53 protein-coding genes and 1 tRNA gene (1 of these 54 running past the window's edge) are annotated in these 55,514 nt (G+C 68.3%); 26 read left to right on the forward strand and 28 right to left on the reverse strand.

Annotated elements, in window-relative coordinates:
• The first annotated feature begins 551 nt into the window (after positions 1–551).
• Positions 552–1,649 carry an adenosine deaminase gene (locus tag ACFWFP_RS27955; protein ID WP_379299864.1) on the forward strand — a complete coding sequence of 366 codons (1,098 nt, stop codon included), beginning with the start codon at positions 552–554 and terminating at the stop codon, positions 1,647–1,649.
• A 52-nt stretch (positions 1,650–1,701) separates the two neighbouring features.
• Here the strand turns inward: ACFWFP_RS27955 and ACFWFP_RS27960 are convergent, their stop codons facing one another.
• From ACFWFP_RS27960 to ACFWFP_RS27980, 5 genes are read right to left on the reverse strand one after another with little or no spacing between them, the layout of a single operon-like run.
• Positions 1,702–2,940 carry a primosomal protein gene (locus tag ACFWFP_RS27960; protein ID WP_379299866.1) on the reverse strand — a complete coding sequence of 413 codons (1,239 nt, stop codon included), beginning with the start codon at positions 2,938–2,940 and terminating at the stop codon, positions 1,702–1,704.
• Positions 2,941–2,954: 14 nt separating this feature from the next.
• On the reverse strand, positions 2,955–3,314 hold the full coding sequence (locus ACFWFP_RS27965; RefSeq protein ID WP_379299868.1) for a YbaB/EbfC family nucleoid-associated protein: 360 nt from the start codon (positions 3,312–3,314) through the stop codon (positions 2,955–2,957).
• Positions 3,311–3,664, reverse strand: a complete 354-nt coding sequence (locus ACFWFP_RS27970; protein WP_067447900.1) for a hypothetical protein — start codon at positions 3,662–3,664, stop codon at positions 3,311–3,313. The genes ACFWFP_RS27965 and ACFWFP_RS27970 overlap by 4 nt, the downstream gene beginning before the upstream one ends.
• Positions 3,661–4,812, reverse strand: coding sequence for a C40 family peptidase (locus ACFWFP_RS27975; RefSeq protein ID WP_379299870.1), 1,152 nt, complete (start codon positions 4,810–4,812; stop codon positions 3,661–3,663). The genes ACFWFP_RS27970 and ACFWFP_RS27975 overlap by 4 nt, the downstream gene beginning before the upstream one ends.
• The gene (locus ACFWFP_RS27980) at positions 4,809–5,138 is read right to left on the reverse strand and encodes a hypothetical protein (RefSeq protein WP_379299872.1); all 330 of its coding nucleotides are present in this window, start codon (positions 5,136–5,138) and stop codon (positions 4,809–4,811) included. Before ACFWFP_RS27980 ends, ACFWFP_RS27975 begins: the two co-directional genes overlap by 4 nt.
• A 146-nt stretch (positions 5,139–5,284) precedes the next feature.
• Here ACFWFP_RS27980 and upp point away from each other — a divergent pair, with 146 nt between their 5' ends.
• Positions 5,285–5,908, forward strand: a complete 624-nt coding sequence (gene upp / locus ACFWFP_RS27985; protein ID WP_379299874.1) for a uracil phosphoribosyltransferase — start codon at positions 5,285–5,287, stop codon at positions 5,906–5,908.
• A 1-nt stretch (position 5,909) separates the two neighbouring features.
• On the opposite strand, the gene ACFWFP_RS27990 is transcribed toward upp, so the two are convergent.
• Complete coding sequence (locus tag ACFWFP_RS27990) at positions 5,910–7,418, reverse strand: phospho-sugar mutase (protein WP_379299876.1); 1,509 nt, start codon at positions 7,416–7,418, stop codon at positions 5,910–5,912.
• On the reverse strand, positions 7,419–8,198 hold the full coding sequence (locus ACFWFP_RS27995) for a purine-nucleoside phosphorylase (RefSeq protein WP_379299878.1): 780 nt from the start codon (positions 8,196–8,198) through the stop codon (positions 7,419–7,421).
• A gap of 150 nt (positions 8,199–8,348) precedes the next feature.
• On the opposite strand from ACFWFP_RS27995, the gene ACFWFP_RS28000 reads away from it, so the two are divergent.
• From ACFWFP_RS28000 to ACFWFP_RS28010, 3 genes are all read left to right on the forward strand, one after another.
• Positions 8,349–9,050, forward strand: a complete 702-nt coding sequence (locus ACFWFP_RS28000; RefSeq protein WP_379299880.1) for an enoyl-CoA hydratase-related protein — start codon at positions 8,349–8,351, stop codon at positions 9,048–9,050.
• Between the two features lie 49 nt (positions 9,051–9,099).
• Positions 9,100–10,302, forward strand: a complete 1,203-nt coding sequence (locus tag ACFWFP_RS28005; RefSeq protein WP_379299882.1) for a M20 family metallopeptidase — start codon at positions 9,100–9,102, stop codon at positions 10,300–10,302.
• Positions 10,303–10,427: 125 nt separating this feature from the next.
• Positions 10,428–11,594 carry a M20 family metallopeptidase gene (locus tag ACFWFP_RS28010; protein WP_379300116.1) on the forward strand — a complete coding sequence of 389 codons (1,167 nt, stop codon included), beginning with the start codon at positions 10,428–10,430 and terminating at the stop codon, positions 11,592–11,594.
• A gap of 57 nt (positions 11,595–11,651) precedes the next feature.
• Here ACFWFP_RS28010 and ACFWFP_RS28015 read toward each other — a convergent pair whose 3' ends face one another.
• Positions 11,652–12,113 carry a gamma-glutamylcyclotransferase gene (locus ACFWFP_RS28015; protein WP_056819179.1) on the reverse strand — a complete coding sequence of 154 codons (462 nt, stop codon included), beginning with the start codon at positions 12,111–12,113 and terminating at the stop codon, positions 11,652–11,654.
• 211 nt (positions 12,114–12,324) lie between these two features.
• Here ACFWFP_RS28015 and ACFWFP_RS28020 point away from each other — a divergent pair, with 211 nt between their 5' ends.
• From ACFWFP_RS28020 to ACFWFP_RS28035, 4 genes are all read left to right on the forward strand, one after another.
• Positions 12,325–13,725 (forward strand): NAD(P)H-quinone dehydrogenase, encoded by a 1,401-nt coding sequence (locus ACFWFP_RS28020; protein ID WP_379299884.1) that lies wholly within the window; start codon positions 12,325–12,327, stop codon positions 13,723–13,725.
• 289 nt (positions 13,726–14,014) lie between these two features.
• Positions 14,015–15,046, forward strand: coding sequence for a hypothetical protein (locus ACFWFP_RS28025; RefSeq protein ID WP_379299886.1), 1,032 nt, complete (start codon positions 14,015–14,017; stop codon positions 15,044–15,046).
• Positions 15,047–15,115: 69 nt separating this feature from the next.
• Complete coding sequence (locus tag ACFWFP_RS28030) at positions 15,116–16,573, forward strand: hypothetical protein (RefSeq protein ID WP_379299888.1); 1,458 nt, start codon at positions 15,116–15,118, stop codon at positions 16,571–16,573.
• A 91-nt stretch (positions 16,574–16,664) separates the two neighbouring features.
• Complete coding sequence (locus tag ACFWFP_RS28035) at positions 16,665–17,840, forward strand: PLP-dependent aminotransferase family protein (RefSeq protein WP_379299890.1); 1,176 nt, start codon at positions 16,665–16,667, stop codon at positions 17,838–17,840.
• 42 nt (positions 17,841–17,882) lie between these two features.
• Here the strand turns inward: ACFWFP_RS28035 and ACFWFP_RS28040 are convergent, their stop codons facing one another.
• Complete coding sequence (locus ACFWFP_RS28040; protein WP_379299892.1) at positions 17,883–18,356, reverse strand: NUDIX domain-containing protein; 474 nt, start codon at positions 18,354–18,356, stop codon at positions 17,883–17,885.
• Positions 18,340–19,101: an XRE family transcriptional regulator gene (locus ACFWFP_RS28045; protein WP_379299894.1), complete on the reverse strand. Its 762-nt coding sequence runs from the start codon at positions 19,099–19,101 to the stop codon at positions 18,340–18,342. The genes ACFWFP_RS28040 and ACFWFP_RS28045 overlap by 17 nt, the downstream gene beginning before the upstream one ends.
• 220 nt (positions 19,102–19,321) lie before the next feature.
• Between ACFWFP_RS28045 and ACFWFP_RS28050 the strand changes: the two genes are divergently transcribed.
• Positions 19,322–19,654 (forward strand): hypothetical protein, encoded by a 333-nt coding sequence (locus ACFWFP_RS28050; protein WP_379299896.1) that lies wholly within the window; start codon positions 19,322–19,324, stop codon positions 19,652–19,654.
• Positions 19,655–19,683: 29 nt separating this feature from the next.
• Here the strand turns inward: ACFWFP_RS28050 and glpK are convergent, their stop codons facing one another.
• Positions 19,684–21,180, reverse strand: a complete 1,497-nt coding sequence (glpK, locus tag ACFWFP_RS28055) for a glycerol kinase GlpK (RefSeq protein ID WP_379299898.1) — start codon at positions 21,178–21,180, stop codon at positions 19,684–19,686.
• Positions 21,181–21,381: 201 nt separating this feature from the next.
• Here glpK and glpD point away from each other — a divergent pair, with 201 nt between their 5' ends.
• Positions 21,382–23,172 carry a glycerol-3-phosphate dehydrogenase gene (glpD, locus tag ACFWFP_RS28060; protein WP_379299900.1) on the forward strand — a complete coding sequence of 597 codons (1,791 nt, stop codon included), beginning with the start codon at positions 21,382–21,384 and terminating at the stop codon, positions 23,170–23,172.
• A gap of 99 nt (positions 23,173–23,271) precedes the next feature.
• On the opposite strand, the gene ACFWFP_RS28065 is transcribed toward glpD, so the two are convergent.
• A complete protein-coding gene (locus ACFWFP_RS28065; RefSeq protein ID WP_379299902.1) occupies positions 23,272–24,042 on the reverse strand; it encodes an Fpg/Nei family DNA glycosylase in 771 nt (256 codons plus the stop codon).
• Positions 24,043–24,046: 4 nt separating this feature from the next.
• Positions 24,047–28,966 carry a DEAD/DEAH box helicase gene (locus ACFWFP_RS28070; RefSeq protein ID WP_379299904.1) on the reverse strand — a complete coding sequence of 1,640 codons (4,920 nt, stop codon included), beginning with the start codon at positions 28,964–28,966 and terminating at the stop codon, positions 24,047–24,049.
• A 136-nt stretch (positions 28,967–29,102) separates the two neighbouring features.
• Here ACFWFP_RS28070 and ACFWFP_RS28075 point away from each other — a divergent pair, with 136 nt between their 5' ends.
• On the forward strand, positions 29,103–29,651 hold the full coding sequence (locus ACFWFP_RS28075; protein WP_379299906.1) for a histidine phosphatase family protein: 549 nt from the start codon (positions 29,103–29,105) through the stop codon (positions 29,649–29,651).
• Between the two features lie 43 nt (positions 29,652–29,694).
• Here ACFWFP_RS28075 and ACFWFP_RS28080 read toward each other — a convergent pair.
• Positions 29,695–29,768: transfer RNA gene (locus ACFWFP_RS28080), tRNA-Met, on the reverse strand.
• A gap of 53 nt (positions 29,769–29,821) precedes the next feature.
• Positions 29,822–31,339: an aldehyde dehydrogenase family protein gene (locus ACFWFP_RS28085; protein ID WP_379299908.1), complete on the reverse strand. Its 1,518-nt coding sequence runs from the start codon at positions 31,337–31,339 to the stop codon at positions 29,822–29,824.
• Between the two features lie 118 nt (positions 31,340–31,457).
• On the opposite strand from ACFWFP_RS28085, the gene ACFWFP_RS28090 reads away from it, so the two are divergent.
• A complete protein-coding gene (locus ACFWFP_RS28090; protein WP_056818059.1) occupies positions 31,458–31,910 on the forward strand; it encodes an Lrp/AsnC family transcriptional regulator in 453 nt (150 codons plus the stop codon).
• Between the two features lie 66 nt (positions 31,911–31,976).
• Positions 31,977–33,317 carry an L-lysine 6-transaminase gene (gene lat, locus ACFWFP_RS28095; RefSeq protein WP_379299910.1) on the forward strand — a complete coding sequence of 447 codons (1,341 nt, stop codon included), beginning with the start codon at positions 31,977–31,979 and terminating at the stop codon, positions 33,315–33,317.
• 113 nt (positions 33,318–33,430) lie between these two features.
• Here lat and ACFWFP_RS28100 read toward each other — a convergent pair whose 3' ends face one another.
• The 4 genes from ACFWFP_RS28100 to ACFWFP_RS28115 all read right to left on the reverse strand — a co-directional run bounded on the left by ACFWFP_RS28100 (position 33,431) and on the right by ACFWFP_RS28115 (position 37,903).
• Positions 33,431–33,775: a hypothetical protein gene (locus ACFWFP_RS28100; RefSeq protein WP_379299912.1), complete on the reverse strand. Its 345-nt coding sequence runs from the start codon at positions 33,773–33,775 to the stop codon at positions 33,431–33,433.
• Between the two features lie 101 nt (positions 33,776–33,876).
• Positions 33,877–34,848, reverse strand: a complete 972-nt coding sequence (locus tag ACFWFP_RS28105) for a patatin family protein (RefSeq protein ID WP_379299914.1) — start codon at positions 34,846–34,848, stop codon at positions 33,877–33,879.
• Positions 34,849–35,024: 176 nt separating this feature from the next.
• Positions 35,025–36,824 (reverse strand): acetyl/propionyl/methylcrotonyl-CoA carboxylase subunit alpha, encoded by a 1,800-nt coding sequence (locus ACFWFP_RS28110; protein ID WP_379299915.1) that lies wholly within the window; start codon positions 36,822–36,824, stop codon positions 35,025–35,027.
• Positions 36,825–37,012: 188 nt separating this feature from the next.
• Positions 37,013–37,903: a sulfurtransferase gene (locus tag ACFWFP_RS28115; RefSeq protein WP_379300118.1), complete on the reverse strand. Its 891-nt coding sequence runs from the start codon at positions 37,901–37,903 to the stop codon at positions 37,013–37,015.
• A gap of 149 nt (positions 37,904–38,052) precedes the next feature.
• Here ACFWFP_RS28115 and ACFWFP_RS28120 point away from each other — a divergent pair, with 149 nt between their 5' ends.
• Positions 38,053–38,817: a helix-turn-helix transcriptional regulator gene (locus ACFWFP_RS28120; RefSeq protein ID WP_379299917.1), complete on the forward strand. Its 765-nt coding sequence runs from the start codon at positions 38,053–38,055 to the stop codon at positions 38,815–38,817.
• Here ACFWFP_RS28120 and ACFWFP_RS28125 read toward each other — a convergent pair.
• The 3 genes from ACFWFP_RS28125 to ACFWFP_RS28135 all read right to left on the reverse strand — a co-directional run bounded on the left by ACFWFP_RS28125 (position 38,743) and on the right by ACFWFP_RS28135 (position 41,498).
• Positions 38,743–39,399, reverse strand: a complete 657-nt coding sequence (locus ACFWFP_RS28125) for a nucleoside triphosphate pyrophosphatase (protein WP_379299919.1) — start codon at positions 39,397–39,399, stop codon at positions 38,743–38,745. The genes ACFWFP_RS28120 and ACFWFP_RS28125 overlap by 75 nt on opposite strands.
• Positions 39,396–39,728 (reverse strand): acyl-CoA carboxylase subunit epsilon, encoded by a 333-nt coding sequence (locus ACFWFP_RS28130; RefSeq protein WP_379299921.1) that lies wholly within the window; start codon positions 39,726–39,728, stop codon positions 39,396–39,398. The genes ACFWFP_RS28125 and ACFWFP_RS28130 overlap by 4 nt, the downstream gene beginning before the upstream one ends.
• Before the next feature lie 129 nt (positions 39,729–39,857).
• The gene (locus ACFWFP_RS28135; RefSeq protein ID WP_379299923.1) at positions 39,858–41,498 is read right to left on the reverse strand and encodes an acyl-CoA carboxylase subunit beta; all 1,641 of its coding nucleotides are present in this window, start codon (positions 41,496–41,498) and stop codon (positions 39,858–39,860) included.
• Between the two features lie 123 nt (positions 41,499–41,621).
• Here ACFWFP_RS28135 and ACFWFP_RS28140 point away from each other — a divergent pair, with 123 nt between their 5' ends.
• Complete coding sequence (locus tag ACFWFP_RS28140) at positions 41,622–42,410, forward strand: biotin--[acetyl-CoA-carboxylase] ligase (RefSeq protein ID WP_379299925.1); 789 nt, start codon at positions 41,622–41,624, stop codon at positions 42,408–42,410.
• A 36-nt stretch (positions 42,411–42,446) separates the two neighbouring features.
• Here ACFWFP_RS28140 and ACFWFP_RS28145 read toward each other — a convergent pair whose 3' ends face one another.
• The gene (locus ACFWFP_RS28145) at positions 42,447–43,415 is read right to left on the reverse strand and encodes an acyl-ACP desaturase (RefSeq protein ID WP_379299927.1); all 969 of its coding nucleotides are present in this window, start codon (positions 43,413–43,415) and stop codon (positions 42,447–42,449) included.
• 148 nt (positions 43,416–43,563) lie between these two features.
• Between ACFWFP_RS28145 and ACFWFP_RS28150 the strand changes: the two genes are divergently transcribed.
• From ACFWFP_RS28150 to ACFWFP_RS28160, 3 genes are all read left to right on the forward strand, one after another.
• Positions 43,564–44,097: a PH domain-containing protein gene (locus tag ACFWFP_RS28150; RefSeq protein WP_379299929.1), complete on the forward strand. Its 534-nt coding sequence runs from the start codon at positions 43,564–43,566 to the stop codon at positions 44,095–44,097.
• A gap of 76 nt (positions 44,098–44,173) precedes the next feature.
• The gene (locus tag ACFWFP_RS28155; protein WP_379299931.1) at positions 44,174–44,872 is read left to right on the forward strand and encodes a response regulator transcription factor; all 699 of its coding nucleotides are present in this window, start codon (positions 44,174–44,176) and stop codon (positions 44,870–44,872) included.
• A 6-nt stretch (positions 44,873–44,878) separates the two neighbouring features.
• Entirely contained in the window at positions 44,879–46,186 is a 1,308-nt protein-coding gene (locus ACFWFP_RS28160) for a sensor histidine kinase (RefSeq protein WP_379299933.1), read from the forward strand.
• 1 nt (position 46,187) lies between these two features.
• On the opposite strand, the gene ACFWFP_RS28165 is transcribed toward ACFWFP_RS28160, so the two are convergent.
• Positions 46,188–46,730: a GtrA family protein gene (locus ACFWFP_RS28165; protein WP_379299935.1), complete on the reverse strand. Its 543-nt coding sequence runs from the start codon at positions 46,728–46,730 to the stop codon at positions 46,188–46,190.
• Positions 46,731–46,769: 39 nt separating this feature from the next.
• On the opposite strand from ACFWFP_RS28165, the gene ACFWFP_RS28170 reads away from it, so the two are divergent.
• Both ACFWFP_RS28170 and purE read left to right on the forward strand, forming a co-directional pair.
• Complete coding sequence (locus ACFWFP_RS28170; RefSeq protein WP_379299937.1) at positions 46,770–47,993, forward strand: 5-(carboxyamino)imidazole ribonucleotide synthase; 1,224 nt, start codon at positions 46,770–46,772, stop codon at positions 47,991–47,993.
• A 43-nt stretch (positions 47,994–48,036) separates the two neighbouring features.
• Complete coding sequence (purE, locus tag ACFWFP_RS28175; RefSeq protein ID WP_379299939.1) at positions 48,037–48,543, forward strand: 5-(carboxyamino)imidazole ribonucleotide mutase; 507 nt, start codon at positions 48,037–48,039, stop codon at positions 48,541–48,543.
• 36 nt (positions 48,544–48,579) lie between these two features.
• Here purE and ACFWFP_RS28180 read toward each other — a convergent pair whose 3' ends face one another.
• Together ACFWFP_RS28180 and ACFWFP_RS28185 are read right to left on the reverse strand one after the other, a co-directional pair.
• Positions 48,580–49,167, reverse strand: coding sequence for an alpha/beta hydrolase (locus ACFWFP_RS28180; protein WP_379299941.1), 588 nt, complete (start codon positions 49,165–49,167; stop codon positions 48,580–48,582).
• A gap of 13 nt (positions 49,168–49,180) precedes the next feature.
• A complete protein-coding gene (locus ACFWFP_RS28185) occupies positions 49,181–50,119 on the reverse strand; it encodes an alpha/beta fold hydrolase (protein ID WP_379299943.1) in 939 nt (312 codons plus the stop codon).
• 83 nt (positions 50,120–50,202) lie between these two features.
• Between ACFWFP_RS28185 and ACFWFP_RS28190 the strand changes: the two genes are divergently transcribed.
• The 3 genes from ACFWFP_RS28190 to ACFWFP_RS28200 all read left to right on the forward strand — a co-directional run bounded on the left by ACFWFP_RS28190 (position 50,203) and on the right by ACFWFP_RS28200 (position 52,811).
• Positions 50,203–50,784 (forward strand): TetR/AcrR family transcriptional regulator, encoded by a 582-nt coding sequence (locus tag ACFWFP_RS28190; RefSeq protein ID WP_379299945.1) that lies wholly within the window; start codon positions 50,203–50,205, stop codon positions 50,782–50,784.
• Between the two features lie 35 nt (positions 50,785–50,819).
• Positions 50,820–51,482, forward strand: a complete 663-nt coding sequence (locus ACFWFP_RS28195) for a TetR family transcriptional regulator (protein ID WP_379299947.1) — start codon at positions 50,820–50,822, stop codon at positions 51,480–51,482.
• A gap of 168 nt (positions 51,483–51,650) precedes the next feature.
• Complete coding sequence (locus tag ACFWFP_RS28200) at positions 51,651–52,811, forward strand: acyl-CoA dehydrogenase (RefSeq protein ID WP_067447997.1); 1,161 nt, start codon at positions 51,651–51,653, stop codon at positions 52,809–52,811.
• Between the two features lie 178 nt (positions 52,812–52,989).
• Here the strand turns inward: ACFWFP_RS28200 and ACFWFP_RS28205 are convergent, their stop codons facing one another.
• Together ACFWFP_RS28205 and ACFWFP_RS28210 are read right to left on the reverse strand one after the other, a co-directional pair.
• Positions 52,990–53,274, reverse strand: a complete 285-nt coding sequence (locus tag ACFWFP_RS28205) for a GNAT family N-acetyltransferase (RefSeq protein WP_379299949.1) — start codon at positions 53,272–53,274, stop codon at positions 52,990–52,992.
• 19 nt (positions 53,275–53,293) lie between these two features.
• A complete protein-coding gene (locus ACFWFP_RS28210; protein WP_379299951.1) occupies positions 53,294–54,667 on the reverse strand; it encodes an FAD-binding oxidoreductase in 1,374 nt (457 codons plus the stop codon).
• 264 nt (positions 54,668–54,931) lie between these two features.
• Between ACFWFP_RS28210 and ACFWFP_RS28215 the strand changes: the two genes are divergently transcribed.
• Both ACFWFP_RS28215 and ACFWFP_RS28220 read left to right on the forward strand, forming a co-directional pair.
• On the forward strand, positions 54,932–55,243 hold the full coding sequence (locus tag ACFWFP_RS28215) for a hypothetical protein (protein ID WP_379299953.1): 312 nt from the start codon (positions 54,932–54,934) through the stop codon (positions 55,241–55,243).
• A 71-nt stretch (positions 55,244–55,314) separates the two neighbouring features.
• On the forward strand, positions 55,315–55,514 hold the beginning of the coding sequence (locus ACFWFP_RS28220) for a GtrA family protein (RefSeq protein ID WP_379299955.1). The gene runs 307 nt beyond the window's last position; 200 of the gene's 507 nt are visible here — the first part of the coding sequence; its start codon is at positions 55,315–55,317; its stop codon lies beyond the right edge, outside the window.

The raw sequence follows: 55,514 nt of genomic DNA on the forward strand, positions 1-55,514 counted from the left end.
CCTTCGTCGCATCTCCGCGGCGCCTAACCGGCGACCCGGCCGCGGACCGGCCACTTCGTGGCCGTCCCTCCCTAGGGGTCGGGAGTGCGGTGGCCGGGTTAGGTGGGTTGTTGAAGACGGGGACTGGCTGGGTGCGCGCGGTCGGTTGTTGAAGTCGGGGACTGGCTGGGTGCGCGCGGTGGGTTGTGGAGTCGGGGACTGGCTGGGTGTGGGCGTTGGGTTGTGGAGTCGGGGACTGGCTGGGTGTGCGCGGGTGGGTTGTGGAGTCGGGGACCGGCTGGGTGCGCGGTGGGTTGTGGAGTCGGGGACCGGCTGGGTGTGCGCGGGTGGGTTGTGGAGTCGGGGACCGGCTGGGTGCGCGGTGGGTTGTGAAGACGGGGACTGGCTGGGTGTGCGGGGTGGGGTGTTGAAGAGGGGGACGGGCTTGGTGAGGGGTGGGGGGAATGCGGTGGGTGGCTTGTAATAGTCGTTTGCGGGGCGGGTAATCAACGAGATGGTTGCCACGGAGGAAGTTCGCTGCCGGGATCCGCGAGTGCGGCTACCGTCAATACATGACTGGACCGGCGCCCCTTGACCTTGCTTCGATCCGACGCGCACCGAAGGCCTTGCTGCATGATCACCTCGATGGTGGTCTGCGGCCCTCGACGGTGCTAGAGCTGGCCGCTGATTGCGGTTATGACGAATTACCCGCTTCCGATGCCGAGAGTTTGGGGGCGTGGTTTCGTGACGCCGCCGACAGCGGATCGCTCGAGCGGTATCTGGAGACGTTCGCGCATACGGTCGCGGTGATGCAGACCCCGGAGGGGCTGCGCAGGGTGGCGCGGGAGTGCGCGATCGACCTCGCCGCTGACGGGGTGGTGTACGCGGAGGTGCGGTTCGCGCCCGAGCAGCACCTCGAAAAGGGCCTCACGCTCGACGAGGTGGTCGAGCACACGCTCGCCGGATTCCGTGAGGGCGAGGCGATCGCGGCCGAGCAGGGCGATGTCATCCGGGTGACGTGTCTGCTCACGGCGATGCGGCATGCGGCGAGGTCGCGGGAGATCGCGGAGTTGACCGTGCGGTTCCGGGATGCGGGGGTGGGCGGGTTCGACATCGCGGGGGCCGAGGCGGGATTCCCTCCCACCCGGCACCTGGACGCGTTCGAGTATCTGCGAGCCAATCACGCGCACTTCACGATCCACGCGGGTGAGGCGTTCGGCCTGCCGTCGATTCACGAGGCGCTGGCCTTCTGTGGCTGCGATCGGCTGGGCCACGGCGTGCGGATCACCGACGACATCAGCGTCCCTGGCGACATCGCGGACGCGCAGCTCGGGCTGGTCGCGAACTATGTGCGCGATATGCGGGTGCCGCTGGAGCTGTGTCCCTCGTCGAACGTGCAGACCGGCGCGGTGCCCTCGCTGGACAAGCATCCGTTCGACCTGCTGGCTCGCCTGCGCTTCCGGGTCACCGTCAACACCGACAACCGCCTGATGAGCGATACCTCCATGAGCGAGGAGATGCTCAAGCTGGTCGACACGTTCGGCTACGGCTGGAGCGACCTGGAACGCTTCACCATCAACGCCATGAAGTCGGCCTTCATCCCGTTCCCGGACCGGCTGAAGATCATCGACGAAGTGATCAAGCCGGGTTACGCGGTACTTCTCGGTTGAGATGAATCAGGGGTGGCACCGCATCGGTGCCACCCCTGATCGCATCGAGAGCTTATTCGCTGACGAGGCGCGCCTCGAAGGCACGCTGCAGGTCGCGGAACTGCTGGGCCTCCGACGCGTACGGCGGGTTCGGCGCCATCCGGTTCGGATCCGGGTTGAGCAGGTACGAGACGTACCAGCCGAGCGGGTTCGACTGTGCGAGAGCCGTTTCCACGCTGTCGTCATCGGCGTAGTCGGCCGCGTCGGTGAACAGTTCGACCGCGAGGTCGAGCTGTTCGATATCGACCGCCTCCGGCCCCTCGGCCAGATCGTCGACCAGACCGGTGAGCACGTAGACGTTCTCGTCGGTCACCTCGACCTCGAGCGAACCGTCCACCGCCGCGGTCTGCACCTCGGCGTAGGTCGAGACCCGCGCCAGCTCGTGCTCGTGATCGTCGGCCAGGTAGCGGGCCAGCGCGCGCTCGGAACCGAAGACGGTGATGGTGCGGCCGTCACCGAGGAAGATCGGCTCGTCGTCGAGGTAGCAGCGCAGGGTGAACTGCTCGCCGTCGGAGGTGACGATCTTGACGGGGTCGATGCCGACCTCGTCCCAGAAGGACTCCTCTTCGTCGTCGTCGGCGGCGGTGAGATCGACGTTCTCGAACTCTTCCTCCTCCTCGGCGACGTCGTCGGCGTCGACCTCGTTCTCCTCGGCCGCCAGCAGTTCCGCCTCGGCGACGGCCACCGCGGCCGCGTCGACCTCGGGTGTGCTGACGACGCTGTCGATCGCGTCGAGCACGTCGTCCCAGCCCTTGACGATCGCGGCACCGACCTGGTCCCACAGCTCTTCACCGTCGCGGCCGGCGAACGTGCTCGCCCCGCTGGCCAGCGCACCGAGCACCGGGTTGTTGCCGAAGAACTTGGTCACCACGTCGAGCTCGCACACCTCGGCGATATTGCGCACCATCGCCAGGGTGTCTTCGAGCTCGCCGACGACATCGACGTCCGGATCGCCCGCCGCCAGTTCCGGCACGGAGACCAGATCGAAGCTGAAATTCTCCTCCGGCTCCAGCTCAGCGGCCGAAAGACCGGCGATGACCGCCCAGGACGGGTGGTCGACGAGGTCGTTGTCGGAGTTGGTGCGGATGAACGCCGCCAGCTCCGCAACGGACTCGAATCCGTAGAGGTCGTCCTCGTGACCGAGGAACGCCTCCCACTCGTCGTCACCGTCGCGCCAGCGCGGTGCCCACAGGGTGACGAGATCGCCATCGGTCAGACCGAGCTCGATCGGGACGATGTCTCCAGAAGCCATGACGCGAAGCCTAGCTAGCTCGAGCGCCGGGCACTATCCGGCCCGGGTGCTAAGTGCCCGTCGGGCTGTGCACTCGGGCCGGCGAGCGATTCGTTCAGTGTCGCAATGATGTTGGAACGTGCCTCACCGGCGGTCTCGGTGGCCTGCTTGCAGGCCGACAGGATGAGCGCGGCGGCCTCGGTGGGCGCCAGGGTGGTGATGGCTTCGTCCAGCGTCAGGGCGACGAGGGCGCCGTCGCTGTTCACCTCGGCGGTGACCAGCCCGTCCTCGGTGGTGAACCGCCCGTTGACCTGCTTCAACCCGTACAGCGCGGCCTCGAGGGCCTCGAGCTTTCCGGTGACGCCCGCGACCAGGGCATCCATTTCCGCACTCACAGTGGCCTCATCCAACTCGTCTGACCGGTGTCGGCGTCGTCGATGCGATCGAGCTCGTCGACCGCCTGACGCCGGGTGGGCAGGTTCATCTTGTCGAGCAGTTCGTCGGGGATCTGCGCTTGCTCGCTGTAGACCTCGCGCAGGCGGGCGGCGGCGGCGATGGTCGAGCGCCGGGTCAGGCGCAGGATCTCGTCGGCCAGCGCCTGAGCGCCGAACTGGTACTCGCTGCGTTCGAACTTGAGCGCGATCGGCAGACCCATGCTGGTCGCGCGGACCGAGATCGTGCCGGATCGGTTACTGCTGACCGCGGACTCCACATTGGGGACCTCGGGGATCGGCGTGCCGCTCATTCGGTAGGCCTGTAGAAGCCGTAGAACTCCATGCCACTGTTCTCCGTTCGGATGGAACTGATCGAAACCGGATCGCCCGCCTCGACGAGCTGCCCGTTGCCGACGACCATGGCGACATGGCCGTCCCACACGGCCAGATCGCCCGGCATCAGGTCACCGGGGGATACCTGAGGATTACCGATGTGCTGTTCCTGCGCCAGTCGTGGCAGTTCGACCCCGGCCTCGCCGTAGGCGTACTTGGTGAGCCCGCTGCAGTCGATGCCCGACTGGGGGTCGTTGCCGCCCCAGACGTACGGCGTGCCGACCGCGCCGATAGCCGATCGGACCGCGGTCGCGGCTTTCTCGTTGGGCGCCTCGACCGTACTGCCGTCGGGCAGGGTGATCTTGACGCCGGTGCCGGACCCGGTCGACGAACCGGCCGATGACCCCGTCGATCCGCCCGTTCCCGTCCCCGCCCCCGTGCCGCCGGTGGTGGTCGACTTCGAGGTGCTGCTGTTGCTGCCGCCCATCGCCGTCGACAGACCCGATCCCATGGCGCTGAGCACCGTGCTGCCGGCGCTCGCCGCGGTGGAGAGCAGACCGGAACTCGACGCCGAGGACACGAGGTTGCTCGCGCCGGACGAGACGCTCGCCAGCGACGTGCTCGACGGTGCGGGGGTGAGTTCCTGGATCGCGGCGGTCTGGGTGCTCATTTCGTCCTGCACCCGGCCGACAACGCCCATGCCCTGACCGATGTGGTCGATCGCCGAGCTCACCACGGCGGTCAGACCGGCGGGTGTGCCGAGGGTGGGGCTGAGCGCGGACACCTGGGACAGGAACGAGTTGACGATCCCGTCGAGCTCCTTCTGCCCGGTCTCCACATAGGCGGCGGCCTGGTCGACGACGGTCGCCATCTCGGTGCCGTTGTCGCTCAGCGTGGCCGAGGACGTCTGCACGCGCAGCGCCTTGGACGTGGCCGCGTCGACGGCCTGGCCGTCCCACGCGGTGTTCACGTTGTTGATGCTGTAGCGACCCTGTTGATAGATCTGGTCGAGGTTGGTCGAGGTCGAGCGCAAGCCGTCGGACGCGCCGCCGGTGCCGAGCACGCCGGTGCCGAAACTCGACAGCAGATCGAGAAGGGGTTGGGCCAGCCCGCTGAGGTCGATCATGCGTTGTTACCGATATCGCCCGCGGTGGCGTTGATCCCGGCCGCGTTGTTCAGGTCGGTCTCGACAAGAGTTGTCGCGGCGCTGGCGGTGGCCAGCCCCATGCTGCCCATGACCGCGGACAGCTGGGCGATCGCCGCTACGTGGCCGGCGTGCGCGGCAGAGTAGGCGGCGGTGAAATCGCCGCCGATGAGACCCATGATGGGGCCGAGCAGAGTGGGGTCGGAGGCAACCGAACCAGCCGCCGCGGTGGCCAGTTCCGTGGCCATCACCTCAGCAGCCGCGCTGTACGCGACGATGCCCTCGGCATCGGCTGACATTTTCGTCATCGAACTTCCCCCAATCCTCGAGTTCCCGGGCAGAGTACGTCACTCAGTATCTTGGACGCACCGACTCCGCATTCGGTTCCCTACTACCGCGAAAATTTCCCCAGCGGTCGTAGGCGCGAAGCGCCAAGCGACCCTATCGTCTTTTCATGCGCACCGACACCGTCGACCATCCCCTCGCCGCGACCCTGCTCAGCACCATGCGGGACGCCCGGACCGACAACGCCACTTTCCGCAATGCTCTGGCCGATCTCACCGGCATCCTCATGTACGAGGCACTGCGCGACGCGCCGGTGGTGCGCGAGCCCATCGACACGCCGGTCGCGGTGACCGACGGTGTCCGTTTGGCGGCGCCTCCGCTGCTGGTTCCGGTGCTGCGCGCCGGGCTCGGCATGGTCTACGCCGCAGCCGAACTCGTGCCGCAAGCCCGCGTCGGTTTCGTCGGCATCGCCCGCGACGAGCAGACGCACGAGCCGGTGCCGTACCTCGAGTCGCTGCCCGCCGATCTCACCGGCCTGCCCGTCTTCGTCCTCGACCCGATGCTGGCGACCGGCGGTTCCATGCGCCACACGATCGAACTCCTGGTCGCCCGCGGCGCGACCGACATCACCGCCGTCTGCGTCGTCTCGGCCCCTGAAGGTGTTGCCGCCCTGGCGGCCTCGGGCCACCCGGTCCGCCTGATCACCGCCGCCATCGACGACAAACTCAACGAGCACGCCTACATCGTCCCCGGTCTCGGCGACGCGGGCGACCGCCAGTTCGGCCCCCGCTGAACTATTCCTCGCTGTCTGCCAGTGACCGGCAGAACGTGGTGAGCTGGGAGAGACGCCGAGCGGCGAGCTGTTTCGCGTCGTTCAGGTCGTCCCGGTCGGTGACCGAGGCGAAAACCTCCAGGTAGCACTTGAGTTTGGGTTCGGTGCCAGAGGGGCGCACGACGATGCGGAAGTCGTCGGCGTCGAAGATCAGTGCGTCGGTGCGGAGCCGGCCGCGGACCTGCGCCTGGTCGGTGAATTTCACCGGGGTGCCCGCGATGTCGCTGGGCGGGTTCGCGCGCAGGGCGGCGACCAGCACGCTCGCGGCGGCCTGATCGGGTAGGCGCAGGGAGACCTGGCCGCCCGCGTGCAGGCCGAATTCGACAGCGTAGGAGTCGAGTTCGCCGCGCAGCGTCTCGCCTCGAGTCTTCAGCAGGGCGACGAGGTCGGCGGCGGCCACCGCGGCCGAGATGCCGTCCTTGTCGCGGACCTTGGAGGGGTCGACGCAGTGCCCGATGGCCTCCTCGTAGGCGTAGACGAGTCCGTCGCCCGCCCTGGCCAGCCATTTGAAGCCGGTGAGGGTCTCGGCGTAGCGGGCCGAGCGCGCGGCGGCCAGCTTAGACAGCAGGCGCGAGGACACGATGGTCGTGGCGACCAGCGGGTCGGTGGGGTGCGTGCGCAGCACATAGTCGGCCAGCAGCACGCCGGTTTCGTCGCCGCGCAACATGTGCCAACCGTTCGGCCCCGGCACTCCGAGCGCGCACCGATCGGCATCGGGATCGAGTGCGATCGCCACATCGGCATCGATCCGCTCGGCCAGTGCGAGCAACAGATCGGCGGCGCCCGGTTCTTCGGGGTTGGGGAAGGCGACGGTGGGGAAGTCGGGGTCGGGGGCGAACTGCTCCTCGACCACCCGCACATCGGTGAACCCCGCCGCGGCCAGCGCGCGCACCGCGAGCTCGCCACCGACCCCGTGCAGCGCGGTGAGCGCGATCCGCACCTCCGCCCGTTCGCCGGGACCGCCCAGCAGCCGGGGTAATTGCGCGACGCGCTCGAGATAGCGATCGACCAGGTCGGCGCCGGAAGCCGGAACAGCTTCCCGCGCAACAGGTTCGACCACAGCCTCGATGCGTTTCTCGATCTCGCTGTCGGCGGGTGCGATCAGCTGTGACCCACCGTCGAGGTACACCTTGTAACCGTTGTCGGCAGGCGGATTGTGCGAGGCGGTGATCTGCACCCCCGCCACCGCACCCAGCTCACGCACCGCGAACGCCACCACCGGAGTCGGCACCGGATCCGGCAGCACCGTCACGGGAAAGCCCGCGGCAGTGAAGATCTCAGCGGTCGCCGTGGCGAACTCCGCCGACCCGTGCCGCGCGTCCCGCCCGACCACCACGGCGCCACCGCCGAGGCACCGTTCGCGCAGCCAGTCGGCCAGCCCGGCCGTGGCCCGCGACACCGTCGTCACGTTCATGCCGTCCGGGCCCTCGCGCAACGGTCCACGCAGGCCCGCTGTCCCGAAGCGCAGCATCTACACGCGCTCCAGGATGCCGCGCAGCAGCTTGCCCAACCGGGGCGCGGCGGCCTGCCCCTCGGCCAGCACCTCCGCGTGCGAAAGATGTTCGCCGGTCACGCCCGCTGCCAGATTCGTGACCAGCGAGATACCGAGCACCCTCGCCCCGAGCGAACGCGCCTCGATCGCCTCCAGCACTGTCGACATGCCGACCAGGTCGGCGCCGATGGTCGCGAGCATGCGGATCTCGGCCGGCGTCTCGTACTGCGGACCGATGAGCCCGGCGTACACACCGTCGGTCAGGCTCGGGTCTATTTCCCTTGTCAGCGACCGCAATTCGGGATCCCAGGCGTCGACCAGGTCGACGAATCGCGCACCGACCAGCGGGGTGCGCGCGGTGAGGTTGATGTGGTCGGCGATCAGCACCGGCTCACCCACCCGCAGGCCCGCCCTGAGCCCGCCCGCGGCATTGGTGAGCAGCACGATCTCGGCGCCTGCCGCGATCGCCGCGGTGACCGGGTGCACCACCTGCTGCGGCGTGTAGCCCTCGTACAGGTGCTGACGACCCATCAGTAACAGCACGTTGTTGTCGTTCACGGTGACCGAATGGACCATGCCGCCGTGCCCCTGCGCACTGGGTTTGCCGAAGCCGGGTAGCTCCGTCATGGGGATCGAGGCATGCGGCGCCCCGATCTCGGCTGCTGCCTCCTGCCACCCCGATCCCAGCACCACGGCCACGCGATGACGCGGCACTCCCGTACGTTCGGCAATCGCCGCAGCGGCCTGTTCGGCAGTCATGAGGTGAGTTTATTGGAGCGCAGGCCCGCTCGGGGTTCGCGGCCCCGCCGGTCCCGCGGCGAACCCTTCTCGAGGGCGGGTCGTGCGGGGCGGGGAAAGGTGCCTACCCGCGAGTAGGACAGGGTTCAGGTGCGGACTATTCTCCCCTGCATGCCGTATTTGGAGCGCTCTGGTGATGTTTTCGTCCTGTACCTCGGCAACGAGGGTGAGACAGACAACGAGAACCGTTTCTCGCCGGACTGGATCGATGCCTTCCACGCCGCACTCGACGAGGTCGAGGCGTCCGAGGGTGCTGCCGCGCTGGTCACCGTCGCGACCGGCAAGTACTACAGCAACGGCCTCGACACCGATTACGTCTTCGGCAATCTCGACAAGATCCACGGCTACCTCGACCGCGTGCACTCGCTCTACACCCGCCTGCTGACCTTCCCGATGCCGACGGTCGCCGCGGTGAACGGCCACGCGTTCGGCGCGGGCGCCATGCTGGCCACATCCCACGATTTCCGCGTGATGCGCGGTGACCGCGGCTTCTGGTCGCTGCCCGAGGTGCACCTGGGCATGCCGTTCACGATCGGCATGAACGGCTTGCTGAAGGGTCGCCTGAGCAACCAGGTGTGCGTCCAGGCGATGACCACCGGCCACCGTTTCGGTGCCGACGAGGCCATCGCCGCCGGCATCGCCGAGGCCAAGGCCGACGCCGACGAGGTGCTGCCCGCCGCGATCGCCCGCGCCGCCGCGCTCACCAGCCTGCGCAAGCCGATCACCCCCATCATCAAGACCGCGCTGCACGCCGAGACCCTCGCCGCGCTGGCCACGCCGGTCACCCCGGAGAACCTCCCCTTCGGAAACTGACCTCGCTCGCCGGTGCGCCGCTGTCGGGCACTGATGCAAGACTGGGGGTATGGCACCCTCGCGCACCGGCGAACTCACAGCCACCGCCTCCGACGCCGCGATTCTGGCTGCCTCGGACGAGCTGATCGGGCTCTCGCACGCGATTCACGCCGAACCGGAGCTGGCCTTCGCCGAAACGCGTAGCGTCGCCAAGGTCCTCGCGCCGCTGGTCGAGCGCGGATTCGCCGTCACGACGGGTGTGGCCGGGCTGTCGACGGCGTTCCGTGCGGTATACGGCAGCGGCCCGCTCACCGTCGGTATCTGCGCCGAATACGACGCGCTGCCCGAGATCGGGCACGCCTGCGGGCACAACATCATCGCCGCGTCCGCCGTCGGCGCGGCGATCGGGCTGGCCGCCGTGGCCGACGCGCTCGGCCTGACCGTGGTGGTGCTCGGCACGCCCGCGGAGGAGAGCGGCGGCGGCAAGGTGCTCATGCTGGAAGCGGGCGCCTTCGACGACATCGCGATGGCGATGATGGTCCACCCGGGTCCCGCCGACATCGTCGGTGCGCGCTCACTGGCGCTGGCCGACCTCGCCATCGTCTTCCACGGCCGCGAGGCGCATGCCAGCGCCGCGCCCGAACTGGGCCGCAACGCGGGCGACGCGGTGACCCTGACCCAGGTTGCTGTCGGCTTGCTACGCCAGCATCTGCGACCCGGCCAGCAGCTGCACGGTATAGTGTCCGACGGTGGCGTAGCCCCCAACATCGTGCCCGGACGCGCGGAGTTGCTGTACTACCTCCGCGCGGTCGATTCCGGCTCCCTCGACGACCTGATGCGCCGAGCGAAGGCCTGTTTCGAAGCGGGCGCCCTGGCGACCGGCTGCACCCATGACATACGGACGCTCGCGCCCACCTATACCGAGCTCACCCCCGATCCGGTTCTTTCCGCTGCCTACCGCGCGCAGATCACCGGACTGGGCCGGGTGCCGATCGCGCCCGAGCTCGAGGTGCTGCGGCCGCTCGGGAGCACCGACATGGGCAATGTCACCAACGTCATCCCCGGTATCCACCCGGTGATCGGCATCGATGCGGGCGGTGCGGCCACCCACCAAGTGGAGTTCGCCGCCGCGGCGGTGAACGCCTCGGCGGACCGGGCGGTGCTCGACGGCGCTCTCGCGTTGGCGCGTACCGCTGTCGCTATCGCGGGCGATGAAGTACACAGGGACAGGTTGTTGCAACGGCTGATCGAACGACAGGAGGACATTCGGTGACCATTTCCGGCCATCCGGGCACCGCACGCGCAGGCTCCGACGCGCTATCGATGGGTATGGGTACCCACTCGATGGCGCGCGAGACCGCAGCGTGTCCGACCACGCCGGACACCGAACCAACTCTGATGTCGGGAACCGAGATCGTTGACGCATGGCTGGCAGAGCACACCGCTGACCTGGTGCAATGGCGCAGGCATATCCACGCCAACCCCGAATTGTCGCGGGCGGAGTTCACCACCACCGAGTTCGTGTCGGGCTGGCTCACCAAGGCCGGGCTGACCTGGGAGGTGCTGCCGGGCGGCACCGGGTTGATCTGCGACTTCGGTCCCGCCGATCGGCCGCGGATCGCCTTGCGCGCCGACATGGACGCGCTGCCGATGCAGGAATTCACCGGTCTGACTTTCGCCTCGACGGTGCCCGGTGTGTCGCATGCCTGCGGGCACGACGCGCACACCACGGTGCTGCTCGGTGCCGGGCTCGCGCTGGCCGAGGCCAAGGACGAGCTGCCGGTGGGGGTGCGGTTGGTGTTCCAGCCCGCCGAGGAAGTGATGCCCGGTGGCGCGCTCGATGTGGTCGCGACCGGTGGGATGACCGGGGTCGATCGGATCTTCGCGCTGCATTGCGATCCGCGTCTGGAGGTCGGCAAGGTCGGTGTGCGGACCGGGGCCATCACGTCGGCGGCCGACACTGTCGAGTTGGTGCTCGATTCGCCCGGTGGGCACACCTCGCGGCCGCATCTGACCAGCGACCTGGTCTACGCGATCGGAACTGTCATCACGGGATTACCCGGATTGCTGAGCCGGCGCGTCGATCCTCGAACCAGCACGATCATGGTCTGGGGTGCGGTGAGCGCGGGCAAGGCGCCCAACGCGATTCCGCAGACGGGCATGCTCACGGGCACCGTGCGCACCGGCGATCATGCCACCTGGCTGCTGCTGGAACCGCTGGTCCGCGAGATCATCGACGGGTTGCTCGCGCCGACGGGCGTGCGCTACCAGCTCAACTACAAGCGCGGGGTGCCGCCGGTGGTCAACGACCCGACGTCGGCGTCGATGTTCGAGAACGCGATCCTGGGGATGGGTGAGGACGCGCTGGCCGACACCCCGCAGTCGGGCGGCGGCGAGGATTTCTCCTGGTACCTGGAGGAAGTGCCCGGCGCCATGGCCAGGCTGGGTGTCTGGTCCGGCGTCGGCGAGCAGCTGGACCTGCACCAGCCGACGTTCGATATCGACGAGCGCGCTTTGGCGGTCGGCGTGCGAACCCTGACGAACATCATTCTGCAAGCACACTGAGCTTGTGCGAGCACACTGAGCTGTCCCGTGCCGGTCGCGTGACCGGCACGGGTTCTCTCAAGCGCCGGGCCCGACGTTCTTGCTGTTGCGGGTGCGGAGGGCGTGGACGTAATCCTCTGGGGCGCCTGCCTTTTCGGCCGCGTCGGCGATGACGCCGATGTAGCGGGCCGAGGGGAGGCCGCCTTCGTAGGCGTCGAGAACATAGAGCCAGGCCAAGCGGGACTCGCCCTGGGTGCCGGTGACCCGGATCCGGATCTTCTTGTGGATTCCGAAGTCGGAGCCCTCCCAGCGGTCGAGGCTGTCCTCGTCCTCCGGGGAGACGTCGTAGAGCACGACGAATACCCGCGAGCCGGGATCCTCGACGACGGTGGCCAACGGCCCTTCCCAGCCGATGTCGTCACCGGCGAAGGTCAGGCGCCAACCCTCCAGCCACCCGGTCCCGGACATGGGCGAATGCGGGCAGCGTTCCAGCATCTGCGTCGAGTCCATGTTGGACCCGTAGGCGGCATAGATCGGCACCATCGAACTGTAGCCAATAACCGCGGTGGAATTCCCGTCTCCCTCCCAGATCGGCTGACCGTCACACTCGCGAGTGGCACCGAACACGCGCGCCGTTGTTCACCGATCCGACCCGGGCACGTCACATCGCACCTGAAATGATGGCCTCGACAGCACGGACGAGCCCTCACAAGGGGCAGGTCCGATCAGGCGAGCACAAGGAGCGTGACTGGTGGCACGGATTGCGATCATCGGCGGTGGACCGGCCGGATACGAGGCGGCGCTGGTAGCCGCTCAGCACGGGGCCACGGTGACCCTGGTCGACGCCGACGGTATCGGTGGCGCCTGTGTGCTGTGGGATTGCGTGCCGTCGAAAACTTTCATCGCCTCGACGGGCCTGCGCACCGATCTGCGTCGCGCGCGCGACCTCGGCATCAATATCGATGCCGACCAGGCCAAGGTGCACCTGCCCGAGGTGAACGCGCGTGTCAAGGCGCTCGCGCTGGCGCAGTCCTCCGATATCCGTGCCAAGTTGCAGGCCGCGGGTGTGCAACTACTTCCGGGGTATGGCGAATTGGTCGGGCCCGCACCGGGTTTGGCGCATCGCGTGCGCGCGAACCTGGCCGACGGCAGCGCCGAGGAGTTCGAAGCCGAGGTCGTGTTGATCGCGACCGGCGCGAGCCCGCGGGTGCTCCCCGGCGCCGAGCCCGACGGTGAGCGGATCCTGAACTGGCGTCAGCTCTACGACCTGCCGGAACTGCCGGAGACGCTGGTCGTCGTCGGATCCGGTGTCACCGGTGCCGAATTCGTGTCCGCCTACACCGAGATGGGTGTGCGGGTGAAGCTCGTGTCGAGCCGCGATCGCGTGCTGCCCGGCGAAGACGCCGACGCTGCCCTCGTGCTCGAGGAGGCCCTGGCCGAACGCGGCGTCGAGCTGGTCAAGCACGCCCGCGCCGACGCCGTGGAGCGCACCGCCGACGGCATCGTGGTGAAGCTGTCCGACGGCCGTACCGTCACCGGTTCGCACGCGCTGATGACCGTCGGTTCCACCCCGAACACCGAGAACCTGGGCCTGGACCGGGTCGGTATCGAACTCGATCGCGGCGGATATCTTCGTGTCGACCGGGTTTCGCGCACGGCGGTGCCCGGCATCTACGCCGCGGGCGACTGCACGGGTCTGCTGCCGCTGGCTTCGGTGGCCGCCATGCAGGGCCGGATCGCGATGTATCACGCGCTCGGCGAGGGCGTGAGCCCGATCAGGCTCAAGACGGTGGCCTCGGCGGTGTTCACCCGCCCGGAGATCGCGACCGTCGGTGTCAGCCAGACCGCCATCGACAACGGTGAGGTTCCCGCGCGCACAGTGATGTTGCCGCTCAACACCAATCCGCGCGCGAAGATGTCGGGTCTGCGCCGGGGCTTCGTCAAGATCTTCTGCCGTCCGGCGACCGGTGTGGTGATCGGCGGTGTGGTGGTCGCGCCGATCGCGTCGGAGCTGATCCTGCCGATCGCGCTGGCGGTGCAGAACAACCTGACGGTCACCGACCTGGCGCAGACGTTCTCGGTGTACCCGTCGCTCACCGGCTCGCTCACCGAAGCCGGACGTTTGCTGATGCGCCACGACGACCTCGACTGAACCCCTGACACCGTATTGTGAAACGAATCACAATGCGTTCCAGGTTTCGAATTGTGTTGTTCGCCAACGCCGCTCGTCACTTCTCGGTAACCGCCGCACCGGGTGTTTGCGCAGGCGAAGCCGGGTGAAAGCGAAACCCGGTGCTGCGTTGCCTGTCCCGCGCTCATGTGGTTGACTCACCGCCGAGGCGCGATCATTTGCGATCGCGTGGTGGAGCAGTGGGGGATTCCCTCCGGGAAAGGGATTACGAAAAGTGAAGCATCGTAAGCCGAGTCGGGCGCAGCGAGCGATGGCAAGTACGTCTTTGCCTTTGGCCGCCGCGGCAGCCGTGGCAACCCTTCTCGCGGCTCCGGCCGGCGCGGTCCCCAGCGACCAGCCGACCACACCCGCGACTCCGGCTCCTGCGCAGCCGGGCCAGCCTTCGGGTGAAGTAGAAGCTCCGGAGACCGAGGGCACGCAAGCCCCGGAAACCCCGGAGAGCGTCAAGCCGGGGCAGACGAAGCCGGGCGAGACCAAGCCGACGCCGGCCCAGCCGGGCGTCACCAGCCCCGCGCCCGGTCAGCCGGGACAGGGCACCCCCGCCAAGCCGACGCCGAGCCAGCCGGGCGTCACCAGCCCCCGTGTCGCGCCGCTGCCGGTTCCCGGCCAGGCGCAGCCTGCGGTCCAGCCCGAGCGCGCGGGCGCGACGCCCGACCAGCCGGGCACCACCAAGCCGGAGACGGGCACCACGCCGAGCCAGCCGGGCGCCACGCCGGGCCAGCAGCAGACGCAGCCCACCGTGCCGTCCGGTCAGGGCACCGGTACCGAGGCCGAGGTCGAGTCTCCGGACACCCTCGTCCAGGAGCCGAAGGAGCCGGCCTGGCAGGCACCGCGCCTGGAGAACGCGCCCGCCGCGCCCGTCGTCGAGATGGAGGGCCCGCGTCAGGAAGTCGGCGTCACCATCGACGGTGCCGGGATCCTGGCGAACACCCACCACTACAACAACGCGTCGGGCTATGTCGGCACGGTCGGCTACCGGACGCCGGGTGGCGGTTTCGGTGACGCCGGTATCTCGGTGGAGTACGTCGGCGCGAACGAGGTCAAGGTCACCACCTTCAACGGTGGCGACGGCCGCAGCGACAACACCACCGTGACCGTGCTCGACACCACGCAGGCCAACCTGGCCAAGGCCGCGGTGGAGAACTGGATCAAGGCGCAGCCGGGTGGCAACGCCGCGCTCGATGCGGCCGCAAAGGCTACACTTCCCGTGCCGGGGGAGCTGCTTCAGACGGTGAACGTCGCGGGTGTGAACACCCAGTGGGGTGGCTCGATCCAGTACTGACACGCAGTATGTCGTGTGGGGCGGTCGCCTTCGACCGCCCCACACGTGTGTCCCGGGAAAGGATTGGACTTGGGCACCGAGGGCGACGAGAACGAACGCGGCGATCGACAACGACCGGCCGCGGATTTCGGCTCTCCCGTAGGCGATTTCGGGCCGCCGGTCGATGACGCTGGTTTCGGTGGGCCCGTTCCCGCCACGCCTCCGCCCGCGCCGTCCGGGGTTCCGGAGCGGGGCTGGCGACCGGCCGAACCGCCGGCCGGCGCACCCACGCCCGGCCCGTTCGGTCCGCCGGCCGGTGCACCCGCGCCGGGCCCGTTCGGTGGGCCCGTTGCCGGTCAGCCGCCCGTTGCTCCGCCTCCTGGCGGTCCGTTCTCCGGCTCGGTGCCGCCCGGCCCGCCCGCGCGGCTCACGGCTCCGCCCTCGAGTTCCACGCCGGCAGGTCAGGGCTCGGCGCCGGGGAGTGGGCAAGCACCGCCTCGGTTGCCCGATGGTCGCCGTTCCGCGCCGACCTCCGTCTTCGGTGACGCGGTCGCGACGCCACCGCCCGCCCGGCCGGGTACTCCCGCGCCGTTCGGTGGACCCACGCCCGGCGGTCCGCCCGCTGCCGACCCGACCGTGCGTTTCGGTGGCGAGGCGCCGCGCGGTGAGAGTTCGGTCTTCGGCGACTCGGTCTTCGGTGATTCCGTGCCGGTGACGTCCGGTCGTGAGCTCACCGAGGTGATCCGCCGTGGTCGCCCCGGCCCCAAAGATGCTGCGCCGCAGGCGCCGTCGCGCGACAGCGGGCCTGCCGCGGACACGGTGCGGCCGCCCGAGGGTTCCCGCACTCCGCTGGTTCCCGACAAGCCGAGGCCCGCCGCCGACAAGGCGTGGTGGGACAACCCCGACGATGACGGCGGGATTCCGAAGCCACCGTCCGAGCCCGGCCTGTCGTGGGCCGACGACCCGATCGCCCGCCGGCTCGCGCCGAAGACACCGGCCACTCCGGCGCCGGTGGAGCCCGAACCCGACAACAAGCGCCTGCGCTGGATCATCGGCGGCGTGGCCGCGGCCGTCCTGCTCGTGGTGGCGCTGGTCTTGACGATCGGGCTGGTCAAGCGGGGCGGCGGCGCCGATCCCGGTGTCACGGCCGCGCCGGTTCCCTCGGTCTCGTCGGGCACCGAATGCCAGACCGTCGCCGAGCAGTCCGTGACGGTCGGCAACGGGCCCGGCGACACCAGCACCGGCGCCAGGGCCATCCTCGGCTTCCAATACGCCTTCTACACCGACCGCTCCGGGGCGAAGGTACGCGAATTCGTGGCGCCCGACGCCGAGAACATCTCGCCCGCCGAGACCATCCAGCAGGCGATCGACGGTCAGATCCCCGCGGGCACCACCCACTGCGTGAAGATGCGCGAAACCAGCGTCGGCCGCTACGACGTCGAACTGCGCGAGATGCACCCCGATGGTTCGGCCGTGGTCTACAAGCAGGAGATCATCACCACGAACACCGACGGAAAGTGGCAGGTCAAGTCCATCACCGCTCGGTAGAGTCTCATTCTATGAGACAACAATTTCACATTCTGGTGGACGATATGCAATCGTAGGATGATTGCTTCTCTCGGCGTCCCCGGAGGTTCCCATGTCGCTGACAATTCCAGCACTGGCGGGCAAGCTCGCTGGTCTACAGAGCTCGGCGATCAGGGATCTGCTCCAGCTCACCGCCCGCGACGACATCATCAGCCTCGCGGGCGGGCTGCCCGACGCAGCCCTGATGCCGCGAGAACGCATCGCCCTTGCCGCCGAGACCGCCCTGCGCGACCCCGCCGTCCTGCAGTACACCGAGTCGCCCGGCTGGCCTGCCCTGCGCGAGGTGATCGCGGCCCGCGCATCCGCCGAGCTCGGCCGCGCGGTGCCCGTCGCCGAAGTCTTCATCACCCACGGCTCCCAGCAAGCGCTGTCGCTCCTGGCCGAAGTGCTCCTCGACCCCGGCGCCCTCGTGATCGTCGAAGACCCGGCGTATGTCGGTGCGCTGCAAGTGTTTCGAGCCGCTGGTGCCCGAATCGTCGCCGTCCCTTTGGATTCCGACGGCATGCGCCTCGATGTTCTCGAAGACCTGCTGGCCGCGGGCGAACGCCCCGCGCTGGTCCACACCGTCTCGAACTTCCACAACCCCGGTGGCGTCACCCTCGCCCCGGAGCGCCGCCGACGGCTCGCGGAACTCGCTGAGGCGCACGGCTTCTGGGTGATCGAAGACGACCCCTACGGCGAACTGTGGTTCGACCAGCCCGCCCCCGCGCCGGTGGCCTCGTACTCACCCCAGGTGATCCGGCTGTCGAGCGTGTCCAAGATCCTGTCTCCCGCCCTCCGCGTCGGCTGGATGATCGCGCCCGAAAGAGTCTCCCGCGCAGTGGAACTCCTCAAACAAGGCGCCGACCTCTGCGGATCGTCGCTCACCCACCAGATCACCACCGACCTGCTGACCGACACCACGTGGCTGGCAGCCCACATCACTGCGATCCGCACCACCTACGGCACCAGAGCCCGAGCCCTGACCACCGCCCTGCGCACCACCTTCGCCGACCGTCTCCACTGCACCGACCCCACCGGCGGCATGTTCATCTGGGCCGAATTCACCGACAACACCAACACGTCCACCCTCCTGCCCACCGCCCTCGACGCCGGCGTCGCCTACGTCCCCGGCGCAGCCTTCGCCGTCACCAACACCGCCGACAACTCCCTCCGCCTCTGCTTCACCACCTCCGACGAGGCCACCCTGACGGAAGCAGTCGCCAGGCTGTCGTCGGCGATCGGCTAGAGCCAGGCGCGTACCGAGCCGACCTTCCTAGCGCTCCGTGGCTCAGCCGAGGTATGGGCACGGCCGTCGTTCGGCGAAATGCGCCAGTCGCAGGCGGACGGTGGGATGCATCGGTAGATCATCCAGCTCGTCCGGTCCGACGAAGCGGACCTCGGTCGACTCGCTGCTGACAGCGAGCTCGCCGCCCACCACTCGACCGAAATAGGTGACGGCGAATTCCTGTCGCACCTCGCCGTCCGAGTACTCGATGACATGCTCCGGGTCGGTGTAGATCCCCAATAGTCCTGTGATCTCGGTGTCGAAACCGGTTTCCTCTTTTGTCTCGCGTACGGCGCACTCTTCGAGCGTCTCGCCGATCTCCATCGCGCCACCCGGCAGCGACCAATTTCCGGAATCGCCCCGGCGCTGCATCAGGATTCGGCTCTCGCCATCCACGACGAGCATGGAGCCGCCAGGCACCAGGCTGTTCGCTTTCGGCGCGTGGGGATCGCGGTAGTAGTCACGCCGTGAGCTCACGCGAGAGTCCTTCTGGGGAGTGGGTTGCCGAACCCCAGATCTGTTCGAATTGCTCGGCGAACGAGGTGAATATTCCGTGGGGGGACAGCTTCCGCAGGTGTAGCGCCGGGTGCTGATATCCGCGGGCCCGAATGAGGTAGGGGGTCACGATCATCTGGTCGTCGAACCGGAACACCGAGTTGTAGAGATGGGTGGTATGCAGTCCGATATCGCAGCCGGGGGTGTCGGTCAGCTCACCCAACATGTTCAGTGCGTTGCGGATCCGGCCGGGCAGCGTCCCGCTCATTTGCTCCAGCGCATCGCGTTCGGCGACGTGGGGGCATTCAGGGTCTGCGAAAGCCATTCGGATGCGAGTTCCGTTGCGGCACTTCGATGCGAGAATGTCGGCGGCGTTCGGAAGGAGTTCCAGCACAAACGGGTAGGCGTATCCGGCGATGTCGATCTGTTCGTCGGCGCCGAGAAGCAACGAAGTCCACAGCTCATTGGGAATGTCGGCCCGGTGTGCGTAGGCAGACTGGACTTCGGCGGTGGCCGAAGCCCCTGGCGTGAGGTCTGGCCGAGTCTGCGGCCACAGAAGATCTTCGGACTCGTTGAGAACCCGCGCGACGGCTGCTCGCGTTCGGCGATGCGGGACCCTGCCTGACAGCCATCGGTTGACAGTCTTCGCGTCGACGTCGACGGCCTCGGCCAGCGCGGCCGAGTCCAGCCGCGCGCGCAGCATCGCCGAGTGCAAGCGCTGGGTCATTCCTGAACCATACGGCGCCTTTTCGGGACCACCAGATCAGCGCTGAGACCGCTGTCCCCCTCCGCCGAACACGACGTGCTTTGCGCACGTTGCACGGCAACGGACTGCTCCGACAGGTCTCATACCGGCAGGCGTGGGAACTGTCGCCTTGCGGACGCGCCTACGTGACCACACCTGCCGGTCGGGCAATGCTCGACGTTCCCCGATCGGCGCTCGCCGAATGAAGGCAATCGCGATCGGATACCTACGCTCCGACATCTCCGGTTCGGCACAAAACTGGGACGAGATCCGAATCCGCTCACTGGCGAAGCGGTACGGCTACGACCTCGCGAAGACGATCGTGTTCAACGGAGGGATCCAGAATCCGATCTCCCGATTGATCGACGTCGCCCGGCGGGTCGAGGCAGAGGCCGTCATCACTCCTCGTCGAGATCATCTCGGTATCGAGGTTCCTGAGCGGTTGGTTCGCATTTGCGACGTCATCACCGTCGATGACTACAACACATTCGCAAGGTCCTACGTTGGAGGAAGTTTGACCGAGCGGCCAGGATGACGACCTGATGGCTGTGCCTTTCGGAATGCTCAGGCCCAGTTGTACGTGCGTTCTACGGCTTTGTTCCAGTCGGCGTAGCGGTGGGTGCGTTCGTCTTCGGGCATGGCGGGGGTCCAGGTGTGGTCGGCTGTCCAGTTGGCTCGGAGGTCTTCGAGGCCGGACCAGTAGCCGACGGCCAGGCCCGCGGCGTAGGCGGCGCCGAGGGCGGTGGTTTCGCGGACTACCGGGCGGACCACGGGGACGTCGAGGATGTCGGCTTGGAATTGCATGAGGAGGTTGTTGCCGGTCATGCCGCCGTCGACTTTGAGGGTGGTGAGTTCCAGGTCCAGGTGTTGGGCGGCGGCGTCGGCACGCATGGCGTCCACTACCTCACGGGTTTGGAAGGCGGTGGATTCCAGTGCTGCCCTGGCCAAGTGGGCCTTGGTGACGAAGCGGGTCAGGCCCGCGATGACCCCGCGGGCGTCGGGACGCCAGCGGGGGGCGAACAGGCCGGAGAAGGCGGGGACGAAGTGGGCGCCGCCGTTGTCGTCGACGCTGCGGGCCAGGGGCTCTACTTCTTCGGCGGAGGAGATGATGCCGAGATTGTCGCGCAGCCATTGGACCAGGGAACCCGTGACGGCGATCGAGCCTTCGAGGGCGTACACCGCCGGCGCGTCACCGAGTTGGTAGCAGGCGGTGGTGAGCAGGCCGTGCTTGCTGAACACCGGCGTGGTGCCGGTGTTGAGCAGCATGAAATTGCCGGTGCCGTAGGTGTTCTTGGCTTCGCCGGGAGACAGGCAGGCCTGACCGAAGGTGGCCGCCTGCTGGTCGCCGAGAATGCCCGCGACCGGGATGCCTTCGAACGGACCGGACGAGATGTCGGCGTAGACCTCCGACGAGCTGCGGATCTGCGGCAGCAGCGACATCGGGATGTCGAAATCGGCGCAGATCTGCGGATCCCATCGCAGGGTCCGAAGATCCATCAGCATGGTGCGTGAGGCATTGGTGACGTCGGTGAGGTGCGCACCGGTCAGCTTCCACAGCACCCAGCTGTCCATGGTGCCGAAACACAGGTCGCCCGCTTCGGCGCGTTCCCGGACGCCGTCGACATTGTCGAGGATCCAGCGCAGTTTCGGACCGGCGAAGTAGGTCGACAGCGGAAGGCCGGTGCGGTCCGCATAGCGTTGCGGCCCTTGATCACCCGCGAGTTCGGTACACAGTTGATCGGTGCGCGTGTCCTGCCACACGATCGCGTTGTACACGGGATCGCCGGTCGCCCGATCCCACACCACGGTGGTCTCGCGTTGATTGGTGATCCCGACCGCGGCCAGATCCCCGGCCGAACACCGGCTGTTGCCCAGCGCCGCACCGAGCACCGACTCGGTATTGCGCCACACCGCCGCCGGATCGTGCTCCACCCAGCCGGGCTTGGGAAAGATCTGCCGATGCTCCCGCTGCGCGGTTCCGACGATCCGACCCTGCCGATCGAAGATGATGCACCGACTCGAAGTCGTGCCCTGATCGATGGCAGCCACATAGCGACGCATTGATGCAGGTTACCGAAAGCGGAGCCGGCCACCGCACGATTTGTGGCCGGTGACGAATTTCGGGCCCACGCCTCGCCGCGCACGTCCCCGGCGGCGAGCGCGGACTACGTTTAGCCTGTACGCAGCGGCGCCGGGAACGCGGCGTTTGCCCCCACAGTCGACTGGGACCGGCCGGAATCGGTCGGCGGCGAGGAGTCGAGCATGTCGCAGACACCGGAGTTTCCGTTCCTGCACCCGGGAGAGTTGGTCGCGGGCGGGACAAGGGACCGGGTCGGACCCGGCGATCTGGGGCCCGAACATCGGCGGACCGCCTGGGAACGGCTGGGTAAGGATCAGTTCGACGTCCTGGTCGTCGGCGGTGGCGTTGTCGGCGCCGGTATCGCGCTCGACGCCGCGACCCGGGGGCTGTCGGTCGCGCTGGTCGAGGCCCGCGACCTCGCGTCGGGCACGTCGAGCCGCTCGTCCAAGATGTTCCACGGCGGCTTGCGCTACCTCGAACAGCTCGAATTCGGCCTGGTCAGGGAAGCGCTGAAAGAGCGTGAGCTGGCGCTGTCGACGCTCGCACCGCACCTGGTGAAGCCGCTGCGGTTCCTCTACCCGCTGACCCATCGCGTGTGGGAGCGGCCCTACGTTGCCGCGGGCCTGACCCTGTACGACACCATGGGTGGCGCGAAATCCGTTCCAGGACAGCATCATCTGACCCGGCACGGCGCGATGCGGCTGGCGCCCGGCCTGCGCCGGGATTCGATGATCGGCGGCGTCACCTACTACGACACCGTCGTCGACGACGCCCGCCACACCATGACGGTCGCCCGTACCGCCGCGCACTACGGCGCGGTCATCCGGACCTCCACGCAGGTCGTCGGCTTTCTGCGCGAAGCCGACCGGGTCGTCGGGGTGAAGCTGCGTGACACCGAGGACGGGCGCACCGGGGAGGCGCGCGCGAACGTGGTGATCAACGCGACGGGCGTGTGGACCGATGAGGTGCAGAGTCTGTCGCGGCAACGCGGCCGATTCCATGTGCGCGCGTCCAAGGGCGTGCACATCGTCGTGCCGCGCGACCGCATCGTCAGCGACGCCGCGATCATCCTGCGCACCACCACATCGGTGCTGTTCATCATCCCGTGGGGCGCGCACTGGATCGTCGGCACCACCGACACCGACTGGAACCTCGATCTCGCCCACCCCGCGGCGACCAAGGCCGATATCGACTACCTGCTCGACCGGGTCAACGAGGTGCTGGTCACTCCGCTCACGCACGCCGACATCGACGGCGTCTACGCCGGCCTGCGCCCGCTGCTGGCGGGGGAGAACGACGAGACGTCCAAGCTCTCGCGTGAGCACGCCGTGGCCAGGGTCGCGCCCGGTCTGGTGAGCATCGCGGGCGGCAAGTACACCACCTACCGGGTGATGGCGGCCGATGCGATGGACGAAGCAGCACAGGACATTCCGGCGCGCGTTTCGCCGTCGATCACCGAGAAGGTGGCGCTGCTCGGCGCCGACGGCTACTTCGCGTTGGTCAACCAGACCGTGCAGCTCGCGGAGCGCCACGGCATCCACCCGTACCGGATGACGCACCTGCTCGACCGCTACGGCTCCCTCGTCGAGGAGGTGCTCGCCATGGCCGCGGGCAAACCTGAACTGCTGCACCCGATTACCGATGCACCCGCCTACCTTCAGGTGGAAGCGGTCTACGCGGCCGCTGCCGAGGGCGCGCTGCACCTCGACGACATCCTGGCGCGGCGCACCCGCATCTCGATCGAATACTCCGATCGCGGCGCGAACAGCGCCGAGCAGGTGGCCCACCTCATCGCGCCGGTGCTCGGTTGGGACGCCGACGATATCGACCGCGAGGTGTCGACGTATCAGGCGCGCGTGCGGGCCGAAATCGACTCACAGACCCAACCCGACGACACCTCGGCCGACGCGTTGCGGGCTGCGGCTCCCGAGCCTCGGCCACAGTTGCTGGAGCCGGTGCCGCAGGACCGCTGAGCCTCAGCCCGGGTCGATGCGAGCCCGCGCAACGCGTTCACTGACCTGGCATGCCATCACGAAGCCGCATCGGACAGCCCGCACGCGGGGGAAGTGATGTCACGGGCGAGGCTGGCAGCGCGGGCAGAAGTAGATGCCGCGTTCGCGCTGGCTGACGCGGTCGGCGTCGTCCTCGCCGAGCAGTTGGGAGGCGATGGGGGTGCCGCAGCGGGGGCAGGAACGGCGAGTGCGGCCGTAGACCATGGCGCGCCAAGGTGGTTGGTGTGCGGCTTTACCGAGCACGCGGTGAGCTTCGTCGACGAGCGCCACGAGATCGGGGATGTCGCCGACGGGGGTAACGGGGTGGACTTTGCGCAGGAAGCAGATCTCGCTGCGGTAGATGTTGCCGATGCCCGCCAGATTGCGCTGGTCGAGCAGGGCGAGTCCGACGGCGCGGCGCGGGTACTCGGTGAGCCTGCGCAAGGCCTCGGCCGCATCCCAGTCCGGGCCGAGCAGATCTGGGCCGAGGTGGTCGATGACAGTGTGTTCGTCGTCGCGCGGCAGCACCTGAACCTTGCCGAGCGAGAAGCCGACGGCCTCGAACTCGTCGTTGGCGAGCACCAGTCGCGCGGTAGCCGCGGGTTTGGTCCAGCGCTGGCCACGGTGGAACACCCGCCACACGCCCTCCATTTTCAGGTGGGTGTGGATGCTCACCCGGTCGGTGCGGATGAACAGGTGCTTGCCGTAGCTCGCGACCTCCTCGATGACGTCGCCGACCAGATCCACGGTGGCGTAGCGCGGGACCCGGAAGTCGCTGCGGGTCAAGGTCTTACCGGCCAGTCCCGTGCGCAGGCGCGCGGCGGTGCGGAAGACGGTGTCGCCCTCTGGCATTCGGTTACACCTGCCTGCGCAGCCGCAGACCGCTCGGGGTCATCGAGAATCCGGCTTCGATCAGGACTTCGGCGAAGAGGTTGCCGTGCACAGTGTCTCCGTTGACCTTGTCGATCACCAAGCTGTCGATCCGGCGATCGCGCACGAGCCCGGCCAGCGCGAACGCCGCCGCCCGGCGCAGGCCGATGTCCTCGGTGAAGCTGAGCAGTGTTTTGCCGCCGCGCTCCGAGTAGAGCACCAGTTCGCCGCCCACCAGAACCACCAGCGCGCCCGCTTTGCGGCCCGGCCGGTGACCGCCGTCGGCGTCGCCCTTCGGCCACGGTAGCGCGGCGCCGTAGGGGTTGGCGGGGTCGCACGCCGCGAGGGCGAGCGCGACGCCCGCTCGCGTGTTGTCGCGGTCGGTGTCGAACGAGCGCAGGCGGTCGACGGTGTCGGTGGTGGAGAACTGGGCGCCGCCGAGCGTGTCGACGAAATAGCCACGCCTGCACCGGCCGCGGTCCTCGAACTCGGTGAGCACCCGGTACATCAGCTGGAAACCGCCGGGTATCCCTTCGTTCTGCACCGAACCGCGAGTCAGCACGCCGTAGCGTTCGATCAGTTGATCGGCGGTGGCATGGGCGCGAACGGTGTTGTCCCGCACGCGTTCGGGCAGGATCGACCAGCGTCCCGCCAGCGTCGGCGGGCCCGACCGGGTCGGCATCGATGGTCGCGGCAGGTACGCGCGGCCTCGGGGAGCGCGGCGCGGGGTGCGGTGCGCGGTGCTGGCGCGGGCGGTGCCGGACAGCAGGGCGCGCACCGGGGCGAAGGTGTCACCGGAGACGTAGCCGGCCCAGACCAGCTGCCACAGGGCGTCCCCGGCGGCTTTGTCGTCGAGCAAGCCCGCGGTGTCGGAGAGCTGGCGAAAGAAGTAGGCGCCGCCGCCACTCAGCGTGGGTGGCAGGCGCGGATGATCAGGTGCCGAGCCGTTGCCGGATGCGCTGGGCGCTGTCGAGGTGGCCTCGGACGCGTCGAGGTCGACAATCCGGCGGGCACCGGTCGCTTTCGTGTCGACCGACGGAGGTGGCGCGGCCTCGGTGCGGGGCCACGGTTCCAGGTTCGCGCCGAGCGCGGCCAGGAGACCGAGCTGGGTATCGGTGGGGTCGATCTCGTCGGCGGGAGGCAGGGTGAAGGGTGCCTGGTCGGCCAGATGCAGGGCGACCCAGCCGTCGCGGGCGGTGATCGCGCCGTGGCCCGACCACACCACCTCGCCGGTCGCCATCAGCTCGTCCAGCATGGCGGGGGAGTAGTCGCGCACTCGTGTGGGCAGGATCAGCGACTCCCAGGCCGAGGCCGGAATCGGCACGCCTGCAAGCTGTTCCACCACTGTCGCCACGCCGTCGACACCGCGCAGCTCGCCGGATCCGACGTGTTGCCAGGACGGCAGGAACCGGCCGAACGCGGCGGTGGACACCGGCTCGACTTCGTGCCGCGCGGCAGCCAGTGACCGGCGGCGCAACCGGCGCAGAACCTGGGCGTCACACCACTCGCCACCAGCGGTGTCCGGCGTGAATTCACCTTCCACCACACGTTTTTCGGCGAGCAGTCGGTGCAGCGAGGTCGCGGCGACGGCTGTTCCGAGGCCGAAACGGTCGGCGACCGCGGCGGTGGTGAACGGTGCGTGGGTGCGCGCGTAGCGCCCGACGAGGTCGCCGAGCGGGTCGGGCACCGGCTCGATGAACGCCGCGGGCACCCCGATCGGCAAGGGCACTCCGAGCGCGTCCCGCAACCGAGCGGCGTCCTCCACCGCCACCCACCAGGTGCGACCCGCGAACGAAACCTCCAGCGCCCGGCGCGAATCCCGCAGTTGCGCGAACCAGGCCGGCGCATCGGAATCGGCGAGCAGGTCGCCGCGGGCGGACTCGAGTCGCTCGTCTGCCGTGCTGAGTGCGGGCTCATCGGGTGGGTGAGCGCCGGCGTCCATCGCTTCGGCGTGACGTGCGGCGGACGCGGTGCCGGGGCGGGGAACGCAGCGAGCGGCGACTTCGGTGGGGGTGAGGGGACCGAGCAGACGGAGCAGATCGGCCAGACCTTCAGCGTCGCGCGCCAGGCGTTCGGGGGTGAGGCGCTGGAGCTCTTGTTCGGTCAGGGTGATGACGGCGGGGTCGAGGAGTTCGCGCAGCTCGACTCGGCCGAGGAGTTCGGCGAGCAGACTGGAGTCCAGAGCCAGCGCGGCTGCGCGGCGTTCGGCCAGTGGGCTGTCGCCGTCGTAGAGGAACTGGCCGATGTAGGAGAACAGCAGGGCGCCGGCGAAGGGCGACGGGCTGGCGGTCTCGACCTCGATCAGGCGGATCTCGCGGCGGGCCACCTTGGTGAGCAGATCGCGCAGGGCGGGCAGGTCGTACACGTCGCGCAGACATTCGCGGACGGTTTCCAGCAGGATCGGGAACTGCGGGAATTTGCGCGCCACATCCAGCAATTGAGCCGAGCGCTGCCGCTGCTGCCACAGCGGGGCGCGCTTGCCGGGGTCGCGGCGCGGCAGGAGCAGCGCTCTGGCGGCGCATTCGCGAAAGCGGGACGCGAAAAGGGCGGAGCCACCGACCTGTTCGGTGACGATGTCGTCGATCTCGTCGGGTTCGAAGGCGAACAGTTCGGCGCCGGGTGGCTGGTCGGTGGTATCGGGCAGGCGCACCACGATGCCGTCGTCGGAGGCGGTTGGAGCGGCATCGATGCCGAACTGTTCCTGCAAGCGTGCGCCCACCGCCAGCGCCCACGGTGCGTGCACCGGGGTGCCGTAGGGCGAGTGCAGCACCAAGCGCCAGTCGCCGAGTTCGTCGCGGAACCGTTCCACGACCAGCGTCCGGTCGGTCGGCAATTGGCCTGTGGCACTGCGCTGTTCTTCGAGCAGGCCGACCAGATTCGCGGTCGCGTTCTGATCGAGTCCGGCGGTGCGCACCAACTGTTCGAGCCGAACCGCGGGCTTGCTCTGCTCGGCGGTGCGTCCGGCCTTCTTCGAGCTCGGGGTTGTCTTTGTGGCGTCGGCGGTGGTCAGCACGGCGCCGGAGCCCATGTCCGCCACGATCCGGGACAACTCCTCGGCTGGCACCTGACCGGCCGTGCGAACGAATTCGCCCAGCGCCGCGCCCAATTCAGCGGGCCGCCCCAACCCGTCACCGTGCCAGAAGGGCAGCCTGCCCGGCAGACCGAACGCCGGTGACACCAGCACCCGATCGAAGGTGATCTCCTCGATCCGCCAACTCGTCGCCCCCAGCGCGAACACATCGCCCACGCGCGACTCGTAGACCATCTCCTCGTCGAGTTCGCCCACCCGCGAAGCCTTTTCGCCCACCATGAACACCGCGAACATCCCACGGTCGGGGATCGCGCCACCGGAGGTCACCGCCAGACGCTGGGCGCCGGGACGGCCGGTGATGGTGCCCGCGTCGCGGTCCCACACCACGCGCGGGCGCAGTTCGGCGAACTCGTCGGACGGATAGCGCCCGGCCAGCAGGTCGAGCACCGATTCGTAGGCCGAGCGGGGCAGGTTCGCGTAGCTGCCGGTGGAGCGGACGATATCGAACCAGCTGTCGACGTCGACGGGTTCGAGCGCGCAGGCCGCCACCGTCTGCTGGGCGAGGATGTCGAGCGGGTGCGCGGGGATCTGGAGTTTCTCGATCTCGCCCGTGAGCATGCGCTGGGCGGCGACGGTGCAGTGGATCACGTCGGTGCGGTGTTTGGGGAACAGCACGCCCCGCGAGATCTCACCCACCTGGTGCCCGGCCCGCCCGACCCGTTGCAGCCCACTGGCCACCGAGGGCGGCGCCTCCACCTGCACCACCAGGTCCACCGCGCCCATATCGATGCCGAGCTCGAGGCTGCTGGTGGCCACCACACAGCGCAGCCGGCCGGTCTTGAGATCGTCCTCGATGATGGCGCGCTGTTCCTTGCTCACCGACCCGTGATGGGCGCGCGCCAACAGGTGCTCGGCGCCGTGGATCACCTCGGTGGACGGTCCGAGCTGGGCGGGCGGCTTGTGCTCGGTCTCCACCGGCTCGCCGAGCCGGGCCGCGAAGGTCTCGTTGAGCCGCGCGGTCAGCCGTTCGGAGAGTCGCCGTGAGTTGGCGAACACGATCGAGGACCGGTGCTCGAGCACCAGGTCGACGATGGCCTCGTCGACGTGCGGCCAGATCGAACCCGGCTGGTCGGAGTCGCCGCCCGGATCGGTCATGTCGGCCACCGGCACCCGCACCGACAGGTCGAAGGTCTTCGGCGCGGGCGGTCGCACGATGGTGATCGGCGCGTTCCCGACCAAAAACCGCCCGACCTCCTCGGGCGGGCGCACCGTCGCCGACAGTCCGATCCGTTGAGCGGGCTTGTCGGTGAGTTGGTCGAGCCGGGCCAGCGACAAGGCCAGATGCGCACCACGCTTCGACCCGGCGATGGCGTGCACTTCGTCGACGATCACGGTGTTGACCTGGGCCAGCGTCTCGCGAGCGGCCGAGGTCAACAGCAAGAACAACGACTCGGGAGTCGTGATGAGGATGTCCGGTGGGGTGCGCAACATCGCCCGGCGCTGAGCGGGTGGGGTGTCACCGGAGCGCACTCCCACCGAGATATCCGGCGGGTCGAGCCCCAGCCGTTTCGCCGTCTGCGTCACTCCCACCAGGGGTGCCCGCAGATTGCGCTCCACATCCACCGCCAGTGCCTTCAACGGCGACACATAGAGCACCGACGTGCCCCGGGACGCGCCCGGCTCTGGCGGGTCCCTGTGCGCCAGCTGATCGATGGCCCACAGAAACGCCGACAAGGTCTTGCCCGACCCGGTCGGCGCGATCACCAGCGTGTTCTCGCCCGCGGCGATCGCGTCCCACGCGCCGAGCTGGGCCGACGTCGCGCCGGGGAACGCGCCGTCGAACCACTGTGCTGTCGCGGGGGAGAACCGATCCATAGCACCCAGTGTGCACCGGCCCACCGACAACTTCGTTGCGCCTCATACACCCCGACCAGCGCGAACACCCGATGACCGGCGCGGCGTGCAGCCCGGCTTGTGGCGTGGATCGCATTCGTCGCTACCCTCGACTCTCGTGCAAACGGTGCTGAGAGTCGACCTTGTCGGCCATGGCCTTACCGAGGCGGTACGTAAGGCGCGATTTCCTGTCGATGAACCCCTCGACGAGTCGGGGCGGGCCGCTGTGCGCGCCTGTGTGCTGCTCGATGAAGCGTTGGTGCGGACCGGACCGGAGCGGCGGGTTCGCGACACGGCGGAGGAATTGGGCCTGGTCGGCGAACAGGACGTGCGATTACGGGATCTCGATGCCGGGTCGTGGCGGGGCAGTGAGATGGGCAAACTCGCTCAGGACCAGTTGTTCGCCTGGCTCACCGATCCCGAATTCCGTGGGCACGGTGGGGAATCCGTCACCGATCTGGTCGAGCGGGTGCGCTTCTGGCTGGCCGAGATCGCCTCGTCGGGCCGCGACACCGTGGCGGTGACGCATCCGGCCGTGGTGCGCGCCGCGCTGCTCGTGGTGCTCGACGCACCAGCGAAGTCGTTCTGGCGCATGGATGTTCCGCCAGCGAGCGTCACCCGCCTGCACTACCGCGGGAACTGGACCCTGCGACTCGGTAACGGATAACGAAGAAGGCCCCGGAGTCGAAACTCCGGGGCCTTCTTCGTAGTAGCGGGAACAGGATTTGAACCTGCGACCTCTGGGTTATGAGCCCAGCGAGCTACCGAGCTGCTCCATCCCGCGTTGCAAATACCACTTTACACGGGGTGGGGTGGAAGGCGAAATCGCTGGCCTGATCAGCCGAAATGGATGCCTTGCGCGAGGGGGAGTTCGGTGGAGTAGTTGACGGTGTTGGTGGCTCGGCGCATGTAGACCTTCCAGGAGTCGGAGCCCGATTCCCGACCGCCGCCGGTGTTCTTCTCCCCGCCGAACGCGCCGCCGATCTCCGCGCCCGATGTTCCGATGTTGACATTGGCGATGCCGCAGTCGGAACCGGCGAGGAACTGTTCTGCCTCGCGCTGGTCCAGGGTGAAGATCGACGAGGAAAGTCCCTGGGTCACACCGTTGTTCACAGCGATGGCTTCGTCGAGTTCGTCGTAGGTGAGCACGTACAGAATCGGCGCGAAGGTTTCCTCGCGCACGAGTTCGGTCTGCGCGGGCATGCGGAGGAGGGCGGGCCGCACGTAGTAGGCCTCGGGTCCGAGCGTCTCGACTCGCTCACCGCCGCAGATGATGTCGCCGCCCTCGGCCACCGACGCGACCAGCGCCTTCTGCATCGCGGCGAAGGCGCGCTCGTTGATCAGCGGCCCGACCAGTACGCCGTCGTCGAGCGGATTGCCCACGGGCAGTTGGCTGTACGCCGCGGCGAGCCGTTCGACCAGCTGGTCGGCGATCGAACGATGCACGATCAACCGTCGCAGGCTCGTGCACCGCTGGCCCGCTGTCCCCGCCGCCGAGAAGACGATGCCACGCACCGCCAGTTCCAGATCGGCACTCGGCGCCACGATCGCGGCGTTGTTTCCACCCAGCTCGAGCAGGCAGCGGCCGAACCGGCCCGCCACCCGTGGCGCGACAGTGGCGCCCATCCGCACCGAGCCCGTCGCGCTCACCAGGGCGACCCGGCCGTCGTCGACCAGTGCCGCGCCGACGGTCGCGTCACCCTGGATCAGCTGGTGCACTGCGGGATCCGCGCCCACGTCGACCGCCGCGCGACGCAGCAGCGTATGGCAGGCCAGCGCCGTCAACGGCGTGGTCTCCGACGGCTTCCAGACCACCGTGTCGCCGCACACCAGGGCGATCGCGGTGTTCCACGCCCACACCGCGACAGGGAAATTGAACGCCGAGATCACCCCGACGACGCCGAGCGGATGCCACGTCTCCATGAGCCGATGGCCGGGACGTTCGGAAGGCATGGTGGCGCCGTACAGTTGGCGCGACAGCCCGATCGCGAACTCGCAGACGTCGATCATCTCCTGTACTTCGCCCAGCGCCTCGGGCCCGATCTTGCCCGCCTCCAGGGTGACGAGCTCGGCCAGCTCGTCCTGATGGGTCTCCAGCAGCTGGGCCAGCCTGCGCACCAGGCCCGCTCGCACCGGCGCGGGGACCGTGCGCCACGCCTCGAACGCGGTTGCCGCGCGGGCGATCGCGGCGTCCACGTCGGCGGGGGTGTCGACGGCCAGCGGCAACAGGACACCGCCGGAGATCGGCGTGCGCGCCAGCAGCGGGCCGGGCTCCGGCACAGCGGCGCCGAGGCCGTGCAGTAGCGCCCTGGCCCGCAGGGAGAGCTGCTCGGAGAAGTTCACGGTCTGCGTCATCGGTAGTCTGCTCACCTTCTGCTGTTTGGTACGACTCACGGAAAAGTTCGGGAGAATTCGGTGGGGAACGGAAAGAAGTTTTCCCCGCGCGAGCCCCACGCTGCGTTAGCCTTCGCTGATGGCGGATACACCGGCTCGACCCCAGCTCGATGACATCGATCGACTATTGATCAAAGAACTGATGGCAGACGGTCGAGCCACCCTGTCGAACCTGGCGGAGAAGGCCAGCCTCTCGGTCTCCGCGGTGCAATCGCGGGTGCGCAGGCTCGAAGCGCGCGGCGTGATCCGCGGATACGCGGCGCAGGTCGACCCCGAAGCGCTCGGGCACTTGTTGTCGGCGTTCGTCGCGATCACTCCTCTCGACCCCTCCCAGCCCGATGACGCGCCCGCTTTGTTGCAGCACATCCCCGGCATCGAGGGGTGCCACTCGGTGGCGGGCGAGGAGAGCTACGTCCTGCTGGTGCGGGTGGCCTCGCCTCGGCATCTGGAACATCTGCTGCAGGAGATCAGGGCCACGGCCAACGTGCACACCCGCAGCACCATCATCCTGCAGACATTCTATGACAGGTAGGGATCTGCCGTAATTTGATTCGTAATTCCGTAGAACTTCCGTAAATATTTGCGTATCGTCGGTTTCATGACCATCGAACTGGAGCGCCCTGGCGCGGCGGTCATCCCCGCCGACCGGGTCCACGAAATCCTGTCCTCGCACATCCTCGCGGACGGTTTCGAGCTTGTGCTCGACCTACACGAGTCGCACGGTCGCACGCTCGTCGACGAACGCGACGGCACCGGCTATCTCGACATGTTCGGCTTCTTCGCCTCCAACGCGCTCGGGATGAACCATCCCGCCCTGGCCGGCGACGAGAGCTTTCTCGCCGAACTGGCCGCCGCCGCACTGAACAAGCCGAGCAACTCCGATATCTACACCGTCGAGATGGCCCGCTTCGTCGAGACCTTCGCCCGCGTGCTCGGTGATCCGCGCTTGCCGCACCTGTTCTTCGTCGACGGCGGCGCGCTCGCGGTGGAGAACGCGCTGAAAGTCGCTTTCGACTGGAAGAGCAGGCACAACGAATCGCACGGTCGCGCACCGGAACTCGGTACCAAGGTGCTGCACCTGACCGGCGCCTTCCACGGGCGCAGCGGATATACGTTGTCGCTCACCAACACCGACCCGGTCAAGACCGCGCGATTCCCGAAATTCGACTGGCCGCGCATCGACACACCGCACACCTTCGCCGGTCCCGACATCGCCGCCCTCGAAGCGCGGGCACTGGCCCAGGCCGAACAGGCCTTCGCCGGCAACCCGCACGACATCGCCTGCTTCATCGCCGAACCGATCCAGGGCGAAGGCGGCGACCGCCATCTGCGCCCGGAATTCCTCGCCGCCATGCAGCGGCTGTGTCACGCCAACGACGCGCTGTTCGTCCTCGACGAGGTGCAGACCGGCGTCGGCATGACCGGAACCACGTGGGCCTTCCAGCAATTGGGCCTCACGCCCGATGTGGTGGCCTTCGGCAAGAAGACCCAGATCTGCGGGATCATGGCAGGCGGCCGGATCGACGAGGTGGTCGACAATGTGTTCCGGGTGAGCTCGCGACTCAACTCCACCTGGGGCGGCAACCTCACCGACATGGTGCGCACCCGGCGCATTCTCGAAGTGCTGGAACAGGATCGGCTGATCGAGGGCGCGGGACCACTCGGCGCGTTCCTGCTCGAACGGCTCGGCGAACTGGCCGCCGCGTATCCGGACATGGTCGGTGAGGCGCGTGGGCGCGGGCTGATGTGCGCGGTGACCCTGGCGACGCCGGAGCTGCGCGATCGGGTGGTGACGCAACTGCGCGAACGTGAGCACGTGCTGCTGCTCGGCACAGGCGAGCGCGGCATCCGTTTCCGCCCGCCGCTGACGGTGACCGAGAACGAGCTGAATCAGGCCGTCGACGCACTCGCCGCGGTGCTCGTTCGAGAACGCCGGTAACTCACCGGATTCGGGCTGGGCCGACGGCGAGATCGCCGTCGGCCCGCTGCCGTCTTCGCGCACCTGTCCGTGATCGCGGACTTCGTCGCCGGTCGGCAGATGCGGCGCAGGGATCAGGCGGGTACCGCGGTCAATCCGAGTGCGCCGGCGACGAAGCGGTGGACCGACGCCAGACCGGCGGCCAGCGCCTCGTCCTCGCCGGGACGGGCCCACCCGGTGACCGTCGCGGTGTCGTCGGGGCCCGGCGTCACGCCGATCTCGGCGACCATCTCGGCCGTCGTCGGAACGCAGACCGCCCAGGAGAAGTGCGACTCGTCCGCCCACTGCGCCGACCGGGTGGCCACGTAACCGGGATCGGTGATGCCGCCGTCGGCCAGCGCGGGTCGGTCGTCGATGCGCTCGTCGGCGCGCAGCGCGCGCAGATACCAGGACCCTGCGTTGATCTCGATCGGTTCCACGCGAGCAGCCTAGTGTTCGACTGCTGGGTGACGGTTGCCGGCTGATGCCGAAGCGGGCGGGGCTCCGGACACGGGCCGCGGTGCCGTCGGCCGAACCGGGGTCAGGCTGTGCGCAGGGCGCCGCCACCGAGCAGGGAATGAACCGCTGTGCGGCCGATGTCGAGGGCGCGAGTGAGCAGGTCGGTATCGCGGGCCGCGCTGTCGATGGCGGGCGAACCCGCGGGTGGGTGAACCTGCAGGACGTGCTCGCCCAGGCCGTCGAGGTAGCTGTCCTCCATCGCCTGCTGACCCGGCCGCTTGCTCCACGCCCGGAACGCGCCGGGCGCGATGGCACGCATGTAGCCGCCGCCGACCACCCGATGCAGCAGGGGCGCGGGCGGGCGGACTTCATCGGTCCGGCGGGTGCGCAGGACCAGGGCGTGCGTGGTGCCCGCGGCCACGGCGGTACGAATCGGGACGGTTTCGGTGAGGCCGCCGTCGAAGTAGCTGCCGCCCGCGAGGGCGACCGGTGGTCCCGCCAGCAGCGGAAGGCCCGCAGAGGCCCGTAGCGCCGTCATGAGGGACTGTTTGTCGGTGATGTAGGGCCCGAGGTCCACCGACTGCCCGGTGCGGATATCGGTCGCGATGGGGTGGAAGGTGGTGGGGTTGGCCAGAATCGCGGGGAAGTCCATCGGCTCGATGCCGTCGTACACGCGATGCACCAGGTAGTGCAGATCGAAGACGGGACGACCGCGGAAGATGCGCACCGGGTCGACCACCCGGCGCATGATCGCCGGATCGGTCCACGATCGCATCCCCGTCGCCGCGCGCCCGCACAGCAACCAGGCGCCGTTGATCGCCCCGGCCGACGTGCCGTACACGGCGTCGAACACCTTCGCCAGACCCAGCTCCTCCAGCGCCTGCACCATGCCGCTCGAATACACACCGCGGCTGCCACCGCCCTCGATCACCAGCGCGAGGCGATTGCCGTCCGCGCGGCTCCCGGTTTCCCGGCGCGCCTGGATGACCTCGGCCACCGTGGCCGAACCCGGCGTCGAGAGCGGGTCCAGATCGGTGTGCGCAGTACTGGTCACCCGACCCACGATACGACAGAAGCGGGCCACTCAGCCGGGCGAGACGCATGATCTTCCGCGCCCGTTCACCGATCCGTCTCCGCGTTGCCGGGCACGACTCGTCTGGTCGGCCGCGGCGAACGACGACGGGCGCCGGTCCATGGAGACCGACGCCCGTTGTGGACAGCTGGCAGTACCTACTTGATCTCCGCCAGGACCGTGCCCTGCGTGATCGCCGCACCCGCCGCGACAGCGAGCCCGGTGACGACACCGGCCTTGTGCGCGTTGACCGGGTTCTCCATCTTCATGGCCTCGAGCACCACGATCAGGTCACCGGCCTCGACGGTCTGGCCCTCTTCGACCGCGACCTTCACGACAGTGCCCTGCATCGGCGCGGTGACCGCGTCACCCGACGCGGCACCGGCACCGGCACCGCCACGCTTGCGCGCCTTCGGCTTCTTGCGCACCACACCGTTGCTGGCCGAACCGGCCGCACCGCCACCGAGGGTGAACTGACCGGGCAGCGACACCTCGACGCGACGGCCACCGACCTCGACGACAACCTTCTGCCGGGGCAGATCGTCGTCGTCATCGTCGGCCGCGCCACCGGCGGTGTACGGCTCGACGGTGTTCTTCCACTCGTTCTCGATCCACTTGGTGTAGATGTCGAACTTCTCGCCGTCGCCGATGAAGGCCGGATCCTCGATGACCGCGCGGTGGAACGGGATCACCGTCGCCAGGCCCTCGACATCGAACTCGGCCAGCGCGCGGCGGGCACGCTGCAGCGCCTGCTCACGGTTCTCGCCGGTGACGATCAGCTTGGCCAGCATCGAGTCGAACTGACCACCGATGACGCTGCCCTGGACCACACCGGAGTCGACGCGCACACCGGGGCCGGTGGGCTCACGGTAGACGTTCACCGGGCCGGGCGCGGGCAGGAAGCCGCGACCGGCGTCCTCACCGTTGATCCGGAACTCGAACGAGTGGCCACGCGGGGTGGGGTCTTCCTTGATGCTCAGCTCGTCGCCGTTGGCGATCGCGAACTGCTGACGCACCAGGTCGATGCCCGCGGTCTCCTCGGTGACCGGGTGCTCCACCTGCAGGCGGGTGTTCACCTCGAGGAACGACACGGTCTCGCCCTGCACCAGGTACTCCACGGTGCCCGCACCGTAGTAGCCCGCCTCGCGGCAGATGCGCTTGGCCGACTCGTGGATGGCGGCGCGAACCTTGTCGGACAGGAACGGCGCGGGCGCCTCCTCGACGAGCTTCTGGAACCGGCGCTGCAGCGAGCAGTCGCGGGTACCGGCGACCACCACGTTGCCGTGCTGATCGGCGATGACCTGGGCTTCGACGTGGCGGGCCTTGTCGAGGTACTGCTCGACGAAGCACTCGCCGCGACCGAAGGCGGCGATGGCCTCACGGGTCGCCGACTCGAACAGCTCGGGGATCTCCTCGATGGTGTGGGCGACCTTCATGCCGCGGCCACCGCCACCGAAAGCGGCCTTGATGGCCACCGGGACGCCGTATTCCTTGGCGAACGCGACGACCTCGTCGGCGTTCTTGACCGGGTCCTTGGTACCGGCGGCCATCGGCGCCTTCGCCTTCTCGGCGATGTGGCGCGCGGTGACCTTGTCACCCAGGTCGCGGATGGACTGCGGCGACGGGCCGATCCAGATCAGCCCGGCGTCGATGACGGCCTGGGCGAAGTCGGCGTTCTCGGAGAGGAAACCGTAACCGGGGTGGATCGCGTCGGCGCCGGACTTGGCCGCGGCGTCGAGGATCTTGTCGAACACGAGGTACGACTCGGCGGAGGTCTGACCGCCGAGGGCGAACGCCTCGTCGGCGAGTTTCACGAAGGGAGCATCGGCATCGGGCTCGGCGTACACCGCGACGCTGGTGATTCCCGCGTCCTTGGCAGCCCGGATCACGCGAACCGCGATCTCGCCGCGGTTAGCTACGAGTACCTTCGTGATCCGTGCGCTGGCATGGCTGGGCACTGAGCCTCCTGTGTGCAATCTTTGGTCGCGTCGGGGAACGGGTCGCCGGTTAGGCCCCGTGCCCGGTATCGACAACTTTCGTCTCGGGCGAGTGTAGGCAGTGTGCCAACCCTGCTCGAACTCGGCTAGCCCTACTGTCGAGTAGGTCGCAGGTCACACTACGCGGCGTCCAGTGATGTGAACATGTTTCAAATGATCTGATTCGCGACACCTGGTTCGGTGCCCGTGACGATCGGTACGCGCACCGAGTTGCCCCATTCGATCCACGAACCGTCGTAATTGCGCACCGACCTGCGGCCGAGCAGGAATGTCAGGACGAACCAGGTGTGGCTGGACCGCTCGCCCACCCGGCTGTACACGACCAGGTCGTCGGCGGGAAGCGCGGCGTAGACCTCGTCCAGCTCGGCGCGCGAGCGGAAGCGGCCGTCGATCGTGGCGGCCTCGGTCCACGGGATGTTCACCGCGGTCGGCACGTGCCCGCCACGCAGGGTGGCGTATTCCTGGTTGAGCGGCTTGTCCTCGAGTTCGCCCGAGTACTCCTGCGCCGAGCGCACGTCGACCAGGGGTTTGCCGAGTCCGGCGAGCACGTCCTCGCGGAACGCGCGGGCGGTCGTGTCGTCGCGGGTGACCTCGGGGTAGTCGCTGGGCGTGGGGTAGGGCCGGTCGAACGTGGTGTCGCGTTCCTCGGAGATCCAGGCGTCGCGGCCGCCGTCGAGCAGGCGCACGTCCTCGTGGCCGAACAGGGTGAAGATCCAGGCGGTGTGCGCGGCCTGGGCGTTGCCGCGGTCGCCGTAGATCACGATGGTGTCGTCGCGCTCGATACCCTTGGCGCGCATCAGCTCGGTGAAGCGCTTGCCGTCGACATAATCGCGGGTCACCGGGTCGCTCAGGTCGCCGCGCCAGTCGATCTTGACCGCGCCCGGGACATGGCCGATGTCGTAGAGCAGGATGTCATCGTTGGACTCGATGATTCGTAAACCACGCACGCCGATGTTTGCGGACAGCCATTCTGTGGTTACCAATCGATGCGGGACTGCGTAGGAACCGAAGGCGGGGTGCGGATCCGGGGCGACGGGCACGGTGTGGTCCTTCACGCGAGTTGGGTGGGGTGCGACCACTATGTGGTCGCAGCCGATGGTAAGTGTGTGGTGGCACATCACGAATCGACACAATGGGCGAATAAAGCGCACGGATGTCCGATAAAGTCTCTGGAGAGGAGGGGTGAGCTATGTCCGATTCTTGGCCGCGACGGCGACTGCTCGCGATCCTACGTGGCGCCACCGAGCCCCTCGATGCCCAGGAACTGGCCCGCATCACCGGACAGCACGTCACCACCGTCCGATTCCACCTCGATGTCCTCACCCGCGAATCGCTGGTTCGCCAGTTCCAGCAGCCCCCGCGCGGCCGTGGCCGCCCGCGCATCGGCTATCGCGCGGTGCAGCGCTCGGTGGGATATCAGGAGCTCGCGCAGGTACTGGCCGACCATCTCGGTCCCGATCCGGTCACCCGTTCCGCCGCCGCCGTGGCCGCGGGTCGCGCGTGGGGTGCCCGGATGGACATCGGCGCCCAGCCGATGGAAACCCTCGCCGACGCCAGGGACATCACCATGTCGCTGATGTCGGAGCTCGGGTTCGCGCCCGAGAAGGAACCCGCCGGTGAGACCGCCGAGCACGTCCAGATCAATCTGACGGCCTGCCCGCTACGGGAACTGGCCCGCTCGCACGCCGAGGTGGTGTGCGGTGTGCACATGGGTCTCATGCGGGAGGTGCTCGAACGCAACGGCGCCCGCGGCCGGGTGGACGTGCAGCTGCACCCCTTCGTCGAGCCCGAGCTGTGTACGGCCCGGCTCGATCTGACGATGACCGCGCCCGATCGCACCCCGGCCATGGAGCCCGAGGATCAGCACGTGATCGCGCCGTCAGTCCCGCGGATCCCGCCACAGCTGCGTGACACCGACGCCGACGTCTTCGAGCAGTCGGCGCAACAGCGGTAGACCGATCCCGATGACGCTGGACGGATCGCCCTCGATCCGGTCGACGAACCAGCCGCCGAGCCCGTCCAGGGTGAACGCACCCGCGACCTTCAGCGGCTCGCCCGACGCGATATAGGTATCGAGCTCGTCCGGCGTCGGCTTCGCGAAATGCACCGTGGTACTGCTGCATTCGGCCGACTCGGCGACGATCTCGCCGTCGCGCAACCGCAGCACGCAGTGCCCGGTGATCAGATCCGCGCTGCGGCCCGCCATCGTGGCCCAGCGGTCGCGCGCCACCTCGGGGGTGTGCGGTTTGCCCTGGAGCTGCCCGTCGACGAGCAGCATCGAATCGCAGCCGACGACGACACAGTCGGCGCCGAGTTCGGGAATCGACGCGGCGACGTCGGCCGCCTTGGCGCGAGCCAGGGCGACGACGACATCGTGCGAGGAGGTGCCGGCGGGCAGTGCCGCCGCCACCGCGTCCTCGTCTACGCCCGAGACCCGCACCACGGGATCGATGCCCGCCGTGCGCAGGATCCCGAGCCGAGCGGGCGACGCGGACGCCAGAACCAGTCTGGTCGCCGCAGCACCGGCAGCAGTCACCTCAGATGCGACAGCATCGGGTACACGTACGGCGAGAACGGGTTCGTGCCCCGGTGCATCATCGTCGATGTGCCCCATGCGTCGGCCGGTCCGTTCGAGCCGCCGACGGGTGCGCCGCCGGCCGTCGCGGCGCTCAGGACGGCGACCAGAGCCGCGATGTCCTGATCGGTGGGCGAACCCTTGAGAATGCGGAACAGCGGTTCGCCCGCGGCGTCGACAGGGGCCTGCGCCACCGTGCCGGCCGGCAGTTCGACCTCTTCGACGAGCGGTTCGACGACGAGCTCGAGCTCGGCGACTGTCAACACGTCTTCTTCTGCCACAGTTGTCACAGTGCCAGATCCTTCCTGCACTTACTTCGCTTCACAGCGCGGTTGACGCGATCATTCCCGGTGTGGCCGCGCCGATCAATAGTTGTCTTCCACAACAAGTGTGCGCGGCCTATCCGGGATATCGCGTTTTCAGAGCGGAATGTTGCCGTGTTTCTTCGGCGGCATGGTCACCATTTTGCGCTCGAGGAGCCGCAGCGCCGACACGATCTGGCCACGGGTGTGTGAGGGCGGGATGACCGCGTCCACGTAGCCGCGCTCGGCGGCGACGTACGGGTTCACGAGAGTGTCCTCGTACTCGTTCTGCAGCTCGAGGCGCAGCGCATCGACGTCGTCGCCGTTCTTGGCGGCTTCGAGCAGTTGCTTGCGGTAGACGAAACCGACGGCGCCGGAAGCGCCCATCACGGCGATCTGGGCGGTCGGCCACGCCAGGTTCACATCGGCGCCCATGTGCTTGGAACCCATGACGTCGTAGGCGCCGCCGTAAGCCTTGCGAGTGATGATCGTGATCTTGCCCACAGTGGCCTCACCGTAGGCATAGAGCAGCTTCGCGCCACGCCGGATGATGCCGTTGTATTCCTGGCCGGTGCCGGGCAGGAAGCCGGGCACATCGACCAGGGTGATGATCGGGATGTTGAAGGCGTCGCAGGTGCGCACGAAGCGCGCGGCCTTCTCCGAGGCGTCGATGTCGAGGCAGCCGGCGAACTGGGTCGGCTGGTTGGCGACGATGCCGACGCTGCGCCCGTCCACCCGGCCGAAGCCGCAGATGATGTTCATCGCGCGCTCGGCCTGGACCTCGAGGAACTCGTCGTCGTCGAGCAGACGGCGGATGACCTCGTGCATGTCGTAGGGCTGGTTCGGTGAGTCCGGGATGATCGTGTCGAGTTCGATGTCCTCGTCGGTCAGCGACTCTTCGATCGCCCCGTTGATCGGGTCGGTCGGCGCGTGGCGCGGGGCCTCGGCGCGGTTGTTGCTCGGCAGGTAGCTCAGCAGGTCCTTGACGTAGTCGAGGGCGTCCTGCTCGCCGGAGGCCACGTAGTGGGCGACACCGGACTTGACCATGTGGGTGTGCGCGCCACCCAGGTCCTCCATCGAGACCTCTTCACCGGTGACGGTCTTGATCACGTCGGGACCGGTGACGAACATCTGCGAGGTCTGATCGACCATCACCACGAAGTCGGTGAGCGCGGGGGAGTACACGTGACCGCCCGCGGCGGCGCCCATGATCAGCGAGATCTGCGGGATCACGCCGGAGGCCTGCACGTTGCGGTGGAAGATCTCACCGTAGAGCCCGAGGGAGACGACGCCCTCCTGGATTCGCGCGCCCGCGCCTTCGTTGATGCCGACCAGCGGACGGCCGGTCTTGATCGCCAGGTCCATCACCTTGACGATCTTCTCGCCGTAGACCTCGCCGAGGGAGCCACCGAACACGGTGACGTCCTGGGAGAAGATGCACACGTCGCGGCCGTCGATGGTGCCGTAGCCGGTGACGACGCCGTCGCCGAGCGGGCGGTTGTGCTCGAGGCCGAAATTCACGCTGCGGTGCTTGGCGAGGGCATCGAGTTCGACGAAGGAGCCTTCGTCGACCAGGGCGAGGATGCGCTCACGCGCGGTCATCTTGCCCTTGGCGTGCACCTTGTCGATCGCGTTCTCACCCATCGGGTGTTGCGCTTCTTCCAGCCGATTCCGCAGATCAGCCAGCTTCCCGGCGGTGGTGTGGATATCGGGGGCGCCCGCCGATTCCGATGCGGGCTGCTGCTGGACACTCGTCATGGGTTGCGAGTGTAACGAGTGACACCTCCGCGCACCACGGCAGTCTCGCTTACCGGCCAGTAGAGAAACCCCAGCTAGCTATGGTCATGACCGTTCACAGAGAACTCCAGTAACCTCCCGGGAATGAACAGGGCACCCATCGATGTACAGGGTCTGCGCAGCTCGCCGGGCCTGTCGTTCTACGACCGGATCGATGTAGTCGAATCGACCGGATCGACCAATGCCGACCTGGTCGCTCGCGCCGCCGACCCCTCCGCCGACCGCCAGGCGCTGCTCGCCGAGGAACAGGTGAGCGGTCGCGGCAGGCATGCCCGCGCGTGGGTGAGCCCGCCCCGAGCGCAGATCTCGTTGTCGATCCTGGTGCGCCTGCCCGGCATCGACCCCGCCGCGCTCGGCTGGTTGCCGTTGCTCACCGGCGTCGCGGTGGTCGACGCGCTGCGCGGCACGGCCGGTGTCGCACCGGAATTGAAGTGGCCCAACGATGTCCTGCTCGACGGCCGCAAACTCGCGGGCATCCTGGCCGAGGTCGCCGCGACCGGAATCGCGCCCGCGGTGGTGGTCGGCATCGGGCTGAACGTCGACCTCGCCGAATCGGAACTGCCTGTCGCCCATGCGACTTCGCTGAGCCTGGCCGGTGCGCGCGATGTCGACCGCACCGCGCTGGTCGCGGCGATCCTGGCCGAGTTCTCGCGCCGGTTCACCGCGTGGGAGCGGACGGGCTGGGACACCGTCGATCTGGTGGCCGAATACCGTGCGCGGTGCGCCACCATCGGGATGGAGGTACGGGCCGAACTGCCCGGCGGGACGGTGCTCACCGGGGTGGCCTCCGATGTCGACGACACCGGACGGCTGCTCATCGGTGAGCGGGCGGTGTCGGCGGGCGACGTTTCCCACCTGCGCGGACAGTACTGACGACGGGCCCGAAACCGGGCCCGTCGCCGCGACGGATCAGCGTGCGGACGCACCCGCGGTCGCGCGCTCGGCCACTTCGCGCTCGCGCGCCAGCAGCCGGTCGCGCTGCTCCTCGAACCGCAGCACGTCCTTCTCCAGCTTGTCGATGAACAGCGCGAGTTCATCGCGCGCTGCCTCACCGCGGGCGCCGAAGTCGTTGCGGTCGAAGATGTCCCACTGTTTGAGCACCGGCCGCACCACCTCGTCGAGGTGCTGGCGCAGGTCGTAGATGCCGTGCTTGGCCATCAGCACCCCGTTGCGCCGCCAGTTGGGCATGCCCGCGCCCGGCATCTGGAAGTTGGTGAGCACCTTGGTGATCGCGGGCATCGCCTGGTCGGGGGCCAGGTCGAGAGCCGCCGCGCACAGGTTGCGGTAGAAGATCATGTGCAGGTTCTCGTCGGTGGCGACGCGGGCCAGCATCTTGTCGGCGATCGGGTCGTCGCACACGCGACCGGTATTGCGGTGGCTCACCCGGGTGGCCAGCTCCTGGAACGTCACGTACGCGACGTTGACCAGGAATCCACCCCAGTTCGCCGGTGCGTGCGCACCCTGGGTCATGTGGACCATCCGCGCTTGCTCCAGCGCCACCGGGTCGACGCCGCGGGTGACGACGAGGTAGTCGCGGATCACGATGCCGTGGCGGTTCTCCTCGGCGGTCCAGCGGCCCACCCAGGTGCCCCAGGCGCCGTCGAGGGAGAAGTTCTCGGCGATCTCGCGGTGGTAGGACGGCAGGTTGTCCTCGGTGAGCAGATTGGTGATCATCGCCGCTTTGGCGACATCGGTGAGCCTCGATTGGGATGGCTCCCAATCACTTCCGCCCATCGCGGCGAAATTGCGGCCTTCCTCCCACGGCACGTAATCGTGCGGATTCCAGTCCTTGGCGATGGAAAGGTGCCGGTTGAGGTTCTGTTCGGCCACGGGTTCGAGGGCCGTGAGGATTTCGAGCTGAGTCAGATCTTCGGTCACGCGTGCCTCCACTGTCGGTATCGAGCAAGCAGATAAGGGCAAAACCTGGCATCTAGCGTGTAATCCACAGTATCGCCTCGGCCGTGGCATCGAGAAATGCGGTGCGACTGTCGCCGGACCCGACGTCCCAGCGCGGTACTGTTCGGTCATGGGTTACCCGGAGGATGTCCTCGCGCCCGACGAGCAGTTGATCCTGCACCGCCACCCGCACTGGAAAATGTTGGTGTGGCCCATCGTCACTCTCATCGCCGTGACCGCGATCGCCGGTTTCCTCGGCGGCCTGGCCTGGCGCAACACCACCGGCCACGTGCGCACGGTGTTGCTGATCCTGATCGGGCTGGCCTGGCTCGGGCTGGTCGCGTGGCGGGTCGTCGCGCGCGTGATCGCCTGGAAGTCGACGCATTTCATCGTCACCGGCCGGCGGGTGCTGGTGCGTCAGGGGGTGCTCACCCACACCGGCATCGACATCCCGCTCAGCCGGATCTCCAGTGTGCAGTTCCGCCACGGGCTGCTGGATCGGGCGCTGGGCACCGGCACCCTGATCATCGGCTCCTCCTCCGAGGAGCCGCTCGAGTACGACGACGTGCCCCAGGTCCAGCAGGTCCATTCGCTGCTCTACCACCAGGTCTTCGAGGCGGGACGTTCCGTCAACGAGCAGCAATGGGGCGGCGGCTACCGGTGAGCTGCCCGCCGACGCGCAGCGTCGCTCCGCTGCGCACGGCCGGAGCGCGGGCGGAAGGTTCGCTTAACCTGTGCAGATGACCGCTGTTCTGCTGGCCGAAGACGACGAGGCGATCGCCGCACCCCTGTCGCGTGCGCTGGGGCGTGAGGGCTACACCGTCACCGTCGAACGCTTCGGCCCGGCGGTGTTGCGCCGCGCCCTCGAGGGCAACCACGACCTGCTGATCCTCGACCTGGGCCTGCCCGGCATGGACGGGCTCGAAGTGTGCAGGCAGGTGCGGGCCAGCGGCGCCGATCTGGCCGTGCTGATGCTCACCGCGCGCACTGACGAGGTCGACTTCGTCGTCGGCCTCGACGCGGGCGCCGACGACTACGTGGGCAAACCGTTCCGGCTGGCCGAACTCCTCGCCCGTGTGCGAGCCCTGTTGCGGCGCAGCGGAATCGGTGACGACGCGGTGGAGGTCGGCGCGATCCGGCTCGAACCCGCGGCGCGGCGCGTACTGGTGAACGGGACCGAGGTGAACCTGGCCAACAAGGAGTACGAGCTGCTCAAGGTCCTCATCGACCGGGCCGGTCAGGTGGTGGCGCGCGAGACCATCCTGCGCGAGGTCTGGGGCGACGCCGACCTGCGCGGCTCCAAGACGCTCGACATGCACATGTCCTGGTTGCGTCGCAAGATCGGCGACGAGGGCCCGATGGCGGAGCGGCGCATCGTCACCGTGCGCGGTGTCGGGTTCCGGCTCAACACCGACGGACCCACCTCGCACCGAGGCTGACGGGCAGTGCGCCGTCGCATCCTGCGTTCGATCCTGACCGTGCTGACCATCACCACGGTGGTACTCGGCGTGCCGCTGATCTACACCGCGTGGCTGTGGGTCGAAGACATCACCCGCAACGATCTGCAGAGTCGTCTGGACCGGATCTCGACCGAGGTGATCGCCCAGGAACGTCTCGACGGGACCGTCCCCGACGGTCTCGACGTGCGCGCCATGAGCGCGCTGGTCCCCGAGGGCGGCAAGCTCACCATCGTCTATCCGGCCCCGCACGACAATGCCGCGCGCACCGATATCGGCGTCGCGGAGGTGGCGGATCCGCTGGTCGAATCGCTGTCGATGGGCACGTCCGGTTCGCTGCGGCTCGAGGTGCCCGCCGGCCCGATGCATTCGCGCCAGGAGCAGGCGGTGGCCGCGGTGGCGCTGGCGGTGCTCGCCTCGCTCGGTGCGGCGTTCTCGGTCGCGGTGGTGACCGCGCGCCGGGTCGCCGACCCGCTGCGCGATGTGGCCGCCAGGGCGGCCCGGCTGGCGATGGGGGACTTCCGGCCCGATCCACGCCGCCACGGCATCGCCGAACTGGACCGGGTCTCCGATGTGCTCGATTCGGCGACCGTCGAGATCGCGGGCCGCCTGCAACGCGAGCACGCGCTGGTGGCCGACGTTTCCCACCAGCTCCGCAGCCGCCTGACCGCCGTTCGGTTGCGTCTGGACGAGTTGTCCACCCACGCCGACCCGGAGGTGGTGCACGAGGCCGAGGAGGCGATGGCGCAGGTCGACCGGCTCACCGACGCCATCGACGACCTGGTCCGCGCCTCCCGCGACGAAGACGCCACCGACCGCGATCCGGTGCCGGTGATGGCGGAACTGCGCGGTGTCGTCACCGAGTGGACCCACCCGTTCCACGAGACCGGGCGCGAACTGCTGCTGCTCGGCGACGAGTCCCTGCAGGCCCCGATCACCGGTTCACGGCTGCGCGAAGCCGTCGCGGTGCTGGTCGACAACGCCCTGATGCACGGCGGCGGCACCTGCACGATCTCGGTGCGCACGGTCCCGACGATGAGCTCTCGCGACCCGCTGATCTGTGTGGAGGTGTCGGATGAGGGCGAGGGTGTGCGCGACGAACTGGCGCCGCACATCTTCGATCGTGGTTTCTCCGCGGGTGGGTCGACCGGTGTGGGACTCGCGCTGGCCCGCGCGCTGGTCGAGGCCGATGGCGGCCGGCTCGAGCTGCAGCGTCGCCGTCCGGCCCTGTTCGCGGTGTTCCTGGGGTCCAAGCTCAATCGTTCGCAGAACGCGACGCTGACCGAGCCACGCTGACTCAGGATCGACCGAGGTGCTCTTCTTCGATCAGTTCTTCGAACTCGGCGACGATCTCGTCGATCTCGTCGGGGAACACCCAGCGCCGCATCGCCCAGAAGCGGAACGCCATCTGCAGCAGGTTGCCGATGATGAACGCGCTGAAGAAATCGGCCACGTTCGCGACCGCGAAGCTCACATGCGGTTCGCGCAGATCGAGTCCGTAGATCGAGATCCACAGCGGGATATTGGCCAGGACCACCCCGATCCCGCTCACTCCGAAGAACAGCAGCGCCTCGTGATGCTTCTCCCGGCCGCCCCGATTCTTGAACGACCATTCTCGGTTGAGGATGTAGGAAGCGATCACCGCCACCACACCCGAGATGATCTTGGCGGTGAGCGGCTTGTCCGCGAGAATCGTCCATTTCAGGAGGTAGTACAGGCCGCTGTCGATCACGAACGTCGTGGCGCCGACGAGGGCGAATTTGATCAGCTCTTTATGCCTGATCGCGATTTCTCGCAGGCGCGGGGGAAGGACGCTGACCACGTCGTCGACGATTGACACGAGTTCTGAGTGTACCGGTCGCAAACATTCGCATTCGACATGACAACATTGCCAGACGTGAGTGCACGTTCATTCGATCCGTCAGCCATGCCCACCGTCACGATGATCGGTGGGGGCCAGCTCGCGCGTATGACGCACCAGGCCGCGGTGGCCATGGGCCAGCGTCTACGGGTGCTCGCCGAGCGGCCGGACGACCCCGCCGCCCAGGTCACCCCCGACGTCGTGCTCGGCAGCCACGACGACCTGTCCGCGCTGCGAAAGGCCGCGCGCGGTTCGCACGCGCTGACCTTCGATCACGAGCACGTGCCGACCGAGCACCTCGACGTGCTGGTCGCCGAGGGGGTGAATGTGGCGCCGCCGCCGCAGGCGCTGATCTTCGCCCAGGACAAGCTGGCCATGCGGACCAAGCTGTCCGCACTGGGTCTGCCGGTGCCGGCGTTCGTCGAGGTCAACGCTGTTGCCGACGCGGTCGCCTTCGGTGACGAGCACGGCTGGCCGTTCGTGCTGAAGGCCGTGCGCGGCGGGTACGACGGGCGCGGGGTGTGGATGCCCGCCGACGCGGCCGAGGCCACCCGGTTGGTCACCGATCAGCTCGCGCACGGCGTGCAGTTGCTGGCCGAGTCGAAGGTCGCACTGAAGCGTGAGCTGTCGGCGATGGTCGCGCGTTCGCCGTTCGGGCAGGCCGCGACCTGGCCGGTCGTGGAGACCGTGCAGCGCAACGGTCAGTGCGCTGTGGTGATCGCCCCCGCCCAGGACCTGGACGAGGACCTGGGCGCGCGTGCCGAGACCATGGCGCTGGAGCTCGCCGCGGGTCTGGGTGTGGTGGGCGTCATGGCCGTCGAGTTGTTCGAGACCCACGACGGCGAACTGCTGGTGAACGAGCTCGCGATGCGCCCGCACAACTCGGGCCACTGGGGCATGGACGGTTCCCGCACCGGCCAGTTCGAGCAGCACCTGCGCGCGGTCCTCGACTACCCGCTCGGTGATACGACCCCGCTCGCCCCGGTGACGGTGATGGCGAACATCCTCGGTGCGGCCGAGGCTCCCGCGATGTCGATGGACGAACGCCTGCACCACCTGTTCGCCCGTCTTCCCGAGGCCAAGGTGCACCTCTACGGCAAGGGCGAACGCGCCGACCGCAAGATCGGCCACATCAACATCCTCGGTGACGACGCCACCGAGGTCCGCGAAAAGGCCGAGCGGGCGGCGCACTGGATGTCGCACGCCGTCTGGACCGACGGCTGGGACCCGCACGGTGCCTGACACCACTTCTGCCACCACAGTTTTCGACTCCTAAGGAACCCACGTGAGCACCAACGGACCCCAGGTCGGCCTGATCATGGGCAGCGACTCCGACTGGCCGACCATGGAAGCCGCCGCCGAGGCCCTCGCCGAATTCGGCATCCGCTTCGAAGTCGGCGTCGTCTCCGCCCACCGCACCCCCCAGCGGATGCTCGACTACGCCCGTGAAGCCGCGGGCCGCGGCCTGAAGGTGATCATCGCCGGCGCGGGCGGCGCAGCCCACCTCCCCGGCATGGTCGCCTCGGCCACCCCCCTGCCCGTCATCGGCGTCCCCGTCCCCCTGAAATACCTCGACGGCATGGACTCGCTCCTGTCCATCGTCCAGATGCCCGCAGGCGTCCCGGTAGCCACCGTCTCCATCGGCGGCGCCCGCAACGCGGGCCTGCTGGCCACTCGCATCCTCGCCACCTCCGACGAGTCCCTGCGCACCCGCATGGAACAGTTCCAAGCCGGCCTCGAAAAAATGGTCCTCGACAAAGACGAAGCCCTGCGCAACAAACTCCTGGGCTGACGAGGTGCGCCTGCGCCGACCGTCTCGCCGCGGCGCTCAGGCGAGGAAGTCCCGCAGGACGGCGGCTACGGCTCGCGGTGTTTCGACGTGGGGGGAATGTCCAGCGTTTTCGATGATCGCGGTGCGCGCGCCCGCTGCACAGTAGCGGGCGATCGAGGGTGCGCAGGCGTACATCCGGTCCTCGCGGCCGTGGATCGCGAGGACCGGGACGTCCAGCCGCTGGATCCGTTCGTCGAGCGGGTCGGCGGCCAGTTCCCGCGCGCGGTCGACCAGCGCGATCCGGCCCATCGGCGGGGCGAAGCCGCGAAAATCGCGCACGACGACGTCGGCGAATCCGGGTACCGACGCGTACCGGAACCCCGGCGCGAAGCCCTGTCGCGAACCGAGCCGAACTGCGAACGCGGGCGCCCGCTGCGCGAGCGCGATCAGCGACGGACGGGAGACCGCGACGAGTCCGGGAGGGTAAGTCGCGCAACGGAAGTCGGGTGCCTGATCGATCAGCACGACGGCACGCGCCCGCCCCGCCGTGGCCAAATCTATCGGGATATCGGTGCCGAAGGAGAGCGCTGTCGCGGCGATCTCGGCGATACCCAGGTGGTCGAGCACTTCGGTGAAAGAAGCCATGGCCCCGGTCCTCTCATGCCTGTAGGAACTCGACGATGGTGTCGATGACCGCTTCGGGGCGGTCGACCTGGACGAAATGGGAGGTTCGGTCGATCCGGGCCAGCTGCGCGGACGGCAGGTGCGCGGCGAGTGTGTCGGCGACCCGGGGTGACACGATCGGGTCGGGTTCGGTGCCGTAGACGGCGAGCAGTGGCACCGGGAAGGTGTCGAGGTCGCTGAGGGTGCCGACGAGCGCGGACATGTCGCCGGGTCGAAGGCCGTCACGAAGGTGCTGCACGAAAGCCAGGGAGCCCGCGGCGCTCGCCAGCGCGGATCCGTATTCGCCCGCCTCTTCCAGTGACTTCACCGTTTCGTCGAAGTAGTGCGTTCGGTGGTGCGCCCATCGGTATGGCCGTCGTCGCACATACGCTGCCAGGCCGGACGCGACGCCGGGCACCGCAAGTGCCGCGGCGAGTGCGCGATGCTTGAATTCCGGCAACAGCGGCGAATGCAGGATCACCACCTTCCGGAACGAGTCGGCGTCGGCCAGCGCGCGATGGAGAACGGGTAACCCGCCGAGTGAATTGCCCACCGCCGCACACCCTTCGATGCCGAGTGCGCGCTGGAATTCGCCCAGCCATTCGCCGATCTCGGCAGAACGAAACGTCGCACCCGCGGGCGAATCGCTGCGACCACAACCCGGTAGGTCGACCGCCACCACGCGAAAATGTTCGCCGAGTTCTGCCATCACATATCGCCACGAGTAGGACGTGGTCATCAGGCCGTGAACGAGTAGCAACGGCGGTCCGGTTCCAGTGCTGCGGTATCGGATTCGCATCCGGCCGTACCTGGCCGAGTCCATCGGCAGATCTACTGCGGGAAGTCGATAGAAGGAATGGGGGCGAGTGGGTTCGGCGGGAAGGTCGCGGAATCGCATCTGGCGAAAGGGGGTGGGCTGGACGGCTGTAGCCATCGGTGCTCCGATCCTTGGTATCGTTCGTTCGAACGAACGAATCAACGATAGCGCGGCCTGCGTCGCCGAGGGAAGTGAGACCCATGTCACAGAGCGAGTCCACTCGGGAGCGCATAATCCGGGCAGTCGTGCGGATCATGGGTGCGGACGGCGCGGCGGCGGTGACCAATCGGCGGATCGCCACCGAGGCGGGTATCTCGCTGGGAACGCTCACGTATCACTTCGCGACCCAGCGCGACCTGGTCGAAGCGGGCATGGCCGCCTTCGTCGCCGCGGAAACCGTCAAGTTCACCCAGCTCGCCGACCACGTCGCCGAGGGTGCGGTCGACCTCGCCGAGGCCGGGGAGATTCTCGGCGCCATCGTCACCGATACCGGCTTCGGCGGCGACCACATCGCGTGGTTCGAACTCTTCGTCCAAGCGGCCAGAAACCCGTCTCTGCATGTCGCGACCACGGACTTCTTCGAGACCTACGATCGCCTCGCCGTATCGATCCTTCGTGCGCTCGGCGTAGACGACGCCGAGTCGGTGGCGCCACTGGCGGTCGCGACATTGGTCGGTCTGCAACTGCGCCGGCTCGCAGGCGGCGGATCGCCCGACCAGGTCGTCGCGGGGATGGCGGGGCTGATCGCCGCATTGACCGGGCCTCCGCATTCGCCTGCCTGATTCACGCTGCGGGCCGGTGACTACGGTAGACCCCCGTGGCACACGATGACGCGGCGCAGTTTCGGCTTACGGTGGTTGATCAGGCGTTGCGGTTGTTCGCCGAGCGGGGGTACGAGGCGACGACGGTGGATGAGATCGCGGTGGCGGCGGGGATCTCGCGGCGGACGTTCTTTCGGCAGTTCCGGTCCAAAGAGGATGTGATCTTCGCTGATCACGAGTTCCAGCTCGCCTCGGCGCAGGAATTTCTGGAGGGGGTCGGCGACGGGGATCCGTGGGACGCGGTGTGCGAGGCCGTGATCGGGGTGTTCGAGCGGTTCACCCAGTGGCGCGACATCGCGGCGCGGCGGTATCAGGTGGTGCGGCGGGTGCCCGCGCTGCGTGAGCGCGAGATCGTCACGGTGTTCCGGTACGAGCGGCTGTTCACCGAGTTCCTGCGCGGCCGGTTGCCGGAGGTGCCCGACCTGGCCCGGGTGCAGTACACGGCCGCGGTCACCGCCACACACAACTACTTGCTGCGCCGGATGGTGCGCGGCGAATCGGGGGCGGCGGTCGCCGATCTGCGCACCGAACTGGCCATGATCGCGCGCGGCCGCCGGGCGCCGACCGGGCCCGACGACATGGTGCTGGCCGTGTTCCCCCGCGACATGCCGCCGCGCAAGGTGGCCGATCTCCTGACTGCCCGCCTCGGTAACCTGTGAGCGCCACCCGAGCCGGAGCGCTCAGCGGTGACACTGAGTGCCACCCATATATCCGCATGTAGCGATAGAGTGCCGCGCGTATAATCCTCGGTAGATTGGCACTGCGTGCCGACGCCACACGCGCTGTGAGACCGCAGCGATCACGACCACGACCAGGAGTGTGCCCCGATGGCCGGTAACCCCGATTTCGACCTGTTCAAGCTCGAGGACTTCCACGACGAGCTGCGCGGCGCCATCCGCGGCCTCGCCGAGAAGGAAATCGCTCCTTACGCCAAGGACGTCGACGGCAACGCTCGCTTCCCGGAGGAGGCGCTCACCGCGCTGAACGCCGCGGGCTTCAACGCCGTGCACGTGCCGGAGGCCTACGGCGGCCAGGGTGCCGACTCGGTCGCCACTTGTATCGTGATCGAGGAAGTCGCCCGCGTCTGTGGCTCGTCCTCGCTGATCCCCGCCGTGAACAAGCTCGGCACCATGGGCCTGATCCTCAACGGCTCCGAAGAGCTCAAGACCAAGGTCCTGGCCGACATCGTCAACGGCGAGATGGCCTCCTACGCGCTGTCCGAGCGTGAGGCCGGTTCCGACGCCGCCGCGATGCGCACCCGCGCCAAGGCCGACGGCGACGACTGGATCCTCAACGGCTCCAAGTGCTGGATCACCAACGGCGGCAAGTCTTCCTGGTACACGGTGATGGCCGTGACCGACGCCGACAAGGGCGCCAACGGCATCTCCTCGTTCCTGGTCCACAAGGACGACGAGGGCTTCGTGGTCGGCCCGCTCGAGCACAAGCTGGGCATCAAGGGTTCGCCCACCGCCGAGCTGTACTTCGAGAACTGCCGCATCCCCGGCGACCGCATCGTCGGCGAGCCCGGCACCGGTTTCAAGACCGCGCTGCAGACCCTCGACCACACCCGCCCGACCATCGGCGCGCAGGCCGTCGGCCTGGCCCAGGGCGCGCTCGACGCCGCGATCGCCTACACCAAGGATCGCAAGCAGTTCGGCAAGACCATCGCCAGCTTCCAGAACACCGAGTTCATGCTGGCCGACATGGCCATGAAGATCGAGGCCGCCCGCCTGATGGTCTACACCTCGGCCGCCCGCGCCGAGCGTGGCGAGAAGAACCTCGGCTTCATCTCCGCGGCCGCCAAGTGCTTCGCCTCGGACGTGGCCATGGAGGTCACCACCAACGCCGTCCAGCTCTTCGGCGGCGCCGGCTACACCACCGACTTCCCGGTCGAGCGCATGATGCGCGACGCCAAGATCACCCAGATCTACGAGGGCACCAACCAGATCCAGCGACTGGTGATGGCTCGCAACCTGCTCAAGGGCTGATTCCCGCACCGACCGGGTGTTCCACATCGCCTGATCCACCTCGTCCAGGCCGTCCACAGGCCGATGGCGAGGGGTAGGCCGGAACACCCGGTCGATTGCTGTGCGGGCCTTGCGCATCGGCCCGCGGATGCGGACCTCGGTGCTCCACACGAATGTGGCGGGCGGAGCCGGACAGCTGTTACGGGACGAGGTCGGCGTATTCGGGGTGTTCGGCGATGTACTTTTCGACGTACCAGCAGGTGGGGATGATCTGGTAGCCGTGTGCGCGGGAGTCGTCGAGGCCGTATTTCACGACTTCGGCCGCCACTCCTCGGCCCCGGAATTCGGGGAAGGTCATGGTGTGGTGGAAGTCGCGGACCTCGGTGCCTTCGCGTTCGGCGTAGTCGGCGTATCCCGCGAGGACATCGTCGTGGTAGATCTCGTAGCGGGTGTCGGCGACGTTGTGCTCGAGCCTGGTGGTCATGCCTCGGATGCTAACCCGGTCAGAGGACCGCGCCGGGGTTGAGGATGCCTTCGGGGTCGAGCGCGTCTTTGATCCGGCGGGTCAGGGCCATGACGTCGGAGCCGACCTGGTCGGGCAGCCAGGCCTTTTTCAAGCGGCCGACGCCGTGTTCGCCGGTGATGGTGCCGCCGAGGGAGATGGCCAGGTCCATGATCTCGCCGAAGGCGCGGTGGGCGCGGGCGGTGTTGTCGGGGTCGGTGGGGTCGTGCACGATCAGCGGGTGGGTGTTGCCGTCGCCCGCGTGCGCGATGAGCGAGACGAGCACGTCGTTGCGTTCGCCGATGGCGGTGACGCCGGCGATCAGGTCGCCGAGGCGGGGCAGCGGCACACCGACGTCTTCGAGCAGCAGCGGCCCGATCTTCTCCACGGCGGGGATCGCGAATCGTCGTGCGGCGGTGAAGGCTTCACCTTCGGTGGCATCGGCGGTGTGGAAAACCTCTGTCGCCCCGGCCTTCTCGCACAGCCCCACCATCACTTGTGCTTCGTGCCCGGCGAATTCGCCGGGGGCGTCGGAGCGGGCGACCAGCAGCGCGGCGGCGGTACGGTCCAACCCCATGCGCATCTCGTCTTCGACGGCGTTGATCGCGACGGTGTCCATGAATTCGAGCATGGCCGGGCGCAGGGTCGAGGTGATCGCCAGGATCGCCTCGGTGGCCGCGGTGAGCGAGCCGAAACTCGCCACGACGGTCGACTGCGGTGGCTGCGCGGGCAGTAGTCGCAGGGTGAGTTCGGTGATCACGCCGAGCGTGCCCTCGCTTCCGACGAACAGTTTCGTCAGCGACAACCCGGCCGAGTCCTTGAGTCGCGGCCCGCCGAGCCGCACCACGGTCCCGTCGGCCAGCACCACTTCCATGCCGAGGACATAGTCTGTGGTCACGCCGTACTTCACGCAGCACAGCCCGCCCGCGTTGGTCGCCGCGTTGCCGCCGATCGAGCAGATCTCGAACGAGGACGGGTCCGGCGGATACCACAGCCCCACCGCCGCGACGGCCCGCTTCACCTCGGCGTTGAGCAGCCCGGGCTGCACCACCGCGATCCGGGTCACCGCGTCGACGGTGATCTCGCGCATCGACTCGGTGCTGAGCACGATCCCGCCGTCCACCGCGGTCGCTCCACCGGACAGGCCCGTCCCGGCCCCCCGCGGCACGACCGCGACCTTGTTCGCGTGCGCCCAGCGCAGGGTGGCGGCGACATCGGCGGTTCCGTGCGCCCGCACCACCGCCAGCGGCGTGCCCGCATCGGGATCGCGCGCCCAGTCCTGTCGATACCCCGCCAAGAGATCGGGATCGATGACGACCGCCCCGTCCGACACACCGGAAATCAACGAACCGAGGTCAATGCTGCGCTCGTCCACGCACTCACGCTAACCCGCCCACCTCGGCCGCCGCGGCAAGTTCGTCCCGGTGTGCTGCGAAACAAGTGAGTTTCCGCATGACTGTGATCTGGCGCGCCCCATTGGTGTATACGCCGTCCAATCCGTCAGAATGCCCGTACAGGGTGGGTCGACGGTGAATCACCTCGCTGCCCAGTGCGTTTCGAGTTCCGCTCCACCGGTGCGCTTCGCGCATCCACTGACGCGACGCCGCCCGCGCCGCACCGCTATCGCAAGGAGGATCGGATGATGAGGGAACCGCAGGATCGCAGCGAGCTGGTCGTCGCCCTGTTGGCCGCCGAGTTCGCCGACGCGGGCATCGACGCCGACGCGATGGAACGGGTGTACACCGGCGCGCACGACGAGTGGTCTCGCGCGCTCGAGGCGACCGGCGTGTTCGGGCTGCGCGCGATCGCCGAGATCACCGCGTGCTGGGCCGCCGATCCGCGCGTGCTGCGCGATGCTCTCCTGGCCGAAGCCGACGAGTTCACCCGCCGCCGTTGCCTGGCCGCGTGGACCGCTTTCGACACGCGTCCGATCGCGGCGGTCGGTCGCTGACGCGCTGACCTGGACGCGCCCGTTTGCCGGTTGCTCACCCTGGCTTCATCTGCCGCTGGCAGGCTGGCCGCGTGGAGCATCAGGCGAGTGTCACCGAATCGGTGGCCGACCGGTTCACCCGTTGGTGCGAGGCGGTCGTCGCCCGGCTGCCGTGGGGTCTGGACCGCTATGTGCCCGCGACGTTCCTCGGCTTCGCGCTGATCAACAGCTTCACCTTCGGTGTCGACCTGCTGTTGCTCACGCTGCTGCACGGTGGTTTCGGCCTGCCCGT

Origin of the sequence: Nocardia sp. NPDC060249 (assembly GCF_042728755.1) — a bacterium.
Lineage (GTDB): Bacteria > Actinomycetota > Actinomycetes > Mycobacteriales > Mycobacteriaceae > Nocardia.

Bases quoted from the DNA above. Each gene is read 5' to 3' on its own strand.
- ACFWFP_RS27955 (WP_379299864.1), top strand. From the start codon at position 552: ATGACTGGACCGGCGCCCCTTGACCTTGCTTCGATCCGACGCGCACCG.
- ACFWFP_RS27960 (WP_379299866.1), bottom strand. From the start codon at position 2,940: ATGGCTTCTGGAGACATCGTCCCGATCGAGCTCGGTCTGACCGATGGC.
- ACFWFP_RS27970 (WP_067447900.1), bottom strand. From the start codon at position 3,664: ATGAGCGGCACGCCGATCCCCGAGGTCCCCAATGTGGAGTCCGCGGTC.
- ACFWFP_RS27975 (WP_379299870.1), bottom strand. From the start codon at position 4,812: ATGATCGACCTCAGCGGGCTGGCCCAACCCCTTCTCGATCTGCTGTCG.
- ACFWFP_RS27980 (WP_379299872.1), bottom strand. From the start codon at position 5,138: ATGACGAAAATGTCAGCCGATGCCGAGGGCATCGTCGCGTACAGCGCG.
- upp (WP_379299874.1), top strand. From the start codon at position 5,285: ATGCGCACCGACACCGTCGACCATCCCCTCGCCGCGACCCTGCTCAGC.
- ACFWFP_RS27990 (WP_379299876.1), bottom strand. From the start codon at position 7,418: ATGCTGCGCTTCGGGACAGCGGGCCTGCGTGGACCGTTGCGCGAGGGC.
- ACFWFP_RS27995 (WP_379299878.1), bottom strand. From the start codon at position 8,198: ATGACTGCCGAACAGGCCGCTGCGGCGATTGCCGAACGTACGGGAGTG.
- ACFWFP_RS28000 (WP_379299880.1), top strand. From the start codon at position 8,349: ATGCCGTATTTGGAGCGCTCTGGTGATGTTTTCGTCCTGTACCTCGGC.
- ACFWFP_RS28005 (WP_379299882.1), top strand. From the start codon at position 9,100: ATGGCACCCTCGCGCACCGGCGAACTCACAGCCACCGCCTCCGACGCC.
- ACFWFP_RS28010 (WP_379300116.1), top strand. From the start codon at position 10,428: ATGTCGGGAACCGAGATCGTTGACGCATGGCTGGCAGAGCACACCGCT.
- ACFWFP_RS28025 (WP_379299886.1), top strand. From the start codon at position 14,015: ATGGCAAGTACGTCTTTGCCTTTGGCCGCCGCGGCAGCCGTGGCAACC.
- ACFWFP_RS28035 (WP_379299890.1), top strand. From the start codon at position 16,665: ATGTCGCTGACAATTCCAGCACTGGCGGGCAAGCTCGCTGGTCTACAG.
- ACFWFP_RS28045 (WP_379299894.1), bottom strand. From the start codon at position 19,101: ATGACCCAGCGCTTGCACTCGGCGATGCTGCGCGCGCGGCTGGACTCG.
- ACFWFP_RS28050 (WP_379299896.1), top strand. From the start codon at position 19,322: ATGAAGGCAATCGCGATCGGATACCTACGCTCCGACATCTCCGGTTCG.
- glpK (WP_379299898.1), bottom strand. From the start codon at position 21,180: ATGCGTCGCTATGTGGCTGCCATCGATCAGGGCACGACTTCGAGTCGG.
- glpD (WP_379299900.1), top strand. From the start codon at position 21,382: ATGTCGCAGACACCGGAGTTTCCGTTCCTGCACCCGGGAGAGTTGGTC.
- ACFWFP_RS28065 (WP_379299902.1), bottom strand. From the start codon at position 24,042: ATGCCAGAGGGCGACACCGTCTTCCGCACCGCCGCGCGCCTGCGCACG.
- ACFWFP_RS28070 (WP_379299904.1), bottom strand. From the start codon at position 28,966: ATGGATCGGTTCTCCCCCGCGACAGCACAGTGGTTCGACGGCGCGTTC.
- ACFWFP_RS28085 (WP_379299908.1), bottom strand. From the start codon at position 31,339: ATGACGCAGACCGTGAACTTCTCCGAGCAGCTCTCCCTGCGGGCCAGG.
- ACFWFP_RS28090 (WP_056818059.1), top strand. From the start codon at position 31,458: ATGGCGGATACACCGGCTCGACCCCAGCTCGATGACATCGATCGACTA.
- lat (WP_379299910.1), top strand. From the start codon at position 31,977: ATGACCATCGAACTGGAGCGCCCTGGCGCGGCGGTCATCCCCGCCGAC.
- ACFWFP_RS28120 (WP_379299917.1), top strand. From the start codon at position 38,053: ATGTCCGATTCTTGGCCGCGACGGCGACTGCTCGCGATCCTACGTGGC.
- ACFWFP_RS28135 (WP_379299923.1), bottom strand. From the start codon at position 41,498: ATGACGAGTGTCCAGCAGCAGCCCGCATCGGAATCGGCGGGCGCCCCC.
- ACFWFP_RS28140 (WP_379299925.1), top strand. From the start codon at position 41,622: ATGAACAGGGCACCCATCGATGTACAGGGTCTGCGCAGCTCGCCGGGC.
- ACFWFP_RS28150 (WP_379299929.1), top strand. From the start codon at position 43,564: ATGGGTTACCCGGAGGATGTCCTCGCGCCCGACGAGCAGTTGATCCTG.
- ACFWFP_RS28155 (WP_379299931.1), top strand. From the start codon at position 44,174: ATGACCGCTGTTCTGCTGGCCGAAGACGACGAGGCGATCGCCGCACCC.
- ACFWFP_RS28170 (WP_379299937.1), top strand. From the start codon at position 46,770: ATGACAACATTGCCAGACGTGAGTGCACGTTCATTCGATCCGTCAGCC.
- ACFWFP_RS28180 (WP_379299941.1), bottom strand. From the start codon at position 49,167: ATGGCTTCTTTCACCGAAGTGCTCGACCACCTGGGTATCGCCGAGATC.
- ACFWFP_RS28185 (WP_379299943.1), bottom strand. From the start codon at position 50,119: ATGGCTACAGCCGTCCAGCCCACCCCCTTTCGCCAGATGCGATTCCGC.
- ACFWFP_RS28190 (WP_379299945.1), top strand. From the start codon at position 50,203: ATGTCACAGAGCGAGTCCACTCGGGAGCGCATAATCCGGGCAGTCGTG.
- ACFWFP_RS28200 (WP_067447997.1), top strand. From the start codon at position 51,651: ATGGCCGGTAACCCCGATTTCGACCTGTTCAAGCTCGAGGACTTCCAC.
- ACFWFP_RS28205 (WP_379299949.1), bottom strand. From the start codon at position 53,274: ATGACCACCAGGCTCGAGCACAACGTCGCCGACACCCGCTACGAGATC.
- ACFWFP_RS28215 (WP_379299953.1), top strand. From the start codon at position 54,932: ATGATGAGGGAACCGCAGGATCGCAGCGAGCTGGTCGTCGCCCTGTTG.